This is a genomic window from Leifsonia sp. NPDC058194 (assembly GCF_042883605.1).
GTDB lineage: Bacteria > Actinomycetota > Actinomycetes > Actinomycetales > Microbacteriaceae > Leifsonia.
In genome coordinates this window covers 156861-203568 of record NZ_JBHVVL010000006.1, presented here as the reverse complement: position 1 = coordinate 203568, position 46708 = coordinate 156861, and the positions used below count along the sequence as shown (strand labels likewise).

Annotated in this window: 31 protein-coding genes (1 of these 31 running past the window's edge); 26 read left to right on the top strand and 5 right to left on the bottom strand. The window is 66.7% G+C overall.

The features are described 5' to 3' along the window. The 3 genes from ACFVU2_RS19985 to ACFVU2_RS19975 form a co-directional block, all read right to left on the bottom strand. The coding region (locus ACFVU2_RS19985; RefSeq protein WP_387878183.1) for a hypothetical protein at positions 1–1956 on the bottom strand (1956 nt) is incomplete at its 3' end. Between the two features lie 1004 nt (positions 1957–2960). Then, positions 2961–3125, bottom strand: a complete 165-nt coding sequence (locus ACFVU2_RS19980; protein WP_387878181.1) for a hypothetical protein — start codon at positions 3123–3125, stop codon at positions 2961–2963. Positions 3126–3306: 181 nt separating this feature from the next. Further along, a complete protein-coding gene (locus ACFVU2_RS19975; protein ID WP_387878179.1) occupies positions 3307–3609 on the bottom strand; it encodes a hypothetical protein in 303 nt (100 codons plus the stop codon). 595 nt (positions 3610–4204) lie between these two features. Between ACFVU2_RS19975 and ACFVU2_RS19970 the strand changes: the two genes are divergently transcribed. The 7 genes from ACFVU2_RS19970 (at position 4205) to ACFVU2_RS19940 (ending at position 11787) form a co-directional block, all read left to right on the top strand. Further along, entirely contained in the window at positions 4205–5956 is a 1752-nt protein-coding gene (locus ACFVU2_RS19970) for a phage/plasmid primase, P4 family (protein ID WP_387878176.1), read from the top strand. Further along, entirely contained in the window at positions 5953–6834 is an 882-nt protein-coding gene (locus ACFVU2_RS19965) for a hypothetical protein (RefSeq protein WP_387878173.1), read from the top strand. Before ACFVU2_RS19970 ends, ACFVU2_RS19965 begins: the two co-directional genes overlap by 4 nt. Next, positions 6834–7397 carry a hypothetical protein gene (locus ACFVU2_RS19960; protein ID WP_387878170.1) on the top strand — a complete coding sequence of 188 codons (564 nt, stop codon included), beginning with the start codon at positions 6834–6836 and terminating at the stop codon, positions 7395–7397. Before ACFVU2_RS19965 ends, ACFVU2_RS19960 begins: the two co-directional genes overlap by 1 nt. Before the next feature lie 46 nt (positions 7398–7443). Next, positions 7444–7911, top strand: a complete 468-nt coding sequence (locus tag ACFVU2_RS19955; RefSeq protein WP_387878167.1) for a hypothetical protein — start codon at positions 7444–7446, stop codon at positions 7909–7911. Positions 7912–8496: 585 nt separating this feature from the next. Then, positions 8497–10974, top strand: a complete 2478-nt coding sequence (locus ACFVU2_RS19950) for a putative Ig domain-containing protein (protein ID WP_387878164.1) — start codon at positions 8497–8499, stop codon at positions 10972–10974. 113 nt (positions 10975–11087) lie between these two features. After that, a complete protein-coding gene (locus ACFVU2_RS19945; protein WP_387878161.1) occupies positions 11088–11411 on the top strand; it encodes a hypothetical protein in 324 nt (107 codons plus the stop codon). Between the two features lie 58 nt (positions 11412–11469). Further along, positions 11470–11787: a hypothetical protein gene (locus ACFVU2_RS19940; RefSeq protein ID WP_387878160.1), complete on the top strand. Its 318-nt coding sequence runs from the start codon at positions 11470–11472 to the stop codon at positions 11785–11787. Between the two features lie 56 nt (positions 11788–11843). Here ACFVU2_RS19940 and ACFVU2_RS19935 read toward each other — a convergent pair whose 3' ends face one another. Continuing rightward, a complete protein-coding gene (locus ACFVU2_RS19935; RefSeq protein ID WP_387878157.1) occupies positions 11844–12116 on the bottom strand; it encodes a hypothetical protein in 273 nt (90 codons plus the stop codon). 402 nt (positions 12117–12518) lie between these two features. On the opposite strand from ACFVU2_RS19935, the gene ACFVU2_RS19930 reads away from it, so the two are divergent. The 15 genes from ACFVU2_RS19930 to ACFVU2_RS19860 all read left to right on the top strand — a co-directional run bounded on the left by ACFVU2_RS19930 (position 12519) and on the right by ACFVU2_RS19860 (position 33547). Then, positions 12519–14756, top strand: coding sequence for a DNA topoisomerase (locus ACFVU2_RS19930; RefSeq protein WP_387878155.1), 2238 nt, complete (start codon positions 12519–12521; stop codon positions 14754–14756). Positions 14757–15190: 434 nt separating this feature from the next. Continuing rightward, positions 15191–16057, top strand: a complete 867-nt coding sequence (locus ACFVU2_RS19925) for a hypothetical protein (RefSeq protein WP_387878152.1) — start codon at positions 15191–15193, stop codon at positions 16055–16057. A 47-nt stretch (positions 16058–16104) separates the two neighbouring features. Then, positions 16105–18309 carry a hypothetical protein gene (locus ACFVU2_RS19920; protein ID WP_387878149.1) on the top strand — a complete coding sequence of 735 codons (2205 nt, stop codon included), beginning with the start codon at positions 16105–16107 and terminating at the stop codon, positions 18307–18309. Between the two features lie 53 nt (positions 18310–18362). Next, the gene (locus ACFVU2_RS19915) at positions 18363–21707 is read left to right on the top strand and encodes a hypothetical protein (protein ID WP_387878146.1); all 3345 of its coding nucleotides are present in this window, start codon (positions 18363–18365) and stop codon (positions 21705–21707) included. A 169-nt stretch (positions 21708–21876) separates the two neighbouring features. Further along, positions 21877–22263, top strand: coding sequence for a hypothetical protein (locus tag ACFVU2_RS19910; protein WP_387878143.1), 387 nt, complete (start codon positions 21877–21879; stop codon positions 22261–22263). A 135-nt stretch (positions 22264–22398) separates the two neighbouring features. Beyond that, complete coding sequence (locus tag ACFVU2_RS19905; protein ID WP_387878140.1) at positions 22399–23694, top strand: hypothetical protein; 1296 nt, start codon at positions 22399–22401, stop codon at positions 23692–23694. A 59-nt stretch (positions 23695–23753) separates the two neighbouring features. After that, entirely contained in the window at positions 23754–25544 is a 1791-nt protein-coding gene (locus tag ACFVU2_RS19900) for a phage tail tip lysozyme (protein WP_387878137.1), read from the top strand. 19 nt (positions 25545–25563) lie between these two features. Then, on the top strand, positions 25564–26463 hold the full coding sequence (locus tag ACFVU2_RS19895; RefSeq protein ID WP_387878135.1) for a hypothetical protein: 900 nt from the start codon (positions 25564–25566) through the stop codon (positions 26461–26463). Position 26464: 1 nt separating this feature from the next. Then, positions 26465–27109: a hypothetical protein gene (locus ACFVU2_RS19890; RefSeq protein ID WP_387878133.1), complete on the top strand. Its 645-nt coding sequence runs from the start codon at positions 26465–26467 to the stop codon at positions 27107–27109. A gap of 154 nt (positions 27110–27263) precedes the next feature. Further along, positions 27264–27692: a hypothetical protein gene (locus tag ACFVU2_RS19885; protein WP_387878132.1), complete on the top strand. Its 429-nt coding sequence runs from the start codon at positions 27264–27266 to the stop codon at positions 27690–27692. A gap of 31 nt (positions 27693–27723) precedes the next feature. Continuing rightward, positions 27724–28878: a hypothetical protein gene (locus ACFVU2_RS19880; protein WP_387878131.1), complete on the top strand. Its 1155-nt coding sequence runs from the start codon at positions 27724–27726 to the stop codon at positions 28876–28878. Positions 28879–28986: 108 nt separating this feature from the next. Continuing rightward, entirely contained in the window at positions 28987–31209 is a 2223-nt protein-coding gene (gene mobL / locus ACFVU2_RS19875) for a relaxase MobL (RefSeq protein WP_387878128.1), read from the top strand. Between the two features lie 167 nt (positions 31210–31376). Next, positions 31377–32045, top strand: a complete 669-nt coding sequence (locus ACFVU2_RS19870) for a hypothetical protein (protein ID WP_387878126.1) — start codon at positions 31377–31379, stop codon at positions 32043–32045. A gap of 128 nt (positions 32046–32173) precedes the next feature. Further along, a complete protein-coding gene (locus tag ACFVU2_RS19865) occupies positions 32174–32584 on the top strand; it encodes a hypothetical protein (protein ID WP_387878124.1) in 411 nt (136 codons plus the stop codon). A gap of 192 nt (positions 32585–32776) precedes the next feature. Next, positions 32777–33547: a response regulator transcription factor gene (locus ACFVU2_RS19860; RefSeq protein ID WP_387878122.1), complete on the top strand. Its 771-nt coding sequence runs from the start codon at positions 32777–32779 to the stop codon at positions 33545–33547. 10 nt (positions 33548–33557) lie between these two features. Here ACFVU2_RS19860 and ACFVU2_RS19855 read toward each other — a convergent pair whose 3' ends face one another. Continuing rightward, entirely contained in the window at positions 33558–34226 is a 669-nt protein-coding gene (locus ACFVU2_RS19855) for a hypothetical protein (protein WP_387878120.1), read from the bottom strand. Positions 34227–34463: 237 nt separating this feature from the next. Between ACFVU2_RS19855 and ACFVU2_RS19850 the strand changes: the two genes are divergently transcribed. From ACFVU2_RS19850 to ACFVU2_RS19835, 4 genes are all read left to right on the top strand, one after another. Next, the gene (locus ACFVU2_RS19850) at positions 34464–36239 is read left to right on the top strand and encodes an AAA family ATPase (protein ID WP_387878117.1); all 1776 of its coding nucleotides are present in this window, start codon (positions 34464–34466) and stop codon (positions 36237–36239) included. 81 nt (positions 36240–36320) lie between these two features. Beyond that, the gene (locus ACFVU2_RS19845) at positions 36321–38588 is read left to right on the top strand and encodes a hypothetical protein (protein WP_387878114.1); all 2268 of its coding nucleotides are present in this window, start codon (positions 36321–36323) and stop codon (positions 38586–38588) included. 133 nt (positions 38589–38721) lie between these two features. Then, a complete protein-coding gene (locus ACFVU2_RS19840; protein ID WP_387878111.1) occupies positions 38722–42765 on the top strand; it encodes a type IV secretory system conjugative DNA transfer family protein in 4044 nt (1347 codons plus the stop codon). Positions 42766–42895: 130 nt separating this feature from the next. Beyond that, a protein-coding gene (locus ACFVU2_RS19835) for a hypothetical protein (RefSeq protein ID WP_387878107.1) crosses the window boundary here: on the top strand, positions 42896–46708 show its 5' portion. The gene runs 1740 nt beyond the window's last position; only the first 3813 of its 5553 coding nucleotides appear in the window; the start codon lies at positions 42896–42898; its stop codon lies off the right edge, out of view.

Genomic DNA, 46708 nt, shown 5'->3' with positions numbered 1-46708 from the left:
CCGCGCGCGGCGGTGGTCGGCCAGGGCTCGGGGATCGTCGCGTCGACGTGGGTACATCGGCCACTCGATCTCGCCGCCTCGACGCGCATCGCCATCGACGGCGTGAAGCGACCTGTCCGTCACGTGCCTCCGCTTCGGCCGTTCCCACGGGGGAGTGGTCATCCGCTCGAACTCGGCTCGCCACCACCGCCAGATCATCCGGTCGACTTCGTGGCCGGCTACCCGAGCCTCGACCATGCCCGTGACTCCCAGTCGTTCGGCCGCGGATCGGCGGAGATCTCGTCGTCCAGCCGCCCACCCCTCAGGTGTGTTCCGTGCGAGCTTCAGCTTGCGGAGCCGGGACAGGATCTCGGCGGCCCGCTTGGAGCTGACCTGCAGGGTGCGTCCGAGGTCCTCCACGAGCCAGACAGCGCCGGCGCGCATCATCGCCCACACCTGGCCGGCTTGGTGACCGAGTCCCTGGTAGCTGAAGACGTCGTGCTGCAGGTCCGCGAGGAACTGCTCCAGCTGTTCGAGGGTCTCGGCTCGACGGGCGTAGAGCAGGCCCAGTTCAGAAGAAGGTCCGTGGGGGCGGGGTGTGATGTATAAGGGTTGTGTCGCACCTGTATCTGAAGGTGTGGAAAAGCCACGGCTCGAGATCAGAGACCACGCTGCGGCGTTGAGCTCCTGGGCGTCCTGGACCCGTGAGACCAGTCCGTCAACCTCCAGGCCGAGAAGGGCACGGGCGGCCGTGGAGTGGTCGATGTTGCAGAGCTCGGCGAGGGTGCGGGCCGAGGCGGCGACGGCGCTCTTGCCCGTGCGCAGGGTCAGGTATGCCAGGGCGGTGAGGACAGTGCGTCGGGTGGGGGCGCCGTAGCGACCACCCCAGCGTCCCGGGTTAACCCGGAAGCGTTCCAGAAGGTCCTCAGCCGCCATCACCTGGCGTCGCAGCGTGGCGATGTCTTTCGGTTCTGCTGCGGCCGGCGCCGTGGTGCGGACGCGGATGCGCTTCAGCGCCTTCTCCCACGCGTCCTCGAGGCGGGAGCGGGCCTCCTCGGCGCTCCGCGGCCGCCGTTGGCCTCGGTCGCCGGCTCGTCGGGTCCTGAAGTGTTCGAGGCCGGGTGCGACCTGGGCGATCGCGACGGCGTCTTCGAAGCTGAAGCCGTTGGACGCGAGGACCAGGAGGGCGGTGAATCCGGTGCGCGAGGGGTCGTCTCCGCCCCCGTCGACCTGGAGCCAGCGCTCCTGGGCCGGCGACAGCGTCCGGCGTCCGGTGAACTCGACGCTGCGCAGCTTGCCAGCGATCACGGCATCCTCGGGGGAGAGGGCCGGGGAGCGCTCCAGGAGCGCCTGCAGCAGCTGCTGCAGATCCTCGACCGTCGTCGACGGCGCGGTGAGGGAGTCGAGGGTCCCGCGCACGACGCGGGAGAACGAGCCATTGCGGTGAGGCGAGAGCGGAGGTCGGGCGCCACCGCGCTGCGGGTTGGACAGCATGCCTCGGTCCAGCCTCGGCAGCACGGCCTTCGCGGCGATGCCGATCGAGGCGACCAGCTCGGCGGGGGCGCCTTCTGCCATGGCGATCCAGATGTGGCGGCCGCCCTTGGAGGAGGACTCGCAGACGACATGGGGGATTGAGAGCTGGCCGAGCAGGATTGAAAGCGCGTCTGCGTGGTCCTGGGCTTCTTCGATGCTGACGGGGTCGCCGGCGACGACGTCGAAGTCGAACGCGATCAGCCAGTACGTGCAGCTGCGGTCCGCCAGGTGGACCAGCCACGGCGTCATCGGCACGACGGGACCCACGCCGTGCGCGAGCGTGTAGTCGTTGATCGGCTGGCCGTAGGCGTCGCGGGCGGACTTGTGCACTTCAGAGCGGGGCGAGATCAGGCGGGTCAGCTTCCAGGCGCGTTCCCACGAAGGCGACACGCCGGGGCTGATGGCGCGAGCGTCACCGTCGACGGGCGCGAGCAGCGCTACCATGTGAGCGTCCTTCCTTGAAAACGACATAGCTATGCCTCCCGGTTCTGCCGGGATGCCTGACTCAAAATCCAGCTCCGGTTCCTCCGCCAAGATTCACCGGACTGGCAACGAACTTCGGCCCGTCGCATCTGCGGCGGGCCATTCGTGTCTACGGGCTCTGGGTTCGCGCCTCCGTGGTGTCGATGCGGGCCCGCGCGGGTTCGTGCGGGAAGACCGTGGGGGAGAGGGGTCGAACGAGCTCGACGCCGGCCTGAGGCTCAGCGGAGCGGACGACTGGGGACACGCCGACACGCGGAATGCGCGTGCACATGACGGCATCGAGAATGTGCGCTACGATGACTGCCAACTCCTCTCAAGGGTGTTGAAGAGCCTCCGGGCTCTCCGGCTTTCTGGGGTGGGAGCCTGATCCGAGACTTTGGCGAGTGGTGGATCGGCTTCCAGGGGTGAACACGTGAGGAACGGCCCGCTCTGCGGGCCTTCTTCGTTTAAGCGGTGATGGGCAGCTCCAGACGCGAGGGGTCGGCCGGTCGCGGCGCGAACTCCAGGAGATTCGTGTCCTGCGCGATCAGCGAGGCGAGGTAGTCGTTGATGCTCATGCCGAGCTCGGCAGCCTTGCTTCGTGCTGCAATCGCCAGAGGAACAGGGGCGCGCGTACCGAGGAGTTCGCGCTGCCCAAGGGACTTACGGCCACCACGTGCGTTCGACATGTCCTGAGTCAAGCGTGAATCAGTAACAGTTACAGGAATTAAGGGGCCGCGTGTCGCAGACGCGACCTCGGAGTGCCGGCGGGAGATGCGACGGGGCGGTGTGATCGACGACCGCTCGTCGCTGTGCTCTCGTGCCAAAACCCTCTGTGCTCCCGGACTATCGCCTCATCGCACCCTGCGATAGGAGGCACCCCAACCTATCGGCGCGGGCAGCCTCGACGTTAGGTGAAAAAGTGCAGAAACGCACGTTTACGAGCGGATTGGCACCCAGTCTGGGGGTTAAAAAATCTTGGACGGTCAGCTGTTCGCCGAGACGTACGCGATGAACTGCCCCCAGGCCGCGTCCGCCGCTGCGAGGTCGTCGTAGGTGCCCAGGTGCCAGCGGTCTTCGGCCATCCCCTGGAGCTTGACCGAAACGGTCAGTTCGGCGCGGAAGTCACGCTCGCGAGTGCTGGGGACCATGCTCGTGATGTGAGCCGGGTTGATCCACCTCGACGCCGGCGTGCCGTCGAGCGCGGAATGAACCAGAGGCGCATCAGCCGCGGACGGCGGGAAGGGGATCAGGGGCACGGGGTCAGCGTAGCGGGCACCAGCAAGCGGCCAGACTTGTTGCGCGTGTGTTCGAGAACTCGATCGCCTGAACTCAGGGCACACCCAAGACCTGCTGCGCCGGAGGGAGAAGCGTGGCGGCGAGCCAGACACCAAATGAGAGCCCGACCGCAATCGATGGGGTGTAGACGATGGGTGGCCAAGCTTCCACCTCGAAGAAGCGCTCGACCGCCTCAGAGATCGCCCAACCGACCAAGAGCCCAGCTACTGCACCGGCGATTGCGAAGAACAGGGTCGGCGCAGGGTAGGTGTGAAAGGCTTCGACGACCTGGGACCAGAACTCTCGCCACGCGTCGGGAGGCGGGATGTCCTCGGCTCCGAACGGCATCGTGCTCACCCCCCTTGGTGCCTCACTGCGCGGCGCCAGATGACCGCGCAATACTGCGGGAATGGTAATCCTGACGGATACTCACACACCAGCGGTGCGCTTGCCTTTCTGGCGTCATGTACCTGCACGTACCTACAGGGGTCCAGGTACACGCCACGAAGCGGTAAAGCCCAGGTCAGCGAGCATATGTGGCGGAAGCCGGTGGAATCGTGCGCAGGCGATGAAATAGCTACCTGACCAGGGGAAACACACTTTGTACCTGGTGTACCTACACTTGGGCAACCTCTAATACGTGAAGAGCACGTGAGGGGGGTGATAAGCGAAGGGCTACGTCCATATGGTTTCTCTTTGAATCCAGGTACAGCAGGTACAACCCCCCAAATACCGCTCCACATCGTTGATTTTCCGCGGGCTGAGCTGTACCTGGTGGTGTAACTACAGGGGCCAATTTCGCAGGTACACCAGCAGTTACACGGGTTCTACTCGTAAACGAGCGGAAATGTCGTCAGGGCGTGCTACGGTGGCTCTCGCTCCTTTCACGCGGTACCACTCGACCAGACGGCCGAGCACGTGGAGGGAGAAGCAAAGCCACCGAAGGGACCCCATGGGATCGACAACCGACGACTCCGGCAGCCACGCCCCAGCGAGCAACGGCGCCGCTGTGCGGAGCATCTTCACGCCCACCTCGGCCGAGACCCTCATCGAGCGCACGGTCACCACCTACCTGGCTTCGATCATCGACGACCCTTCCGTGCCGCTCGGCACCATCCGTGATTCGCTACTGCAGCGCATCAACGCCGAGCTGAGCCTGGAGAACAAGCTCCGCAAGGACTCGTTCTCCCCCTCGCCGCCTCTGGTCAAGCTCCAGGTCCTCGACGAGCTCACCGTTGCGCGTGTGCTGCTCGCGCGCCACCGCATCGTCGCGGTGAGCCTGTCCGGCTCCAAGTCCCCCGACGACACCGTGCTGGCGATGTACAGCGAGATGGGGGAGACCGCCGGCCTCTACGTGGTCAGCGACGCACCGATCGCCCAGCTGGCCAGCGACATCCGACCGTCGTTCTCCGGCAACGCGATCGAGTCGCTGCTCAAGCGCCTGCGAATCCACGCCGAGGTCGTGGCGAAGACCACCGACGCGAACCTGATCCCGGTGGCCAACGGTGTCTTCGACCATGAGCGCCAAGAGTTGCTGTCGTTCTCGCCGGACTGGGTGTTCTTGGCCAAGTCGCCGGTCGATTTTGACCCGACTGCAGCGAACCCCGTGATCCAGACACCGCACGGTGACACCTGGGACGTCGAGACCTGGATCCAGGATCTCTCCGATGACGAAGGCGTCCCCGAGCTGCTCTGGGAGATCCTGAGCGCCGTCGTGCGTCCGGGCGTCCGTTGGAACAAGGCCGCGTTCTTCCACTCCAGCCGAGGCAACAACGGCAAGGGCACGCTCTGCGAACTGATGCGAGGCCTCGTCGGCCCCGGAGGGCACGCGTCGATTCCGATCGCGAACTTCGGCAAGCCGTTCGCGCTCTCCGAGCTCATTCATGCGCGGTCGATCATCACCGACGAGAACAGCGTTGGCGCGTTCGCCAAGGACCTCGGCGACTTCAAGAGCGTCGTCACCGGCGACACGTTCGTGCTCGACCGGAAGTACAAGGACCCCGTCTCGGTGAGCTTCTCCGGGATGGTCGTCCAGTGCGTGAACGACTTCCCGAAGAGCCGCGACAAGAGCGCGTCGTACAGCAGGCGCCAGCTGTTCGTGCCATTCAAGAAGTGGTTCGGCGACACCGAGCGCAGCTACATCAAGAGCGACTACCTGCGCCGCCCGGACGTGCTGCGGTACGTGCTGCGCCGGGCGCTGGCGATGCAGCACACCCAGTTCTCGAATCCGCAGGCGTGCCAAGACCTGCTCGAGCAGTTCCAGCGCGAGAACAACCCGGTTCGGGACTTCTGGCACGAGTTCAACGATCAGTTCGTCTGGGGTCTGCTGCCGACGGCGTTCCTCTACGACCTGTTCCTGGCCTGGTTCCGGAAGACGCACCCGTCTGGAGTGCCCGTCAACCGCAACGACTTCGCCTCACAGCTGGTCGAGGTGCTCGCCGGCGACGACAGCTGGAGCTACGTCGACCCGCAGAAGAAGCACCGCCCGGGTCGCAAGATGGACGCCCCCGAGCTGCTGATCGGCCAGTACGACCTGCGCGACTGGATGAATCAGAGCTACACGGGGACCGATCCGAAGAAGCGCTGCGCGCCCTCGCCGTTGAGGGCCAACTACATCGGCGTCGTCCGCCTCCCCGCCACGGGCTTCACGGGCCCTGGCACGACCACCCACGACCATGACGATCGAATCGAGGAGCACGCATGAACACGCAGACCGAGCAGTCGCAGCGGTTGGACGCCGACGAGCATGGCCGGCAAACAGTGATCGGAAGCCACTGGGCCACGGGGTTCCCTTCGCGGAGAGGGCTCGAGGAGCTCCGCAATCGCGACATCCGGAACTGGCTGCGGGTGAACGCTGAACGAGCGCGCGACGTCGCAGCTCGGATCGGTGAACCTCGGGCAGTAGCGGACGGTACGGCCGAAAGCGGCGCCGAGCTGCACGACGTGATCCACATGAACAACTACGAGGTGGGAGCCGCCGTTCGCGACGCCCTTGTCTTCCGGGGGTGGGGCTCGCAGAATCTGTTCCGCCCGGATATGGCCGGGCCGCGCTTCAGCGGGGAATTCGCCAGCAGCCTCCGCGAAGAGGTTTTCGACCACCGCTTCCTCGAGGCCTACGACGACGGAGCGGAGCCGATGTTCGTCTCCTACCCGTACGTGCTCAATCAGGTGCACCGCCCCCTGCTGTCGGCCCTCGCTCGGATGGGGTGGAACATCGCGATCAGCCCCTATGGCAACCGCGTGCGCAACGAGGGCCTCCGACTGAGCTTCTCCGAGTACCTGGAGTGCGAGGAGCATGTGCGTGGCATCGAGCGGGCGCGCTTCACGATCGAGGCGGATGAGTGGGGCGGCGCGATCCTCCCCACAGTGACTGCTGGACCAGGCAAGCACGTGGTGTCGGTGGACTCTCCGGACCTGTTCGACGCTGTGCTGAGCGGCCTACTCATCGACGCGAGCTGGGTGACGGTGCGGACTGATGAGGGAGGGCACCCGCTGCGTCCGAGCCTTGAGATTTGGTTCCACGAGGCCACGCACGCGGAGGCCTTCATCCAGACGCACCTCGCGAGGGGTGAGTGGTACTGATGGCGGCCGAGACGCACTTCCCCGAGCGCCAGCGCTGCAAGAAGTGCTCGAAGGGACTGGGCGCCGGCGGCGGCCCGGTGTTCCTCGGGCTCTTCTGCTCGCCGCGCTGTGCAGGCCTTGCCGAGCTGCACACCGACGCCGCGCGCGCTCCCCGAGAGTGCAGAACCGAGCGTGACGGCCGGTGGGAGTTCAAGCGCCGCTACCGCAGCGAGAGCGAGATCCCCGATCGTCTCCGCGCCGACCCGTCGACGTCGTGGTACTGGTGCACCGGCCATTGCGGCTCGCTGCACATCGGGCACTCCCGGATCGACCTGACGAAGGAGGCGTTCCGGATGATCCAGGACCCCACAGACCTGGCAGACCTGCTGATCAAGCTGCGGGGGAAAGCCACGCGCAAGCAGGTGGCCGAGGTGGCCGGCATCCGGCCGATCAGGCTCAAGGAGCTCGAGGAGCCGGGGACGGCCGAACGGGTCGATCTCGGAGCGCTGTTCAAGGTGCTCAGCGCCTACCGGACCCGGGCCGGAGTCGCGCTGCGCAACGAGCGGCGCTCCGCGACCACCTGACTGTGATGACAGCACCCACCACGAAAGCCGACGAGAGGCCAGGACGATGAGCAGAAGTACCGCACGACGCGCACCACGTAACGACCGCTACACGGAGGGCCTTGCGTCGGTCCTCACCACGGCGCTCAAGCGGCGCGGAATGAAGAAGGGCGACCAAGCGGTCCTGATCGCAGCGCGACCACTGGGTGGTGCGGAGGACGGCGGTCCGGCGGAGATCATCTGCGGGACCCGCCCGAACTACCCGCCCAAGGTCGAGTTGCTCGATCTCTCGCTCGAGGAGAGGCGTGTTGCCGAGCACATCCTCGCCGAGTCGCTGGAAGACCCCGCGTTCGAGCCGTGGTCAGACCTGGTTGTGGGGATCCGCGTGCGCACCGGCGGCATCGAGGTGGCGGGCATGCCGAGGCCGCTCGCTGCATTGGACGACCCGGCCCAGCGGCGCACCAGGGAGAGGTATCTCGCGAATCCTCCGCTGGCGCGGGTGGAGTCACTGCTGGCCATGATGAACGGGCGATGAGCCGGACGGCCGTCCTGGCCAGAAGGTGACCGACTCCTGACCAGAAGCCGGTCACCTTCTGTTCCAAGTTGCATAAACGACTGGTTTACGAGCAGAAACGACGTATTCGGATGATACGGTGAAGGCTGCCCCTCACCCGATACGGAGACCACCTGCATGTCAACGCCCAAGGCCGATGAGACCCCCCAGGAGCGACGGCGGAAGGGCTTCTTGCTCATCCCGTTGATCGGGATCCCACTTCTTCTCGGTGGCACAGTCGCGACGGTGGCCGCGGTCAACGCCGGCTTCAACACTCCTGTTGCGGCCTCAGCCTCTGCGGCCGATGCCCCCCGTATCCAGGCGGGCCCACTCGAGAATTCCCCCGCGGCCCCGACGGCTCCTGCGCCGGAGCCGACGGATGCTCCTGCCGCCCCCGCTGACGGTGTCGGCCCGAGCCAGGGCGGCAACGGGGCTCCGAGCACTGCGGCGCCGGTCGTCGCGCACGCGGCTCGACCGGCTGCATCGCCCAGTGCCGCTGCAACGCCTGCACCCTCGGCGTCCGCGAGCCCGACCTCGTCGCCGCGACCCACGGCGTCCTCGACGCCCGTGCCGGTACCGACCCGGACGACGACGCCGACTCCGGTGCCCACCGACTCGTCGACCCCGGGTGCGGGTGCGACCGCAGGCCCGACTCCCGAACCGTCCTCGACGCCTTCGCCGTCACCGACCCCCGGTTTCGGTGGCACGGCCGCTGATCAGCCGCAGCCGCTGGCGCAAGCCATCCAGGGCTACGGCTACAGCACGCTCATGCACGTGACGGGCAACTTCGACCTGACCGGGGCGGTCTGGGGCATCGCGCAAGGATCGCTCCCCGCCGGCCTGAGCATCGACCCGGCCGTCGGCACGATCGCCGGGACGACGACGGACGCCGTGGCGAACTACCAGTTCCAGCTCCAGGTCACCGGCCACTCAGGCGCGGTCACCGGATGGTTCTCCATCGACGTCGTCGCGCCGACCTCCGGGACGACCGACCCGGCTCCGGGTACGAACACCCCGACGCCCACGCCTGGTGGCGGTGGCGCCACGCCCGAACCCACCCAGACCGTTGGAGCGCCTGGGACTGGAACCGACCCGACACAGCCGGGCGGGTCCTCGACCCCGTTTCCGACCGACACCGCAACGCCCGCACCGAGCGACCCGACTCCTACGCCGACCCCGAGCGGCGGCAGCACGCAGCCGCCGAGCACGGGCGGAACGGGTGGGACAGGCCGCACCGACCCCACGACCAGCACGCCAGTGCCGACGAGTACGCCGGACCCTGGCAGCACCTCGACTCCGACACCGGGGGGGAGCACGCCGACGCCGACCGGCCCGCTGCAGATCGATCCGGGTACCGGCGGGTCTCAGCCGGATGTCCTGACGTTCACGCCGCCCGCCGGCGTCGCCGTCACCGTCGGCGCGCAGATCGACCAGACGATGACCGCCACCTCGAGCCTCGGCCTCGCCATCACCTACTCGGCGTCCGGCCTGCCCAGCTGGCTGACCTACACGGATGGCCGGCTCTTCGGGACCGCGCCGACCGTCGAGGGCAGCTTCAACGCCACCCTGACGGCGGCCGACGCCAAGAACACGGTCACACGACAGCTGACCGTGACGGTGAACCCGGACGCGATCCAGGCGAGCGCGGGCACGCTGTCCCTGACCCAGGGACAGAGCGGCTCGCTGGATCTGAGCGCGAGCGACGGGGCCAGCAACGCGAGCTTCACGTACTCGGTCACGCAGGCCGCCGGCGGCACGGCGTCGATCAGCGGAAGCACGCTCACCGCGACCTACTCGCAGCCGGGGTCCTACAGCATCACCGTGGGCGTCCAGGACACCAGCGCGCCGGGCGGTGACAGCATCACCCTCTCGATCCCGGTCGACGTGGCCCCGCTCCCGATCGCGCTTACCGCTGGCTCGCAGAACGCCACCCAGTACGTCGCGTTCAAGGGCACCCTGACCGCGACCGGCGGCTGGGGGCAGTACGCCTACACCGTGGTCGCGGGCACGCTGCCCACCGGGATCACCCTGGGCACTGACGGCACCCTGAGCGGCACACCGGCCGCCACCGGCTCGACGACCGCCACAGTTCAGGTGACGGACGCCAAGGGTCTGACCGCCCAGAGCTCCCTGACGTTCACCGTGGCCACCAACCCGGCGATCTCGCCGACGGCGACCATCACCGTGGGCAACGGAACGATCGACGAGGCGCTCTCGGCCGACGGCAGCAAGCTGTTCGTGCCCGCGAACCTCTCGCAGAACCTCAGCGTTGTCGATGCGTCCAGCAACGCCGTCCTCAGCACGCTCAAGCTGACCGTCGTGCCGAAGTCGATCAGCACGTCACCGGACGGCAAGTACATCGCGATCGGCAGCGGCAGCGCGGTCCAGATCCTCGACGCCAGTAGCTACGCGCTCGTGACGAGCATCCCGGGCACGAACATCCTCAACGCGCTCTGGTCGCAGGACAGCAGCCAGCTCTACGTGCTGCGCTCGACAGCCATCGGCGCTGCCGTCGACGTCATGAATGTGCCGACCTGGACGAAGGCGCGCACCGTGACGTTCGGAGGCACGCCCTACAACTGGGTCATGAGCATGAGGACTAACGGCCACCTTCTCGCCAACAGCGGATACTCCTCCAACCTGTACGACATCGATCCGGTCGCCGGGACCTCCTCTGTGGTCTGGACCAATGGCGCTTCGGGCATTGCCGTTTCCGTGGCCGCCCCCGACGGCACGGTGTGGACCGTGATCAGCGCCAGCCTGCGACACGTCGACGCCACAGGCAAGGTGATCGCGACGGTCTCGCTACCTGCAGGTACGTCGCCGAGCTCGATGGCCTTGTCGCCGGATGGACGGTGGCTTTACGCCCTCCGCGATGGCAGCGTGAACGTGGTGGACACCCAGCTGAACTCGGTGACGGCGACCGTCCCGGTCGATGGCGGCAATGGCGGCAAGATCATCGTCACGGCCTCCGGAACGAAGGTCTTCGCGACGGCGGGCAACAGCAAGACGACGGTCACCGTGCTTACCCCGGCCGTCAAGTAGCCCTTCCTCGTCGCGGCTCCGGAGCGAGCACTCCCCGGAGCCGCGCAGAAATCGCACAGGTCCTCGAAAACGAGAACTCCCGGCACCGGCTCGGCGGGCGATAAGATCGCACGATGAGCATGGGACACGTCGAGCGGTTGCTGTTGGCTGACACGGACTACCAGGCTGCCCTGGGTTTCCGTGACGTGGCGGAGGAGGTCCTGAAGCTGCGGGAGCAGCAGCGCGAGCTCTACACGGCGGTCGGCTCCGAGGTCCCTCTGGTGGTTCGTAAGGCGGTGGCGGACGCGCAGCGCGAGTACAAGCAGCTCAACCGGATCTGCCTGCGTCACGCCGCTCGGGTGCTGGACGCATCGCTCCACGCCGAGGGCAAGATGAGCGAGATGGAGTCGGCGGTCATCCTCTTCGACATCACGCATCCCGTGGTCGAGGCGGCGTGAAGGAACGCTACGGCGCGGCCGCGGCGATTCTGTCTGACGTGTGCGAGAGGGTAGGGGTGTGGACTTCTCCTACCTGATCAACAACGCCGCGTTCGTCTTCCTGCTGGTGGGGCTCGTGCTCGTCGCGATCGGCATCCGGCCGGGTAAGTTCCGCTCCGACGGCGACCGGGTGGTCCGCGAGAAGCCGCGCTGGCCACTCGTCTGGGCCGGGGTCGTCGTGCTCGCGCTCGGCGCCGTCTGGGGCCTGGTGCTCGCGATCGCGCTGGGCAACGCGCTCGGGGCCGTTCTGTCTGTCATCCAGCTGGGCATCTACGGCTACATCGTCTTCATGCTCGTGCGCATGCAGCGCCGCCTTCGGGCTCGGCAGGCCGGCTGACCGCGCGCAGGGAGCGAGAAGAAGCCCGGGTGGTGACCACCCGGGCTTCCCTCGTCCTACGGGTTGTTCTTCAGCACGGTGAAGGCGACGCACCAGACGAAGATGGTCCAGACGCCGACGCCGATGAACGACCAGAGGTAGGCGAGGGGCCACCCGCGGGTCTCCAGCTGCTGCCCGATGAGGATGCTGAGTCCCACCCAGGCGACGAGCGCGATGAGGCTCCACCTCGTGACGGCCTCCTGGTGACGGCGCGCCCAGCGGATGTTGTCCGCGAGCCGGTAGAGGCCTTCGATGAGGATGGCCTCGGCGAGCGTGTTCTTGAAGCGCATGGTGCGCTCCTTCCATGGTTGGTGTTGCGTGGATATTCGGACGAAGGGACTGCCCTTCTGTTCTTCTATGCGCGGCGGGTGCTCCCCGGCTGCTGCCTGAGCAAGGAGCGACCCCCCAAGGCCCTCTATGCGATGACTCCGAGGCCGGCTGTCTGCTGCTCTCATCGGTGATCCCGGAGCTGCTTCGCTGCTCGGTGGAGGCGTGCCGAAACCGAGCCGTGAACATGACGACGTCGCCGCTCTGCGGCCGTCAGTCAGAGCCGTGCCGGAGGCCGGTGATCCTGCCGTGAAACGCTGCCCCTACGTGGCTCGGACTGGGGTCGTGACACCTGCCGAGCGATTGAGTCGACATGTATAATCGACTCGTAAACGAGCAAAAATGAATACTTGAAGGAGTCATCTATGACCTTGGCGATCCTCACGGAGAAGCCCTCGGCGGGCCGGGCGTTTGCCGCCGCGCTTGGCGGCACGCAGGGCACCTTCAACGGCGAGTCCTTCGTCATCACCTCCGCGCGCGGCCACCTCTTCGAGCTGGCGCAGCCCGAGGCTCAGCTGATCGGCGCGACCCCGGCCGACGCCGCCGCGATGAAGTCGTGGGATCTCGGCAACCTGCCGTGGGACATCTCCCGGTTCTCCTGGTCGCGCGTGCCCATCACGGGCGCGGCCGACACCATCAAGCAGCTGCGGTCAGTCCTCTCGCGCGTCGACGAGATCGTCATCGCCACGGACCTCGACCCCACTGGGGAGGGCGACGCGATCGCCTGGAACATCATCGACGAGCTGAAGCTGCACGGGAAGAAGTTCTCCCGGATGGAGTTCACCGACGAGGCGCCGCCCTCGCTGCAGAAGGCGTTCGTCAAGCGCCGGGCCGTACAGTCGATGCAGACCGAGGGCGCCTACCTCAAGGCGAACTTCCGCGACCGGCTCGACTTCCTGACGATCCAGCACACGCGCATCGCGACGGTCTCGGCCGCTCAGCAGGCCGTGCTCCGCCAGGGTCGACTGAAGTCGGTCATGGTGAAGCTGGTCGGCGACCAGCTCGCGGCCTACCAGAACTACGTCAAGGTGCCGATGTATCAGAACCGGTTCCGCGACGAGAACGGCGTGCTATACACGAACCCGGAGGAGCCGAAGTTCGCCACCGAGGCCCAGGTGCCGCGGGGCTACTCGGCGTCGAACGTCGTCCTGGACAAGCGCTCGGACAAGGCCACCGCGCCGCGCCGGATGCTGGACCTGGCCGGCCTCTCGGCCCGACTCTCGAGCAAGGGCGTGAAGGCCGATCAGGTTCTGGCGGTCTACCAGAAGATGTACGAGAACCAGGTCGTTTCCTACCCGCGCACCGAGGACAAGACGATCACGACCGAGCAGTTCAACGAGCTGCTGCCCTACGTGAACAAGATCGCCGGCGTGGTCGGTGTCGACGTGGCCCTGCTGACCCATCGGCAGCCGCGCAAGACGCACGTGAAGGACGCCGGGGCGCACGGCGCGAACCGGCCGGGCCCGAAGGTTCCGGCGTCCCTGGATGCCCTCAAGGCGACCTACGGTGCGATCGCGCCGCTGATCTACGAGGAGCTGGCCCGCTCGTTCCTGGCGATGCTCGCCGAGGACTACCTCTACGAGTCGCAGGAGGGACACATCGAGCGCTACCCGGCGTTCGTCGGCCGTGCGAGCGTGCCGAAGAGCCTGGGCTGGAAGCAGGTGTTCTTCGACGCCGACGACAAGGACGACGACGAAGAGGACACCGAGAACGCCAAGGGCCTCGGCACCGTCGGCCAGCCGATCGTCTACGAGATCGTCCCGCCGCGGCCGGAGCACCCCTCCATGAAGTGGTTGATGAAGCAGCTGGAGAAGCGCGACGTCGGCACCGGTGCGACGCGCACGAGCACCTACGCCGACGTCACCAACTCCCGCTCGAAGTACCCGCTGCTCAGCGAGACGCGAGGCAAGATCACGATGTCGGAGTACGGCACGATGAGCCACCGTCTGCTGCCGGGCACGCGGATCGGCGACCTCGACCTGACCGAGCAGGTCTACGCCACGATGCGCGCCGTTGCCGAGGGCAAGACGACGGCCGAGAAGGAGTTGGCCGTCGTCGCGCAGTGGGTTCGCGACGACATCCAGACGATGCAGGCGAACGCCGTGGTGATGCGGAGGGAGCTTGGCTTGAGCGAGGTGCAGCAGCAGAAGGAGAAGCACGAAGGGACCTGGGTGGTCACCGGCGAGGTGGTGAAGTTCAACCGCGAGTGGTCGGGGCACACCTTCACCGACATGGAGCTGGAGGACCTGTTGGCCGGCAAGGAGATCGCCTTCGCCGCGGTCTCGCAGCGCACGAACAAGCCCTTCGACGCCCGCGGGAAGCTCGCACCACAGACCTTCGAACGTAACGGCAAGAGCTACGCGTTCATCGGCTTCAAGCCGGACTTCACGCCGAAGACCGACGCGCTCGGCAACCAGATGCCGCCGAAGGCGTGGTGCGATCACACCTTCACGCCCGACGAGACCTCCAAGCTCGTGGCGGGGGAGAAGGTCTACATCGACGACTTCGTCAGCCGGAAGGGCAAGTCGTTCGCCGCGACGATCCACTTCGGCACTGAGCCGGGCGGCAAGGACAAGAAGATCATCGCCGAGTTCGGCAACTGAGCCTCGCGGGGCCGGGACAAGGGCGTCCCGACCCTTCGAGCACGAAGGCCGCCGGGGGCCCCTGGAAGAACCGTCCAAAGTATCCAGGGGCCCGCGCCGGCGGCGGCCGGGGGAGCCCATCGCCTCCCCGACGGGACCATTGAAACAGCAGTAAGTTGCGTTTCGCAACTAGTACCGCACCGCATGGCGTGTTGTACCGCGAGGCGGTACTAGGCCTGGCGAACCCGTCCCCTGGACCACCCTCCTGCGCTACCCAAAGGGCGCGTGCCGGACGCCGCGCGAGGGCGACGCGGACCGTGGTGCCCTGTCACTCGAATAGGGGCAATCTGACATGCATTCTTGCTCGTTTTCCAGCAGAAAACGCGTTTTTGCACTGTAGACTTGAGCCTGATCAGGGGCCGCACCGCGCCCGAACCGGACCAGGAGGCGAACGAGTGGCCAAGAGCATCTACAAGATCCCGAGCTCGCTGGACCGGTCCTTCCTCGACCACGAGATCGCGCTGAGCGGCGGCGGCTGGCAGATGCGGCCACTGCCCCTGAAGGTCATCCTGTTCTGGGCCGGATCGATCATGGCCATGTTCTGGGTGCTCACGAGCACCTTCCTCAAGGACGCGGACTTCTGGCTGCTGTTCCTGATCGTGATCTGGTGGTTTCTCGCGACGGCCTTCCTCGGCAAGTACTCCAAGACCAAAGAGCTCAAGCTGAAGAGCGTCCCCGCGCTGATCAACTACGTCTCGCCTTCTTCGCGGAAGGTCGTCACGCGGACCTCGGCGGACCCGAGCCACTTCTACTCGATCGTCGGCATCGACGAGGTCGACGAGTCCGGCCTGATCACGTGGGCCGACGGCACCGTGGGGCGCGCCTACCTCGTCGTGGGCGCCGCATCCGTCCTCGTCTTCGCCCAGGACAAGATCGCGATCCTCGACCGCGTGGATGCCTTCTACCGCAAGATCGACACCACCGCGGAGGCGATCTGGCTCACGACCAAGGAGCCCCAGCGCGTCTACCGCCAGCTGGCGAACCTGGAACGTCGCAACCAGCGCCTCCGGGTCCAGGACCCGGAGCTGTTCGAACTCATGGAGGAACAGCACGCGATCCTGACGAAGTACGTCGGCGGGTCCTTCACCTCCATCCACCAGTACCTCGTGCTCAAAGCCGACAACCTGGAGGCCCTCCGCCGAGCGCACACGGTCGTGCGGGCAGAGGCCGAGGAGTCCTCGCTGATGATCAAGCAGCTCACCCAGCTGGAGCAGGAAGACACGAACGAGATGTTCCGGGCCGTCTACACACTGACCAGCTGACACGGACGACATCCCGACCCGCAAAGCCACGAACGACAAGGACCATCATGACGAACACCACCCCGGGTACCAGCCCGTTCGGCAGCGGTGAGGGCGGCTTCGCGACCCTGCGGCAGGCCGCGGCGCAGGCGCAGCCCGCCGAGGCGAAGCGTGACGCGGAGGCAGCAGCCGACCCCTACGCCGGGATGACCCCGGCGCAGCGCCGCGCAGCCGAGCGCGCCCAGCGTCAGCTCAAGGGAACGTTCGAGAACTACCCCCACCTGCTGGCGATGAAGCCGCGCGAGGGCTACCAGTTCCGCAGCGACTACTTCCAGGTCGACGGCGGCGTCGCGTGCATCCTCGGGTTCTTCCACGACGAGGCCGCCCGCGACGACTTCGGCGCGTTCTGGGGCATCAACCGCATCCCAGCCGGCCTGAACGACGGCGTCAGCGTCGTCGTGCTCGAGCAGGTGCGCCGCATGGGTGAGAAGTGGATCGACGACCACATCGCCAGCACGGAGAAGCTGGACAAGCTCGACAGCGGCGAACAGGCCTCGACCGGTACCGCGACCTCCCGGCGCAAGGCGCAGAAGGTCTCCGGTGACGTCAGCGAGGCCACTGCCGAAATCCAGGACGGCGCCAGCTACCTGCACATCCACAACCGACTCTTGGTGAAGGCCCCGTCCCTCTCCGCGCTCGACGAAGCGCTCGAGCGCATCACGCGCCTGTACGTGGACCGCTTCGGCACCCTGACCGTGGCCGCCTACCCCGGCGAGCAGCGCCCGGAGCTGACCGGGCTGTTCCGCAAGAACGACAAGAAGCGCGGCCGCGGCCAGCACTTCACCTCGGTCGAGTTCGCCGGCTCCCACTCGCTGGTCACCAACGGCCTCAACGACCCGGCCGGCGAGTACGTGGGTTCGATGCTCGGCGACGTGAACAACTCGGCGGTGCTGTTCAACGTGAACGACTACGAACGCCACGTCGTCGTCGCGGACTCCACCATCAACCCGGTCCTCGACCGCGCCTTCGTCCCGGACATGTGGGGCAGCAAGCTCAGCCAGAGCGCGCTGTTGAACAACGGGCGGGTCGTGCACCTGGTGCTCGACGGTGCCAATCTCGACGTCCTCGGTCCGAAGCTGACGAACCTGACCGCTCGCCTGGACATGAGCTCCGGCGACATCAACATGTTCGAGATGTTCGGCAGCCGCGAGGACGAGCTCGCGATCTTCCCGGCCCACCTGGAGAAGATCGTGCTCATGGCCGAGCAGGCCTACGAGACCAACGACAGCGACCGGTCGATCATCCGCGGCTCGCTCAAGGAGACGCTGACCACCTTCTACCTCGACAAGGGGATGTGGTCACGTAACGCCAAGGAGAACCGGGAGCGTCTGCGCCTGGTGAACCTGCCGCACCGTCAGCTGCCGCGCCTGCAAGACCTGGTCTCCTACTTCGACACTGAGTACCGGGCCCTGGCGAACAGCACGGCGCGCGACGACCAGATGCTGAAGGCGTACAACGTGCTCCGGCTCGTCTTCAAGGACCTCCTCGACAACAACGGCGACCTCTTCAACACGTTCACCGCTGACGCGATCGACGGGGTGAAAGAGGCACGCCGGGTGCTCTACGACTTCTCGAAGCTGCTGCGCCGAGGAAAGGGAGTCGCCATGGCCCAGCTCGTGAACACGGTCGGCTTCGCGGTCGACAACCTGGGGCTCGGCGACACGGTGATCATCCACGGCACCGAGTACATCGACGCTCGCGTGAAGGAGTACATCACCACTCAGTTCGAGCGCCTCTTCGCGCGCGGCGGCCGGGTCGCGTACCTCTACAACGACATCGACAAGATGCTCGCGGACGCGGCGTTCAACCGCTTCGACCGCGCCGACTGGACGGTGCTCGGCCCGATGAGCGAGAACACGATCGCCGCCTACCAGAAGCAGCTCGCCCAGGACATCCCGCCGGACCTGGAGCGACTGGTCACCACCAAGGGCCAGGGCCTCGCGTACCTGCGCCGCGGCGTGACGAACGTGGTCTTCCACCTCGACCTCGCCCTCGGAGTGAACCCCGCCCGAGCCGCGCAGCGTGCCCGCATCGAGGCCGCGCAGCAGGCCGCGGCCGCGCGACGAGCCACACGCTTGCCGGTCGCTGCTGTCCGCCCCTCGGAGCCCACCCAGACGGAAGCCCCGAGGCGACCGCTGATGCGGCCCAGGGCGCTTCCCGGCGGGCACGAGGCACCCGCGGAATCCCCGACACGCATGGCCCCGACGCGATGAAGAGTCACCGGAGTGCAACCACCCAGTCACGACACGACGAGCAAGGACAGACCATGACGGAGACCACGAAGAACCAGGGGGCACCCCGCAGCCTCCTGGCCTTCCTGCGCGAGGGCCGCGCCGGCGACGAGCGTCGGATGAAGACCGCCAGCCCGCGCACCCGGAAGCGCTTCTGGGGGCCGCGACGGCTCCTGGCCCTCGGCATGCTGCTGCTGCTGCCGTTCGTCGGCGTATTCGGCGCCACCGCAGCGTTCGCAGACAGCTCGGGCTCGAACAACAACGACTCGATGCAGTACTCGTTCTACAAGGTCGCGTCCTCGACGACCGCGTTCTTCTCCACCGTGCAGCAGCCGGACAGCTCGATGAAGTTCAGCGGTAGCTGGACGTCCTTCATGAAGGACCCCGGCTCGGCAGGATCCCTGCTCGGCTATGCCGACCCTGACTTCAGCTCCGTCTCCGGGTGGCTCGCATCCAAGCTCTCGGGGTCCTCCGATGCGATCGGATACGACACCCTGCAGATGCGCGGCTCCGGAGACTCATCGAGCTACGCGAACACGAACTTCCAGGGCATGGTCAACTACGCGCACTTCGGTGCGACCCTCAAGGGCCTCGGCCTCGATGGCACCAGCACCGGCCTCTCCGTCGGGTTCATGAACTGGCTCGGCGGGGGCCTCATCATGCTGCTGTTCGTCATGGGTGGTGCGGTCGACTTCGTCTTCAACGCCATCATCGGTGTCCTCAGCCTGCTGAACCCCTTCAAGCTGTTCTTCGCCGCCGTCAATGCGATCTCCCCGAACCTGGCCAACGGTATGGTCGGCAACGGCTCGCCCGACGTCGGGCCGCTGAATGGACTCGTCAGCTGGATCGGCGGCTGGTACCAGGTGCTCAACGCGCTGTCCTGGCAGGTCATGGTGCCGCTGTTCATCGCGGTGCTGCTGTTCTCCCTGTTCATGTTCAAGAAGATGGACCGAGGTGGGGCGCTCAAGAAGATCCTGATCCGCGTCGTCTTCATCGGCATCGGCCTGCCTCTCCTGGGCACGATGTACACCGGCATGCTCGACTCGATGGCCACGGCGACGCAATCGGGCGGAACCGGATCCGCCCGAGTGGTCATGAGCACGTACGTCGACTTCGAGAACTGGGCGATGAACAGCCGGCTCGCCATCCCCTCCGACGCCGTCATCGAATGGGACCCTTCCTCGTCCCAGCCGAGCGGAACGGCCCAGTCCGACATCCGCAACACGGCTCTGGCGATCAACAACCAGTCACTCGCGATCGGCCTCAGCCCGATCGTCTCCTCGGGCAGCTCCGACGCGAGCTGGGCGAACCAGATCATGCAGGGTGGGAGCGCTGACGCCGCGACTCCGGAGCTGACGTTCGCGAAGACCGTCGACATGCTCTGGCGGTACATGCAGGGCTCCCAGGTGTCCTCCGCCTCGTTCGAGACGATCGCCAAGGGTGACCTCAGCCAGTCGGACTACTACAACTCGAACGCGAGCACGGTCAAAGGGTGGTTCGACAACCTGACCGGCGATGCCAACGCCCTCAACAGCGCCGATCCGACGCAGAATCCGCTCGTCGCGGTGACCCCGGGGACGGGCCTTCGGGCGACCGACAACGCGGGGGTGACGAAGTTCACCTCGGCGATTGCCAACTGCGCGTGGAGCGGCACGAGCATCGTGAACGTCTCCGGCGGAGCCCCGCGCGCGTGCAACCTCTCGCCACTGGCGATGTACAACTACCTGAACACGGACTTCGACTCGACCTCGATGCGGATGTACTCCTCCTCGAATGTCGCCTCCGAGGCGACCCGGTCGATCCACAACTCCGTCGACCAGGTCGGTACCGGAACGATGAGCTTCCTGTACTGGCTGAACGCCGCCGTGCTGCTGGGGGCGTTCGTGCTCATCGGTCTCGGCTACTCGTTCACGCTGCTGTTCGCCAGCATCCGTCGCTCGTTCCAGATCGTGACCGCTGTCCCGTTCGCCACGCTCGGTGCGATCGCGGCCATCGCGAAGGTCGTGGTCTACTCCGTCGCGCTGATCCTGGAGGTCGTCGTAACGATCTTCACGTACCAGCTGGTCCAGCAGTTCCTGACCTCGCTGCCGCAGATCATCGAGATGCCCTTCGCGACGTTCCTGAACAACGGCTCGGGCGGTACCGTGGCGGGCTTCGTGGCGTGGCTCGTCAGCGGTTGGGGGTTCGGCCTGGTGGTCAGCCTGCTCTCCATCATCGGCGTCATCGCCTTCACCGTCCTGGCCATGCGGATCCGCAAGGTCCTGGTGAAGGCCATCGAGGAGGCCGTGACCAAGCTCGTCGAGAAGTTCATGGACACCCAGGTCGGGATGCCCGGCGGCGGCAAGCTCGCGCCGGCCCTCGCCGGTGGCCTGGCCCAAGGTGCCGGTGCCGCCGCCGCGAACCGGATGATGACCGGCGGCAACAAGGGCGCTATCGGGAACCAGCTCCCTGGCGCCAACCAGCCCGGCGGCCCGGACGGTGTCGCCACCGCCGGCGGCACGACTTCGACCGACCCCGGCCCTGACGGCGGCGATGGCCAACTCGAGCTCACCGGATCGGTCAAGGGCGCCGAGGGCAACGGTGACCCCGGGTCCGGTATGAGCGGCCTGCCCTCGGGCAACGGCGACGGCTCGGCGGTCAAGGACGAGGTCGCTCTCGGCCGCAGCGTCGAGCAGAACGGGCTCTCCAAGCCCGGCGAGATGCGCGCGCCCCAGGTCGGCGATGACGCCATGAGTTCTGCGTCCGAGTCGATCGACAAGTCCGCTGCCGGCTACAAGGCTGCCGACAAGAAGACCCTCGAGGCGGGCACCGCCGGCGCGAAGGCAGTCGGCAACGGCGCAGTCGCAGCCGGGAAGGGCGTGGCGGGGGACTACGCCGGAGCCGCGAAGTCCGGAGGCAAGGCGCTCGAGCAGGGCGGGAAGGCGGCCGCGGCCGCTCAGCAGGCCAAGCAGCTGAACGCCAACGCGGGACGCAGCACGCTCGACAAGCCGAGCCCGAAAGCCGCTCAGCGTTCCGCGCAGCGTGCAGCGACCGCCAACCAGGTCTCGCAGGCCGGTGGAGCGGTCTCCCGCGCCGCGGGGAGCGTGGGGGGTGGCAAGGCTGGTGGGGTCGCCAAGCCGCAGCCGAAGAGCGCGCCCCCGGCTCCCCGGAAGGTGCAGCCCGCACCGCAGCCGAAGCAGCAGGTGCAGCCCGCGCCCAAGGCCACCCCGGCCGCACCACAGCCGAAGGCGCCCAAGGCCGCCCCCACCGCGCCGCAGCCGAAGGCACCGAGAGCCCCGAAGCCGGCGCCGCAGCGCGCTCCGCGACCGATGGCTCAGGCTCCCAGGTCCTCGGCCCCGCAGGGGTCGAAGTCCGAGACGGACAAGAGCGGGACTCGGTAGCGCACTGGCCGGTGACCACCACGATCAAGCAGGTGGTCACCGGCCCAAGACACACCCCCGTAAAAGGGACATTTCTGCTCGTTTACCAACAAAAAAACATGTAATGTAGACGCTGGGGCGCAACGCTCCACGCGGACCACACCTTAGAAACCAAGAGCGAGGACAGCGCATGAGCACCACCACCACTGCCATCATCGAGAACGCCGTGAGTGGCCACATGGCCCCGACCCTGCCGACGGCGAGCTGGGACCTGATCTCGGCGCTCGCGAACAGCAAGAACTACCTCGGGCTCGCCGGCGGAGGCCTCGTCACGCTGCTCGGCCTGGCCGCTGTTGTCTGGGCCGCGGTGCTGATCATCAAGAAGTTCTTCGGCAGCCACCAGAACGGCGCGGGCGAGCCGTGGGTGAAGATCATCCTCATGATCATCGTCGGCGGCGCCATGATGACCGGCGGCATCACCCTGATCACCGATATCGCCTCCGGAGGCCAGAAGACGATCCAGGACCTCGGCGGCGGCTTCATCATCCTCAAGGGCACGCTCGGACTGGGGCGCTAGCCCAACCCGGGATCCGCGACGCATAGATGCGGGGTCGACGGCAAGTAGCCGTCGACCCCGTTTCCTGTCCCGCGGATACCCCCTCTCTCGCGCAGCACGACCTCACGACACAGCGGCAATAGAAAGGCTCGGGACATGGGCACCAAGGACACGGCGAAGGGGATCGCGGCCAAGCTGCGACTCGACTCGCACCACGGGATCGAGCGATTCGGTGCATTCTTCGCGATCATCGCCGTCACTGCCGTGGCCCTCTTCGGCGGCGCCTCGGCGTCAGCGATCGCCAACCAGCAGTCCACCATGGACGCCACGACCCTGTACGTGAAGTCGTTCAACACCTCGAAGACCCAGGTCGAGGGTGCCGTGGACGGCGTCTACGTCAACAGCCACCGCACGCGTGCGATGGTGCTGTGGCACTTCAAGGACACCAGCTCGATGTCGGCGAACGCAGCGAAGTATCGCGCGTTCCTCACCGGCTCGAACGTGAGCCTCGGCGAGGAAGCACTGAAGACTCAGGTCACCGGTCAGATCGACGTCTTCGGCTCGACCGGGTACATGGCCATGGTCCTGGACAGTGACCAGCCGTTCCCGCAGCAGGTCCTGAACCTCACCATGCGCGCCAACTCTGAGCTCGTCTACCGGCCGAGCGACAGCAGCAAGCTCCGCGACGACCTCAAGGGCCAGAAGTCGTTCCTCCAGTTCGACCAGTGGCGAATCTACTTCAACCCGGGAGCGTCCGGCGCGAAGGTCACCCCCGCACTCGACAGCAACACGGTCGACCCCGGAGCCATCTACGCGAGCCTCGTCATCGCTCCGCAGGAGAAGACGATCCGCGACACGATGGACGGCCAGCTCGCCCAGCTGCAGGTCGATCAGGCGCGGATCGCCGAGTACCAGTCGGAGGCGGCTCGCGTGAACGTCGACGGGATATCGCTCGTGCTCCCGAAGGTGCCGGATCAGATCGCCGGCGACGTGGTGACTGGCAAGGCCACCGTCGCAGGCGCTCCCTCCACTCTGGCGCTGAAGACCAAATGGGTCAGCCCGAGCGGCTTCAACTTCGACTGGCGCTCGGGGAGCGTCGCCCAGGGTTACCTGGACTCGATCGTCCCCGCCGGTCAGTCCTACGTGACGTTCCTGGCCGACAAGGCGGCGCTGTCCAAGGACGCCAGCACCGGGACCCTGCAACCGAACAGCCTCGAGTGGAAGCTTTCCAACGGTCGGCTGCTGAGCGACTACGGCACGTCTGATGCGGTCATGCAGCCGCTGATCGACATCCGCAACAACCTCGCCCAGGCCTACCAGGACTACTACACGCACAAGGTCGCCTACCAGGTGGACTCGTACTCGACCCTGATCAACCTCGAGGTCGCGCTCCGCAGCGTTCGAGAGGGTGCCTCCCAGAACGAGGCCAAGAAGTCCCTATTCATCTACTGAGCACACCACCAAGACGCCGCACCGGCGTGCACACCGACTGACGAGGAGAGGACGAGCTGATGGCCGATAACCCCATCGGAGGAGCCGGCGGGTTCGCATCGCTCGGGTCCCTGGGACCTGGCGCAGCCGACGTGAGCAAGGTCGGCGCAGGAGCGCAGTCCATCGCCCGCCAGGACGCCGGCTCGCCGACGGGCCTTCCCGCGAAGAGCGACGCCACAGACGCGAGCAAAGACGCCGCTCAGCCACCGCAGACCCCAGCGCTCGGCGCAGGCGGCACCTCCACGGCCCAAGGATCGTCTCCGGACGATGACAACCCAGCCCCCAAGGCCTCGGGTGCGGGCAGGGCAGCGGGAGCCGCGGCGGCGGTCCCCGTGGCGGGTGCAGCTGGTCAGATTCTGCTGCTCGCGATGTTCATCAACTGGCTCAAGGGCCTGCTGATGAGCCTCTACGCGATCGCGGCGAACCTCTGGAGCCTCGCAGTCGGTCTCGCGCTGGCTGTCGCGAAGACGGCCGTCGGCGTGGTGATGGGGGTCGGCGCCACTGTGAGCTCGGCCCTCGGAGGCGCGATCAGCGCGGCTGTCGCCGGGACGGCTTCGTTCGTCGCAGGTGGAGCTGTTGTCGCGGTGGTCGCCGTCTCCCTGGTGACGGGTGTCTCTAGCGGCAACGCGCTGGCGATGAAGGACGGCACGGTCGGCTGCCAGGCGAACGCGCAGCAGGCTCTGGCCAACGTCGACGGCTCCAACCCCACGGTCGACGCCCAGCAGCTCACGAATGCCAAGACGATCTACAGCGTGCTCAGCGCCTGGGGAATGCCCGACGAGAACATCGCAGGCATCCTCGGCAACTGGGAGGCCGAATCGGGCGTCGACCCGACCAGCGTGCAGGGTGACTTCAGCGCCCCTCAGCAGATGACGACCACGAAGCAGGCGGAGGCCGCCGACACCAACAACGGCATCGGCCTCGGCCAGTGGACGTTCGGCCGCAACCAGAATCTGCGCGACTACGCATCCGCACGCAGCATCGACTGGTGGACGATCCAGGCGCAGCTCGGCTTCATGATCTCGGCCGACAACCCCAACAGCGTCCAGATCGTCAAGGGCATGATCAGCACCTCGCAGGGCTCACCGAGCGCGGCCGCGCTCTACTTCCACCGCGTCTGGGAGGTCTCCGCAGACACCGACCAGATGGCCCAGCGCCGCGCGGACAACGCCGTGAAGTGGATGGGGCTCTTCAGCGGCTGGACGAAGGATCAGGCCCTCGCGAACTCGATCCTCGCGCAGGCAGGCACCACGGTCACCGGAGCGAACTCCGGCCGCGCGGCCGCGATCCGCGCCAACTGCCTGCAGACGGGCGCCGGGCAGGTCATGGCGAAGCCTGGCGGTCTCACCCTCGAGGAGGCCCGGGCCCTGATGGCTCTCTACAAGCAGGAGGGCGAGTCGTTCCTCGACAACCGCTACGGCGCCGGCGGGCCGGGCGATTGCGGCTACGGCAAGGCCGACAACTGCGTCGGGTTCTCCACTTACTTCGTCAACAAGTACACGTCGTTCCAGCAGTACGCGCCGGGCAACGGGAAGGACACCGCAGGGTCGATGGCGCAGATGATGGGCAAGGCCCTGACGAAGGTCCCTACGGCGTATTCGGTCGGCTCCACCGGGATCACCAGCGCAGATGGGCACACCTTCGTGGTGCTCGGCATCCAAGGCGACCAGGCGATCATCGGCCAGGCCGCGTGCGGCACCAACGGGGCTGGCACCGAGGCCACGACGATTCCGGTATCCACCCTCGAAGACGGCGACTACGTCTTCGTCGACGTGACCGACCTCATCACGACCCAGCCGGCCACCTCCTAGAACAGCGGAGAGCAGAGAAGTGACGAACCAGACCAAGCCGAGGCTGACGAGAGAAGACCTCGACGCCAAGATCAGCGCCCTTCAGGAGAAGAACCGCGCACGCCGCGCGAACAAGGTCACCCCGGAGGAACTCGAGAGCCGCCTGACGGAGCGTCGCGCGCGCAAGCAGGCGGCCGCACCGTCAGGGCGCCGTGCACAGGTCGTCTCGCTCTGCCTCGGAGTGGCATTGCTCGTAGGAGCCGGGGCGATCGGCGTGGCCACCACCTCGGGCACTCAGACCTTCGAGCTCGCCGGCCAGAGCCTGCAGCAGCAGATCGCCCAGGCCCAGGGTCAGCTCGATGCGATCCCCGCGGCCGATCAGAAGGCCGCGTCGAAGTACGCGAGCGACCTCAATGCTCAGCTCGCCGCCGCGGCCGTCAAGGGTCGAGAGGTGGCGGCGCTGCAGCAGCAGTTCACCGCGATCCTGTTCCAGGGGAACACCGAGCAGGCACCTACCAACGGAGCCCCTGGTCCCGCCTTCCTGGCTTCCGTGCAGCACCGGAAGCTCCTCGAACCGTACTTCGTCGAGCGGGCATTCGTCGCAGATCCCGCACAGGCCTACTCGCCGGGATCGTACCTGCCCTTCGGAGCCACCCAGATCGACCCGCGGTTCCCGTGGTTCGTCGCGCATCAGGGCCGTGAATCCTCCCCGGTGGCCGACCCGAGCACCACCAGCTGGGCCTTGGCCTCGATGGTCGCCACCCAGACGCCGGGAGTCTTCGAGGCCACGTGGTTGGACAGCAACCCGAGCACCGGCGCGCTTCTGGCGTGGGCGACTGCCAGCTACTACGTCGACCAGGGCAAGTTCGGGAGCCTGAAGGTCGGCACCACCACGCTCGCCTCCAACACGGCGACCCAACTCCAGACGGCAGGGAAGTGACATGGGCAAGCTGAAGAACGCGGTGTTCCCGCTGGTCGCCGGCGGGATTCTCATCGCCACGGCGATCGTCGGCGGGGTGACGGCCGCGAACCAGAACACCTCCCTCGACTCGCAGAAGGCGCAGCTCAGCCGCCTCGACAGCAAGATCGCTGCGGCGCAGGCCACGACGAGCAAGCTGGAGTCCACGAGCTCGCTCGCCTCGGCGGGCGCGCAGGGGAGCCGCGTGACGTCCGACACGGCGAACATCGAGGACCTCGTGCACCGCGTGTTCACCTGGAACAGCGACGCGACCTACCGCGAGGCCCGGGCGAGCACGATGCGCATCACCGGCCTCAGCGAGGACTCGAGCTTCATGACCGCGTTCCTGCCGAAGGCTCCGGTGAACGTCGACAAGCAGGGCAACCAGTACCCCTATATCGACGCCGCCGGCCTGAACTCTGAGGTGGCGGACACGACGGTGAAGCTGCTCTCAGTCGACGCGCTGAACTACAACTACCTCGCGCTCGTCGACGTCCAGGCGAAGTCCAGCGACGGACTCGGGACTGCTGGCAGCGTCGCGACCATCCTCATCACCATCAACGGCGAGAACAAGGTGACAGCACTCACCGGGTTCGCCTCAACGACCCAGCCCCGCGTCTCGGGCTGACCGCTGTCGCGCCGTGTCGGAGCCCCCCGACACGGCGCGGCTACCCCCTTCACGGGGCGAGAGAGAATCGCGCTCACCTGATAGAGTTTCCTCATAGACGAGCAGAAAACGCATGTTCGCAGGTAAACCAGCAAAGCCACGAGGAGATCAGCAGATGGGCAGCAACACGAGCGCAACGAGCGGCACCCGCACCACGGGCCTTCGGTCCAAGTTGAAGCCGGTCGGCCTCGTCTTGTTCACCAAGACCGCCTCGCTGTTCCTGTTCCTTGTCGTCTGCTACGTGATCGTGTTCTTCTCGGCCATCCGCGTCGTCCCCCTGATCCTCGGCTTCGTGAAAGCCGGCAGCGGCATCACGATGTCCATGCCCATCGAGACCATCCTGTCGGTCTGGATCGCGCCGTCACTGTTCCTGATCGCGATTCTCTTCGCGCTCGTGGTGGTCCTGATCACGAAGCTCTGGCGCCTGCGCCGACGCCTGATCGAGCAGGTGTCCGGCTGGGCGTTCGGCCGCGAGCACGCCGTCGTCGCGCCGGTGAGCCTGAAGGCTGCCTCGTCGCGGCGCAAGAAGACCCAGACCGCCTGATCCGCCCCACCACAGATTCGAGGAGACGAAGATGAAGATCGCACCACTGAAGGTGAGCGACCCCTGGTTCGGGCGTATCGCGAACAACGAGCAGATCCACTCCGATTCACTGACCGGCGTGCCCATTGAGAGCACCGTCGAGATGGAGCTGGTCGAGCTGTTGCACTACGGACCCGAGGCCAACTACCGCCCGTACCTGCACCTGCGCGGAGAGCTGACCGAGGCCCGTCCGGCGGTCGAGCTGCCGTACGGCGTCAGCGAACTGACCTACCGTCGCGGCGCCGGTCTCCCGGTGGACGCGTTCTACGACTTCAACCACAAGCAGCTTGCCGCGCTGGTGAGCAAGGGCTACTTCAGCGAGGCGTTCCGGGTTCCGGCCGAGATGTCGGGCATCCCGTGGACGCTCCCTGGCAAGGCCGACTTCCTCGTGGTCGCCCCGGAACTCTCCGACGAGCCGCCGGTGGTGTTCATGAACGTGCACGATCAGACCGCACTCGAACTCGACGAGGCCAACAGCGGATACGAGCTCTCCGAGTACTTCCCCGACTTCACCGCTGAGCCCGAGGCGGGGGAGGCATCCGCCGAGGCCGTCGCCGCAGCGCTGGAGAACCCCGGAGCGAGCCTCGACGTGTTCAGCGACATGTCCTTCGAGGAGCACCGCCAGCCCGCGACGGCCGCTATCGCTGTGGAAGCGGCAGAGGCCGAGCAGCGCGCGATCGTCCCCGCGGGCGTATTCAGCCGCCTGGTGTCCGAGATCGTTGCGAAGCAGCCGGTCGAGCCGGAGATCGTGGACGAGACGGAAGAGGAGGCGATCGTCCCCGGCAGCGCCGCAGACGTCTACCTCTCCCGCGTCGAACCGGGCGTCGACCACGTTCTCTCCAGCGACTTCGCCGCAGAGGCACAGGAGGCCGAAGCCGAGACCGTCCTGGACGAGACCATCGAGCCGGAGCTCTCGTTCGAGGCCCCCGAAGAGGAGCCGCTGGTCCCCGCCGAGGCGCTGACCGCGGATGGCTTCCTGGACCTCACCGAACCGCAGCCGGAGCTGGAGCCGCTCGCGCTGCACCTCGCCGGTACCGACGCTGAGGACCACCGGATCGCCGCAGAGCGCCGGGCGGCGCGCATCCGCGCCGAACTCGAAGCCGACGAGGCGACCGACCGCGCTGACCACGCGGAGCCGAATCTGTAATCGAGGTTCCAGACACGACGAGGGGTCCGCACCGAGCAAACGCTCCGGGAGCGGACCCCTCCGTCGATGAGATCCGCACAGCACGCAAGCAGGGAGAGGACCAGAGGAATGGGACTGAAGCAGGACGTCGTCATCGTCAACGAGTTCTCGATCCCGCTGCCCTCCCGCACCAGGAAGGGCAAGAAGGGCACGCGCGGCGGCACACCCGGCGACTATGTGACCCGCTACATGGCCCGCGAGATGGCCACCGAATCGCTCGCCCCGATCCGTCGTCAGCGCACCGACGACTTCATCCTGCGCTACATGGCACGCAAGGACGCCAGCGAGAGCATCGGCGTCCGCGACCGGAACACCCTCAAGCGCCGGATGGCAGCCGCTCAGGGTGAAGGCGGCGTCGCGTTCGGGTACGACGAGGTCTCCCTCTCCCACGAGCAGCTGCAGAGCGCCAGCGCCGACATCCAGGGGCTCTTCGAGCAGGGCCACACGGTCATGAAGACCGTGCTCTCCTTCGACCAGGAGTACCTGCGCAAGCACAAGATCATCCCGGAGGACTTCGTCTGCGAGAAGCGCGGCGACTACCGCGGCCACATCGACCAGATGAAGCTGCGCCTCGCGGTCATGCACGGCCTGGACCGGATGGGCCGCACCCTCTATGACGACCTGCGCTACGTCGCGGTCATCCAGGTCGACACCGAGCACGTGCACTGCCACCTCGCGATGGTGGACGCCGGCCCCGGCCACCTCACCGCCGACGGCTCGCAGAAGGGCAAGATCAGCGCCCGCGCCAAGAGTCTGCTGCGCCGAGGCGTCGACGCCTGGCTGGACGAGAAGAAGACGGTCAAGCACCTCACCAGCGCGATCGGCTACGAGCGGCGTAACGTGACGACCTTCGTCAAGCGCTGGGCCCACCAGCAGATGCTGCGCGAGTCTCTGCCCCAGTTCCTCCTCGCCTGCCTGCCCGAAGACCGCCGGCTCTGGCGTGCAGGCACCAACAACCTCGCCATGCGCAAGCCCAACCGCATCGTGCACCAGCTCGTGCGGGAGGTCCTCGACCGTGACGGCTCACCCATGGTTCAGGCCATGGCGGACGTACGCGCCTATGCCGACCACCGCCGCCGTGAAGAAGGCCTCAACGCCGACGAGTGGCGCAAGCTCGTTAAGCGCGGCGAAGACCAGATCATCGAACGCAGTGTGAACTCGGTCTACGCCCTGCTGCGGCAGCTCCCGCCCGACGCGCTCCGGGTGCGCACGCCGATGCTCGATGCGATGGGGCTGGACTACGAAGCGCTGGCCCAGCGCGCTCACAGCGACAATCACGACGACGACCTCGTCGGTTTCGGCTTCCGGATGCGCTCGTTCGCATCACGCCTCGAGCACCACACGGAACGACGAGAGCACTACCACGAGCAGGTCCGGGCCTGGGAGGCCGCGGACGATGAGGGCCGGGCATCCGAGGCCTCACGCGCTGTCTACGACTTCTACCTCGAGGAGGAGGAGTACCACGCGCGAGTGGCATCGAAATACCGCAGCTTCCTGCGGTTCACGCCGCCGACCGCGGAGTGGTACACGGAGTGGAACGAGGTCGCCGAATACGGTGAGCGCGTCATCTCGCTGGAGTCGATGCGACGCGACCAGTCCCTGCGCCGAACGCAGAACGAGGACGAGGCCGAGCGCATCGGGCGCGAGATCTACGGCCAGGCCGGCGGCCGACTCGTCGCACGAGGGGACGCTGCTGCCGTCAAGGTACTGGAAGAGCGCGTCCGCCGCATGCGCACGACGTACGCCGGGAAGGTCGACGACCTGCGCGTCCAGCTGGCAGGCAAGGGCCTGAAGCTGGAGGTGCTGAGCGACCCGGCGACCGGTCGTGACGCAGCCCAGATCACCCCGGGCGCCGAGCACACGTTCGAGGAGGTGAAGGGCCTGGACCTGCACCACATGCGCTTCGACTTCTCGACCGACGTCGAGGTCGGCAAGCGCACCCTCGCCGCGTTCCGGGCAGCCGCAGATCGTCGATCCGAGGCACTCGACGCCGCGGTGGCGTACCTCGTGGCATCCGGCCAGGAGGACGCTGTCAGCGAGCTTCCGGTCAGCGATGTCCAGAGCATGGTCAAGCTCGCCGACGAGATCTCAGCCGACGCCGGCGGGCTCCTACAGAGCCACGTGGCCGAGCTTGCGCGCGTGCGCGTGATCGCCCGTCGCAGCCGCACGGTACGACTGAGCGCAGACCTCGCTGAGCAGGTCACGGCCCAGGTCGACAAGGTCGCCCGCCAGCCGGTGCTTGAGGACGGCCCGGAGAACCAGCAGCCGACACGCTCAGGTGAACTTCGCTGACAAATTCTCGTAAACGCGTGTTTTCGTCATTTCTACACGTTTACGAGCACTTCGTGATATCGTCAGAGAGTCATAAACGAGGGGGCTTCTCGGGACTGGCGCGTTACCTAAACCAACATTGGTCGGACCGGCGGTGAGCCACCGACCCGAACGCACAGGAGAAGAAAATGGCAGATCTTCGCAAGGAAACCCACGGCGCCGGCGCGATGAAGGACGTCAACCTCGTCGTCATCGCGTACGACAACCGGGTGGCGAAGAAGGACGGCGAGGTCACCACGCACTACCTCGACGCCCGCATCCACCCGGGCGACCGCCGGGCCCCGGGCCAGACGGCCCTCCAGCTGGTGTCGAAGAAGGACGAGAAGTCGCCCTCGGGCTACAACAACTCGGCCCGCTACTCGGCCGGCCAGTTCGAGGCCATCAAGGAGGCCGCTGGCGACAACGTGGTCGACCTGACCAACACGGCCAACGAGGTCGTCGGCAAGATCTACGGCGTCAAGGCCGACCTGCTGATCAGCGGCAGCGAGGTGATCGCGAACACCAAGACGCTCACCGCAACCGAGCTCTCGGTCGGACCGGACGCCCAGGGCCGCGACATCCGCAAGCAGATCTTCGACTCGATGGCGGAGGCCAAGGCCGCCCGCGAGGCCGCGAAGACCGCGCCCGCCGCGGACGTCGTCGCCGAGGCCGAAGCCGTCGTGGAGGAGGCCGCCGCCAAGCCGGCGACCAAGTCGCGCGCGGCCGCCAAGCCCCGCACGGCTTCCAAGCCGAAGCCGAAGCCGGAGCTGGTCGGCGCCACCACCGGCGCGTCGGCCGACGAGCCGGAGCTCGGCTAACCAGCCGTCGAAGGCCCCGTACCAGAGGACTCCAACCTCGGTGCGGGGCCTTCGGTCGTTCCAGGGATGGAACGGAATCTCAGCAACGATCGGGGGGCATCCCTCGAAGAACGGAAGGGGCCAAGATCATGGCTATCGACTTCGGCAAAGACGATGAGCGGCAGGAGACGCCCGCAGCGCGGCGACAGCTGCCGATCGGGGATCTCGCGGTGACGGCGGAGGTCCTGGGCCACGAGGAGCTGGGGGAGGGCGCTCAGGAGGCCCTCACGGTCACGCAGGCGGCGAAGGGGGGCTTTCTGGAGGGCTTCTCCGACAGCCTCAAAGCCGGAGCGCCGGTGACTGCGCTGGTCGAGGTCGCCGAGGCGGCGGAGACCGGTCAGACGCAGGCGGCCGACGTGGCCCAGCGGATGGATCGCTTCCCGGAGCTGCGGGACCTCGAGGTCGCCACCGGCAACGCCGCGCGCTTCCCGGAGCTCGCCGAGCAGGCGCTGCCCGCCGTCGGCCAGCAGCTCGAGGAGGACGCTGGCCTCCAGCGCTGACCAAGCGCCAGGCTGCTGCGACGCGGCCATCTATTCAGGAACCCCCGGGGCGATGACTCGGGGGTTCCTGGCGTTCAAGCGCGACTTCCTGTTGTCGGTAGAACGCATTGCCTACTGCTCCGGCCGGGATGTAATCTGTCGCCGATCGCCACGTGGAGGACCTGCGAGACGTGCACCCTGTGGGAGGTGCCGATGGGTGAATTACTTGCAAACGAGCTGATCTGGGACGCTCAGCCGGGCGTTTCGCGCCAGGACTACTTCGTAGCCGCGCTCGAGGCGCTAGCCCAGGCATTTCCCTGTGACTCCCTCGGGTGGAACAACCTCGATTTCGAAACCGACCAAGGCACCACCATCGGCCGGCCGGCGGAGGTGTTCGGGGCGCAGACAGCGACGGCCGTCGAGACGATGATGCACGTCACCGATCACCCCATGATCGTGAGCTACTTCCAACGACCGGACGTGAGGTCGCCGCGTCGGATGAGCGACGTCGTCACCGAGACGGAGTTGCATCGGACCGACGCCTACAACCTGCTCCTCCACCCCTATGAATCGGAGTTCCAGTTCACCATCCTGACGGGGTCGCAAGGCACCCGGACGGGCTCGTGCTGGACGTTCAATCGTCGCACTCGCGACTTCTCGGACGAGGATCTTCAACTGGCGACGCGCATCCAGCCGTTGCTCGTTCTGATCGAGCGCACCTGGGGGTTGAACGAGGTGGCGCGAGCCGTCGAATCGGACCTCACCGCCCGCGAAGTCTCGGTCCTTCGATTGCTCGCAAACGGCCTGACCGCGCGCGCGATCGGTGCCCGGCTGGGAATCAGCGCCTCCACGGTCAACAAGCATCTGGAGCACATCTACCGGAAGCTGAACACGGGAGACAGGCTCATCGCCGTAGAGCGCGCCCGGCGCCTTGGCCTGGTGGCGGCGCCAGCCGCGCCGCCACCAGTGGGTGTGCCCTCCTGAGCGGCTGGGACTACTTGCCCTTCCCGGGGAGGTTGACCGTGACCGTGCCCGATGGACCGCCCGACGTGCCCTTGACGGTGACGGAACCTCCGTCGGCGCCATACGAGCCGTTCGCGGAGGCGTTCGGGCCTCCGCACGAGACGCCGACGTCGATGGAGATGCCGTCGAGCCAGCCGCCCGGCTTTGAGGGAGTGCCTCCATCGAAGGACGGAGGGGTGCCTCCGTCCGTGGCGGTGTCCGCGTCGGAGTGAACTGTCGGCGTCGAGGCGATGTTGCTGAACGCGAGAACCGCGTACGGCTCCTGGCCGCTTGAGCGGTCCTGACTGGCCAAGATGTTCAGCAGCGTGATGACCTCGGCGTCAGAGCCGAGCAGCTGGCCCGCACGCACCGCGAGAAGCGAGCGGACTGTGGTCGCCGGAAGCATGTCGTCCACGTTGTCGACAGCTCCGTTGTCGGCGCCCCCGGTGTCACCCGGGGCCGTTGCCGGCGTCACCATCGGATGGTTTCCGACACCGACCGGCAGCGTGGGCGGGTAGGGGAATGTCGGATCGTTCGACATCGACTCCAGCGTGGACTCGAGAGTCTGGAGTGCAGTCTCAGCTGCGCGGATCTCGTCCAGGACGATCGAGCCGCCTGGATGCGGTTGCACGATCTCCGCCTGGGCTTGGATGGTGCTCATTTCTGATCCCCTTTCTGGGTGTTTGTGAGATGTGGAGGGGCGGGACAACCGTGTCGACGCCCGTCTGGCCCCACATGAAATCTCGTCCCAGATGGTGGGGCCACGGTATGGGCAGACCTGCCTACTCCCACAGCGTGAGCAGGCTCATCTTTCGCAATCGGACAGCGTCCGCGTGTTACGATTACACTCGTTTATCAGCAGAAAACGCATTTTCACCCCCATCTGAGGCAGGCCAGATTGTTCGTAGCGACCGAGCTCAACGAGAAGTACGCAGCGCTTGCGCGATTCAGCTCCCCCCTGAAGGCCGCCGAGCGCGAGATCGTCGGACGCGAATACGAGATCTCCCAGCTGATGGCCGCGCTCAGCCGGCCCGAGCTCTGCAACGCGCTGCTGCTGGCCCCGCCCGGCTCGGGAAAGACCGCTCTGGTGCAGGCCGCTTCGGTCAAGGACACCGCGCGCAGCTACATGGAGGTCGACCTCGCCCTCATGATCGCCGGCTTGACGAACGCCGACGAGATGGCGTCGCTGATCAAGCAGCTCTTCGACGACGCCGAGCGCTACAGCCAGGACGAAGAACAGGAACTGGTGCTCTTCATCGACGAGTTCCACCAGATCGTGCAGCTGAGCCCGGCGGCCGTGGAGGCCCTGAAGCCCGTGCTCGCCGCCTCTGGCGCGCGCGGCATCCGGGTGATCGCCGCGACGACCGACGATGAGTTCGACAAGTTCATCAAGCCGAACCAGCCCTTGGTCGAGCGCCTGCAGCGCATCATCGTCAGCCCGCCGGACCGCGCCACGACCGTGGAGATCCTGCGTGGGATGGCGGAGCGCTACGGGGTCGCGGAGGAGTTCTTCGACGACCGGATGTTCGAGCTGATCCACGAGTACACCGATCGCTACGTCCCGGCCTCCACCCAGCCGCGCAAGTCGATCCTGGTGCTCGACTCGATGGTCGGCTGGCACAAGTTCGCGAAGCGGCCGATGGACACCGCGCTGTTGGCCGACGTGCTGCTCGAGTCCGTCGGCGTCAATGTCGCCTTCCGGGTGGACGCCGCGAAGATCAAGGCGCAGCTGGACAGCAAGGTGTTCAGCCAGCAGTTCGCGACTTCGGTCGTGGCCAAGCGTCTCCAGCTGTGCGTGGCGGACCTCCACGACAAGACGAAGCCGGCTTCCTCCTTCCTCTTCACCGGCTCCACCGGTGTCGGCAAGTCCGAGCTCACCAAGCAGCTCGCTCAGCTGATGTTCGGTGACGTGCAGAAGCACCTGATCCGCTTCGACATGTCCGAGTACGCACGCGACGAGTCCTTGGACCTCTTCCGCCACGAGCTCACCAGCCGGGTGTGGCACACCAGCCACGCGGTGGTACTCCTGGATGAGATCGAGAAGGCATCCCCGATGGTGACCCGGATGCTGCTGCAGGTGCTCGACGACGGCCGGCTCTCGGACGCCAACGGCCGCCAGGTCTCCTTCCTCAACACCTACATCGTGCTGACGACCAACGCCGGCTCGGAGATCTACGAGACCATCGCGCAGTACAACGTCGACGACACCGGCTCGGGCAAGGAGCTTGCCGAGAAGATGAAGGAGATCCGGCGCTCGATCACCTCCACCCAGGGCGACAACCGCTTCCCGCCCGAACTGCTCGGACGCATCGACGCGATCGTGCCCTTCCAGCCTCTTTCGCGGAACACGCAGCGCACGATCGTGACGGCGAAACTCGCCGCCTTCGTGCAGGAGGTTCTGACCAAGCACGGAACCCGGGTCCTCATCGCCCCGCGAGTGATCGATTACTTGGTGGAGGACAAGGCGGACACCGACTCCAACGCCGGTGGTGCCCGCGCCGCGATTGCGCGGCTCACCGACGAGGTGGCGACCGAAGTCGCGGCGTTCATCAACCAGAACCCGGCCTCACGCTCTCTGCAGGTCGACATCGAGGGCGAGCTGAAGTCCGAGGACAAGAACCGGCTCAAGAGCGACGCGCACGTGGTCGTGAAGCTGCCCTCGCTCGTGCATTGACCCCCAATCCGGGGCGGCCTACCGATAATGGCGGAATCGTCATATATGCTCGTTTACGAGAAGATCAGGAAGGACTAGACCATGGCATTCGGTCGCAAGAGTAAGGGTCAGGTCGAGACGACCGGTGGCGTCGACGACGCCCAGGCTGCCTCGACTGGCAACAAGAGCACAGCTCAGAAGAAGCGGAAGCCCGCAGAGCTGCTCTCCAGCGTCGTGAACGAAAGCGCCATCGGCGCCGCGATCGACATCATGAAGCGCAATGACGCATTCGCGCTTCCCAACGGGACTTCGTGGGTCGCCCTGCTTCTGCAGGCCGACAGCATCGGTGGCCTGAACCAGAAGCAGAAGGGCGACGCGACCAAGGGCTCGATCATCGAGCTCATCGCAGCCGACAAGATCCAGGTCGTGGCGACCCGGGAGATGCTCGACTCCGAGTTCCTCGGCATCATCCCCACCGTCGACACCCTCGCCCGCATGGACGAGTACAGCCTGCTCACCGAGGCCCCGTACTACTGGGCGGTCTTCCGCTCCGAGGACGGCGGCAACGCACTCATCGCCGACACCGTCCAGGGCATCGAGGCCAGCTTCGCTGACGCCAAGGCGATCGCTCACGGAGAGCGCACGCTGAGCGGCGTGCTCCCAGAGGTCTGGGCGTGGGCCGGCGGCAGCGCCGAGCAGGAGATTTCCGTGGAGGCCCCGGCGGAGGCCGAGCTCGCCCTCGTTGGTGCTGGAGCCGGTGCCTCAACGGTTTCTCTGCCCGAGGTGGACGTCGACCCGCTGGCCGACGCCTTCGGCTTCGACCAGGACGAGGACGTCGACTACGCGGCTCTCGCCGACGAGGGCAACCTCGACCTCGCCACGGGCGAGTACGACGATGGAGAGCCGCCTCTGGAGTTCGACGAGGCGCGTTTCGAGGCCGAGTTCACCCAGGACCAGCCCGCATTCGAAGACGAGGACGGCCCGGCGTTCGACACGTCGTGGCAGACCGACGACGAGGGCGACACGACCGACGCCGACACCGCGGATGAGGCCGACGGGTACTTCCAGTACCTCGAGGAGAACCGCGACCGCGTCGTCGACGAGCAGGAAGTGCGCGACACGATCGCACGCCGGTTCCTGAGCAACGACCTGGACCTCGTTGTCGACCTGGCCGAGTTCGAGCGCGTGTTCGCCACCGAGGCGGACGCAATCGCGCTGGACATCACCGAAGACCCCTCCGACTGGCTCGGCTCCCAGATCGCACAGCTGAGCCGTCAGGCCAACGCCGAGCTGGCGATGCTGCACCAGGGCAACACCGACGAGCTGCGACAGCTGTTCGTGGAGACCGCGGCCCTGCACGTCGAGCGCACGATGGCTGCCGTCTCGACCGACGCCCCTGGGTCCCAGTACGCCGCCCTGATGGACGGCGCCAAGCGCGACTTCGAGGCCAACCGCGCATCGGCACCGCAGGAGATCGCGGCGCAGCGTCAGGAGATCCTGGCGCGCTTCCACGCCGCCGCGGAGAGCCGCGCCGAGCAGGCAGCCGCACACGCCCGCATCGTCTACGAAGACCGCAACCGCCCGAAGCTGGAGCGCGATCTCGCTGAGGTGGGGCTCGACCTCGACCGCCGGCACGAGGAGCAGTACGCCCACGACCGCCAGACGGTCCTGGAGATGCGCACCAAGGACGCTCGTGTCCGCATGGACGTGGGCACGAACCGCATCTTCGAGCTGCTGCGCGAGCGCCAGGCCGAGCAGCGTGAGGGCGAGCGGGCGCTCCTGGAGCGTTGGAACAACCGCCTCATCGAGTTCATCGACGAGAACCGCAAGCACGACATCGCCCGCTCGATGGCGCTGGCCGACGAGCTCGCCCGCGTCAACCGGATGGAGGAGCTGAAGGCCGAGCACAAGGTCGAACTGCGCGAACTCCGTCGCGAGGCAGAGGAGCGCGAAGAGCGCTTGAACGCCGAGTTGATCCGCAACCGAGAGACCGCGATCAGCGAACTCGAGAGCCGCAAGGCCGCCTGGAGCACGTCGCTGGAGGTCGAGCAGGACCGCGTGCGCGCCAACGGCGAGCTCGTCGCCCAGCTGCGATCGCAGGTGGAGACCCTGGGCGAGAAGTACGAGAGCCAGTACAAGTCGCGCATCGAGAGCCTGGAGGCCGACAAGAAGGCGGCCGGGGAAGAGCTTGAGCGCTCGCTCTCCATGCAGAAGCGCGCGACCTTCATCCTGGTCGCTCTGGGCATCGTCCTGACCGTCGCAGCGGTGGCTGTCGGCGTCATCCTGGGGTGGTCGTGGGGCCACTCCCAGATCCCCGCCCCTGTGAGCACCCCCGCCGGCCTGGCCGCGGTGGGTTCGCTCATCTCCTGACTGACGGTGTGGCTGGGCTCCTGATCTCCCCGGCCACACCGTCTACCTCCCCAAGAACGGGACCGCAGCCTCTGGAGGCGGCGCGTCCCGTTCTTGCATCTTCTCGGATACGACACGAACGATAGGAAGCGCTGTGGCGAACAAGGTCAGCAGCCCGAAGGCGACGAACTGGGACAAGCTCTCGGAGCGAAGCGCCGAAGAGACGCTCAAGAACCGCGACGTCTTCGAGAACCAGCAGTTGGACCGAACCAAGATCGACCCGCTGCGCACCAAGACGAGCCGCACGGTCGCCGCAGCGATCCTCGGCGTGGTCGTCGCGGTCGTCGCCTGGGTCGTGGTCTCCGGTATCAGCGTCATGCTGGTCATGCTCGGCCCGCTGGGCGGTGGCGGCGCAAGCGGCGACACCGCGCTTCACACCTACTACCAGGTGCAAGAGATCAACGGCTCGACCGTCTTCCACTGCTTCCAGATCCTGGACCCCGCGGGGAAGCCGCTGGCCGGCGCCCCCTGCTACAACACCGAGAAGGAGGCCCAGGACAATCCGCCGGCGTGGTGGATCGCCAAGCAGCAGGCCAAGGCTCAGGGCGCCGGGGCTTCGTCAACCGGCACCGGGCATGGTGTGCCTTCGCTCGGGGCCCTGTTCATGGCCCAGCTGTTCGCCTTCGGAATCTGGAAGGGCCTCATCACCCTGGTGGCGGGCGCGAGCGTATTCGGCCTCGTGCACGCGGCCCTCATGCGTAACCTCGACGCCCAGAACCTGATGAACGACACCAGCGACATCAACCAGTACACCGGCGATCAGCACATCGCGCTGCCCGACGAGGTCATGCGCAAGTTCGACTGGTTCCCCGACGCCGGAGCGCACTCGAATGTCCAGTTCAGCTCGATGATCAGCCACGTGATGCTCACGAACAAGGGGCTGAAGAAGATCGAGACCTCGGTACGCGCCGACAAGGACATGACCGACGAGGACGGCGATGTGGAGTACCTGAAAGGCGAGATCCTCCGCGACGACGACGAGCGCGCGATCATGCGCACGGTTCCGCTGATCGACGAGGCATTCGGGGACGCGCTCTTCGACGCGTCGGGGATGCCGAAGGACAAGAAGCTGCGCAAGAAGTACGACGCGAACGTGATCCCGTACAACCCAGACGGAAGCGACCGCGACAAGCTCGGCAAGCACAAGACCGTCGCCGACTTGATCAACAGCGACTGGACGATGCCCGAATACGAGGTGCAGCGTCCGGGCGGCGCGTACCTGGTCGACACGGCTCCCGTGAACACCATGGTGCTGGCTATGACCCGTGCCGGTAAGGGCCAGGGCTACATCGAGCCGGTCATCGACATGTGGCTGCGCGAGAAGCGCCCCAGCAACCTGGTCATCAACGACCCCAAGGGCGAGCTGCTGGTCAAGAACTACGTGCCCGCCACCATGCGCGGCTACCAGGTCACCCAGTTCAACCTCATCAACGCGATGAAGACCGACATCTACAACCCTCTGGGCATGGCGGCCGACGCGGCCCGCGAGGGCGAGGCACCGAAGTGCGCGCTGTACGTGGAGAACATCGCCGACGTGTTCTTCCCGCTCGATGGCGGGGAGGACCCGGTGTGGCCGAACGCGGCGAACAACGCGTTCAAGCGTGCCGCCTACGGCCTCATCGACTACTACCTCGAGGAGGAGCGCGAGCTCCGCGCGTACGCCTCGCGCACCAACATGGACCCGAAGGTTCTCGACAAGCGGTTGGACGAGATGTGGGGCAAGGTCACGCTCTACAACTGCTACCAGCTGTTCGTGCAGCTGACGGCGAAGAAGATGAAGAACCCGATGAAGCTGCTGGAGGCCCGGGCCAAGCGCGGCGAGTTCGGGGACCCCCAGAACCCCGACGAGTTCGACGACGACGCCTACGAGGCCGAGCGGGAGGTCGCCCTCAAGAAGGCCATCAACTGGGGTGCGAGCGACGGCAACCCCGGCGCAGACGAGCTGGACATGCTCACCCTCTACTTCAACGCCACCGCCGGGCTGCCGCAGAACTCGATGCGCACGCTGGTCAGCAACGCCGACAACGCTCTGCGTGCGATGGGCGCGGCAGAGAAGATGCTCGCGAGCGTGTACGGAATCGCGATCACCGCCATGTCCTTCTTCACCGACCCGACGATCTCGACGCTCACCTCCGGGACGCCGTCGCAGAACACCGACCTCGGCGGTCTCTCGTTCCCGCGACGTATGGGCGTGCGGTTCGGCATGAACTATCTCAAGCGCGACCACCTCGTCGGCACGCAGGTGAAGTGGGACGCCTACGCGGACGCCGGCTTCACCGAGCCGCTCGGTGCCGACTTCGAGCACGAGGACATCGTCTCCCGGGAAGGCTGGGCGCGGTACTACTTCAAGGGCATCTTCGCGGGCGACGTCGCCTACCTGCGGCTCCGGCTGCTGAACGCGCAGACCGGGATGCTGATCCGCACCTTCCACTTCCGCTTCACGAAGGACAACCAGACCTCCCTCAACGGTCGGTACTTCATCACCGACCCGATCTCGGGCCAGAAGATCGTCAAGAACGGCATCCTCGTCGAACTGCGTGAGGACGAGAAGACCGGCGAATTCAAGCCGGGACACACCACCTACCCGCAGATGCGACTCGCGAACATCTCCTTCGGCATGCCCGACAAGGAACTCGGCCAGGCGGAGGCGATCGTCTCCACCATGGTCCGCTACAGCGAGAAGCCGAAGGCCGTCTTCCTGGTGACGCCGCCGCACCTGATGAAGTACGCCAAGCTGATCCTGATCCTGGTCAAGCAGCTCGTGGACCTCAACTTCGACAAGTCCTACATGACCAAGGCCGACCAGAAGCCGCTCTACAAGACGCGGTTCATGCTCGACGAGCTCGGAAACCTGCAGTCGGAGGGCCACGGCATCTCCGGGTTCGAGACCATGCTCTCGATCGGCCTGGGCCAGGACCAGCAGTTCACCCTCATCCTGCAGACGCTGCAGCAGCTGAGGGACGTCTACGGCGAATCCGTCGACAAGATCGTCCAGGGCAACACCTCGAACATCATCTACCTGAAGTCCACGGACGACTCGATGATCGACACCCTCACCAAGATGTCCGGCACGCGCCACACCGCGTTCCGCGACTCCAAGACGGTCACCAAGGACACCGAGCGTCTGATCAAGGGCCTGAACGTGGAGGGCAAGGTCTCCTACACGATGGCGGTGAAGGAAGAGGCGGTCATCAGCTACAACGACCTCGCCTTCCTCTCCGAGCGCAACAGCATCGTCTTCCGCGCCGGTGACTCGCCCATCTGGAACCGCAACGAGACGATCCTGCCGATGTCCTGGCGGCTGTTCAAGGACACGATCGTCCACCCGGGCCACGAGTACACCCTGCAGACCATCCCCACGCTCAGCTCGGCGCTGGACTTCGATGTGCGACTGAACCAGCCCGACTTCGAGAAGATGCTCGCCAAGCGGATGCTGCAGGCCGAGGCGGCCGTGAACTGCAAGGTGATCTACCAGGAAGCGTTCGAGTACAAGGACGTCGACATCGCCCGCCTCGACCCCGACGTGTACAGCGACGAGGTCATGCAGCTGGTGGACGTGGCCCTGCGGGAGAGCGTGGCCGACGAGACCGGCCTCGACGTCGACGACATCGACCTTGACGACGCCCCCGAGGGCTTCTACGACAACGGCGACTGGGAGGCGGACATGGAGATGCAGCACGCCATCGAGTCCGCGGCCGCGAACGCCGCCGAGCGCCAGGCGCTGCTCTACGCGGGCGGCCAGATCAGCCGGGAGATGCTCGTACGCGCCGACGGCACAGCCCTGCAGAACCCGCTGGACCGCGAGATCGTGGAGGCGTACAAGGCCGCGCGCGCCTACATGGAGCGCGACTCCCGGCACTTCAGCGTCGGCGCCGGCGGTTCGCTGCGCTCCGCTGACGGACGGGTGCTCTACATCGACAAGCTCGAGGAGTCCGACTCGATGCGGGAGTTGAACCGTGCATCCCAGGACCCCGGATCGCGGGTCTTCGCCGAGGAGGACCTGCAGGGCCTCACCGGCTACCAGGTCACCGCAGAGTTCTACGAGTTCCTGGCCTCGCTGGACGGCTGGCGGGAGCTTGCCGGTGGCGAGTTCGAGCGGGCAATGATGATCGCAATGAGAGATAGCGAAAACGCATAATCTGCTCGAAAATGAGCGAAAACAGACCCCTCGATCGAGTAGGCTGATAGGGAGATCAACCACACCGAGGCCGATTGAATCGGCCTACCGATCGAGGGGGACACCACCCATGGATCCACGTAGTCCAGGCATGCGCCGCTATCTCTACGAGCACCTTTTCCAGCAGACGATCGAGCGCACGCAGGACGCGACGGGGAAGATCATCATGGTCTCCGCCGCACGCGACCTGCGCTCCAAGGTGGAGCAGACGCTCGTCACCGAGGGCCTCTCGATGAACAACCCGGACCTCGGCATCTCGCCGGTGCTGCGGGCGATCGAATCCGTGATGCAGGAGAACGTCCCCGGCTACCCGGGCGTCTTCGGCGACATGACCCCGCAGTCGCCGGCGTACCTGCAGATGAAGGACGCGTTCTTCGACATGGCCGGCTTCACCCGCACCGGTCCCAACGGGGCCCCGGTGCAGGCGGCGACCGGCAAGGCGGGTCCGCGACTCCCGATCTCGCCCTACGACCCCCGCTGGGCGATCCGTAGCACCGTCAAGCAGGCCGGTTCCCGAGTCCTCTACGTCCTCGGCGGCGAGGTCGAGCAGCTCGCGGGCGGGAACGCTCTGCGCGTGAGCACCCTCCGTACCCAGGACCTGCGCCTGTACTCCCTCGACGAGAACGGCCAGGCGGTCGAGGCCGGCGAGGCGTTCAGCAACGACGACGCCAGCGGTCTGACCGAGCTGATGAGCCGGATGAGCGAGCAGGAGTACCGCCACGTTCGCGACTGGGTCATCGACGGAGCGCGCGGCCAGGATGGGCAGCTGAACCCGGACCGGTTCATGACGCCGGGGGCGCTCTCGCGCTCGGCAGCGATCCTCGACGAGCTCCGTTCGCAGGGCATCGGCTACAAGGTGCTCCGCGACCGGAACCCGGGCCAGATCAAGGCCGAGATCGAGGGGACCAAGATCTCCGTCCGCCTCACCGAGCCCCGTCATCAGGAGAGCTTCGTCGGCCGCGTCTACGACGACGGAGTCTCGACCTACTACTCCACCAACGTCAAGGCCGAAGGCTCTCAGAAGACCGTGCCCTACACGCCGACCGCGGAGGAGGCCGTCGCGCTGCTGCGCATCGCCCAGGGCAAGCCGGTTCAGCGTGCCGACGGCAAGGGCCTGATCGGCGAGCTCGGCACGCACGAGGAGACCGAGTGGAACCGGCAGGCGGGCCGCCGGCTCCCCGTGAAGGTCCAGGATTCCTACTACACGAAGAACGACAAGGCCGCGATGGCCGTCGTCGGGGACCTGATCGTCGACGGCAAGATCCCGGAGCCCGGCGCGAAGGTGTTCGTTCGCCGTTCCGCGAACGCGCGCACCGCGACGGCCCAGTTCTTCGTCGACGCCGAGCGTGGCGAGGCGTACCTGCGCGAGTCGATCCAGAGCGCTCGGGAGAACCTCGCCGCCGCCCTCGACGTCGACCGGCTGGTGGCCCAGTACGAGGAGCACGCGGACGAGGCCGTGCTGGGGGAGTGGTTCCCGGACTTCAGCGGTGACAACGAGGTCTCCTCCATCCAGCGCTCGTACTGGGACGTCCTGCGCGGCGCCCAGACGACGCTGCTGCGCTCCGGCGCCTCCGAGGAGGAGTACCAGGCGAAGGTCGGGGTGATCGGTGAGCTCCAGGTCGACACCGAGGAGGCTCGCAGCATCCACGACATGCTCGTCAGCGACCTCGCCTACGTCGGCTCCGGCGAGCAGAAGGTGCGCGACCACGCCGCCGACGTCGTCGACGAGCTGATCGGCTCGTACGAGCCGCACGAGCTGCAGCTGCTCGACAGCGAGATCGTTCAGCGCCGGTTCGACCCGGTCCGGGTGGCCAAGCACATGACCAGCGAGTTCGGCACCTGGCGCAACAACGCCGACATCGTGGCGGCGCTGCGGGTAACCGGGATCTCGGGCGACGACCTGATGGGCTCGAGCTTCTACGCCACGGCCGTCAAGCACCGTCTGGTGCAGTTCAACCGCGCCACCGCCGACGAGCCGAACCGGATCGCCGACCCGTTCGTCAGCGAGATGGGGAGTGCGATCGGCTACGCCATCGAGCGCAACGGCGGCCGAGTGACCGAGCTGCTGATCGACGACCAGGGCATCGCCTACTGGGAAGCCGAGCGGTTCAGCCGCACCGGCGAGCCCGAGACGGTCAAGGGGTACATCGGGCAGATCTTCGGCCGCGGCGAGCACGGCGAGGTCGTCACCCGGTTCGCGGGAGGCGAGAACTACCTCTTCGTCCCCGGTTACGAGGCACGCATCGCCGCCCAGCGCGCCGGCGAGGACCTGAGCGTCGAGGAGCGCACGCTGCTGCGCGGCTACGAGCAGATCATGCGGGACCAGATCGAGTACCAGGTCGCCAACGACATGCTCGTGATGCGCACTGAGGTCGGAGAGCCCACCTCGCTCAACGGCGTCTACCGCCGCCTGTACGACGTGCGGCACGAGGTCGACTTCATCGAGAAGGCCACGGAGGAGGGTCTCGGCAGCCAGTGGGTGGAGGCCATCCTCGCGACCGAGGCGCGGCGCGTGCGCTACCCGAGCGACATCGCCTCCGGATCGACCGTCCACGCCGCCTGGCGAGCCGAGAACTCGGCGCAGGCCACCGACCCGGCCAACGACAACCGCTTCGACCCGTGGATTCTCACCGGTGGTCGCAACATGGCGATCATGACGGATGAGGGCGACGGCTTCTTCGACCCGGTGATGACCAACGGTGCGATCTACCAGGGCATCACTCGGTATCTGGTCGACGGCGCACGCGTCGACCCGGAGACCGGGAAGATCATCCCCAGCGCTGACCCCGCAGACCGGACGCCGCTGATGAAGCTGCCCGAGACCGAGATGATGCGCTTCGACCCGTACGACCGGCAGCAGATGTCGGCGTCGAACCTGCTGAACGCGGCCGCGGTCACGGAGCCGGTGGGCGTGGCGATGATGACCTTTGGTGGATGGACGGCCGATGACCCGATGGTGGTCAGCAAGGAGTTCGCCGAGAAGCACGCCATCCGTGGCGCCGACGGCAAGCCGCGACCTCTGGTCCCCGGCGACAAGCTCAGCGACATGCACGGGAACAAGGGCGTGATCTCTCTCGTCGTCGACCGCCAGCAGAGCCTCGCCGACACCGTCGACGACAAGAACCTGTTCCGGGCGGTGGAGATCTTCAAGGAGAACCCCGACCTCGACGTGGTGATGAGCCCGTTCTCGGCGGTGTCGCGCTTCAACGGCGGAACCGCTCGCGAGCTGATGCAGGAGCCCAGCGGCCTCTACATCGGCAAGCACGGCGAGATCGACAACGCGCTCGGCAAGATGCGCCTGGTCGTCACCCACAAGGACGTCGAGCGCGGCACCCGCGTCTACGACGACGCTGCCCTTCGTGAGGGTCGCGGCCGCAAGGCATCCAGCCAGCTGGCCTGGGCGCTCGGGTCCCAGGGCGCCGACCAGGTGATGGCCGAGTTCTACGGTCCGAACAACTCGGCGGTGGCCAACTTCCGCGAGATGCTCATCACGATGGGCCTCGACCTGGAGCCGGATGGCACGCTGCGTGTCGGCTACGACGATCTGGCCGAAGGTGCCGAGCGTCGCCTGTTCCCGATGCCCGAGCTCGCGATCACCGCCCGCGGCACGCTGAACGCCGGGAAGATGAAGGCCGAGTTCGGCCAGCTCATCGGCGACCGCGGTGGCGACCTGGAGCTTCCGTTCCCGCTGCGCTTCCCGACCGGGGAGAGGATCCCGAACGCGAGCGACAAGACGTGGAAGCTGCCGGTGATGAGCTCGCACCTGCGCAGCGGCCAGGATCTGGACGACGGCCAGAGCACGGCTCACGACTACACGAACCAGTACCTGGCCGTGTACGAGATGGCTACCCGGTACCGGTTCGCGGTGGATGAGCTGGAGACCAAGGGTCCCGCGCTCACGCCG

Bases quoted from the DNA above. Each gene is read 5' to 3' on its own strand.
- ACFVU2_RS19980 (WP_387878181.1), bottom strand. From the start codon at position 3,125: ATGGTCCCCAGCACTCGCGAGCGTGACTTCCGCGCCGAACTGACCGTT.
- ACFVU2_RS19970 (WP_387878176.1), top strand. From the start codon at position 4,205: ATGGGATCGACAACCGACGACTCCGGCAGCCACGCCCCAGCGAGCAAC.
- ACFVU2_RS19965 (WP_387878173.1), top strand. From the start codon at position 5,953: ATGAACACGCAGACCGAGCAGTCGCAGCGGTTGGACGCCGACGAGCAT.
- ACFVU2_RS19960 (WP_387878170.1), top strand. From the start codon at position 6,834: ATGGCGGCCGAGACGCACTTCCCCGAGCGCCAGCGCTGCAAGAAGTGC.
- ACFVU2_RS19955 (WP_387878167.1), top strand. From the start codon at position 7,444: ATGAGCAGAAGTACCGCACGACGCGCACCACGTAACGACCGCTACACG.
- ACFVU2_RS19945 (WP_387878161.1), top strand. From the start codon at position 11,088: ATGAGCATGGGACACGTCGAGCGGTTGCTGTTGGCTGACACGGACTAC.
- ACFVU2_RS19935 (WP_387878157.1), bottom strand. From the start codon at position 12,116: ATGCGCTTCAAGAACACGCTCGCCGAGGCCATCCTCATCGAAGGCCTC.
- ACFVU2_RS19930 (WP_387878155.1), top strand. From the start codon at position 12,519: ATGACCTTGGCGATCCTCACGGAGAAGCCCTCGGCGGGCCGGGCGTTT.
- ACFVU2_RS19920 (WP_387878149.1), top strand. From the start codon at position 16,105: ATGACGAACACCACCCCGGGTACCAGCCCGTTCGGCAGCGGTGAGGGC.
- ACFVU2_RS19915 (WP_387878146.1), top strand. From the start codon at position 18,363: ATGACGGAGACCACGAAGAACCAGGGGGCACCCCGCAGCCTCCTGGCC.
- ACFVU2_RS19910 (WP_387878143.1), top strand. From the start codon at position 21,877: ATGAGCACCACCACCACTGCCATCATCGAGAACGCCGTGAGTGGCCAC.
- ACFVU2_RS19905 (WP_387878140.1), top strand. From the start codon at position 22,399: ATGGGCACCAAGGACACGGCGAAGGGGATCGCGGCCAAGCTGCGACTC.
- ACFVU2_RS19900 (WP_387878137.1), top strand. From the start codon at position 23,754: ATGGCCGATAACCCCATCGGAGGAGCCGGCGGGTTCGCATCGCTCGGG.
- ACFVU2_RS19890 (WP_387878133.1), top strand. From the start codon at position 26,465: ATGGGCAAGCTGAAGAACGCGGTGTTCCCGCTGGTCGCCGGCGGGATT.
- ACFVU2_RS19885 (WP_387878132.1), top strand. From the start codon at position 27,264: ATGGGCAGCAACACGAGCGCAACGAGCGGCACCCGCACCACGGGCCTT.
- ACFVU2_RS19880 (WP_387878131.1), top strand. From the start codon at position 27,724: ATGAAGATCGCACCACTGAAGGTGAGCGACCCCTGGTTCGGGCGTATC.
- mobL (WP_387878128.1), top strand. From the start codon at position 28,987: ATGGGACTGAAGCAGGACGTCGTCATCGTCAACGAGTTCTCGATCCCG.
- ACFVU2_RS19870 (WP_387878126.1), top strand. From the start codon at position 31,377: ATGGCAGATCTTCGCAAGGAAACCCACGGCGCCGGCGCGATGAAGGAC.
- ACFVU2_RS19865 (WP_387878124.1), top strand. From the start codon at position 32,174: ATGGCTATCGACTTCGGCAAAGACGATGAGCGGCAGGAGACGCCCGCA.
- ACFVU2_RS19860 (WP_387878122.1), top strand. From the start codon at position 32,777: ATGGGTGAATTACTTGCAAACGAGCTGATCTGGGACGCTCAGCCGGGC.
- ACFVU2_RS19855 (WP_387878120.1), bottom strand. From the start codon at position 34,226: ATGAGCACCATCCAAGCCCAGGCGGAGATCGTGCAACCGCATCCAGGC.
- ACFVU2_RS19845 (WP_387878114.1), top strand. From the start codon at position 36,321: ATGGCATTCGGTCGCAAGAGTAAGGGTCAGGTCGAGACGACCGGTGGC.